Here is a 46,757-nt window from a genome sequence, read left to right as displayed (position 1 = left end):
CGCTGCGGGAGTGGTCGAGATCATGGGTGATTGAGTTCGATGTCGGGCACGGTATTGGGAATCAGCATGTGGAGGTCGTGAGATGAATTTTGCGTTTGATGAGGATCAGGAGGAGTTCCGGGCGACGTTGCGCCGGTTCTTGGAGCAGTCTTCCCCGTTGTCGTCGACTCGGGCGTTGATGTCGGAGGCGTTGGCGTTCTCGCCGGAGGCGTGGGCTCGGGCTGCTGATCAGGTGGGGTTGCCGGGTCTGGTGGTCGCGGAGGATGAGGGCGGTCAGGGGTTGTCGTTCCTGGAGTTGGTGATCGCGGCGGAGGAGTTGGGCCGGGTGGTGTCGGGGATGCCGTTCTTGTCGACCACGTCGGGGATTCTCGCGATTCAGGCGGCGGGTTCGGCGGCGCAGCGGGCGGAGTTGCTGCCGGATCTGGCGTCGGGTGCGAAGGCGGCGGCGTTGGCGACGGCGGAGCCTGGTGAGGGGTGGGGTCCGGAGGGGGTCCATGCGGTCGCGGCCGGGGATGGTGCCGGTGTGATGTTGACGGGCCGGAAGTCGTATGTCATCGATGGGGGCAGCGCGGATCTGATCGTGGTTGCGGCGCGGCGTGCGGGGACGTCCGGCGAGGACGGGGTGGTTCTCGCGGTCGTGGACGGGGACGGTCCGGGGGTGTCGCGGAGGGTGCTGGACTCGTTGGATCAGACCCGCCGGTTGGCGGAGGTCACGTTCGATGGGGCGAAGGCCACCTTGTTGGAGAACGGGTCGTGGGCGACGTTGTCGCGGGTGCTGGACCGGGTGGAGGTGCTGCTGTCGGCGGAGATGATCGGCGGGGCGCAGATCTGCTTGGAGCGGGCGGTGGATTACGCGAAGAAGCGGTACCAGTTCGGTCGCGCGATCGGGTCGTTCCAGGGCATCAAGCACTTGTGCGCGAACATGTTCGTGGAGATCGAGTCTGCGAAGGCCTCCGTGTATTACGCGGCGTGGGCGGCGGACGAGGACAACGACGAGCTGCCCGTGGTCGCTCCGCTGGCGAAGGCGTACGCGTCGCAGGCGTACTTCTTCGCTGCGAGCGAGTCCCTGCACGTGCATGGTGGGATCGGGTTCACGTGGGCGGATGATTCCCACCTGTACTTCAAGCGGGCGAAGGCGGCCGAGCTGCTGTATGGGGACGCGACCGCGAACAAGGAACTCCTCGCGCAGCGCCTCGGGCTCTGACAGTAATAACGAACGAAAGGGAACGGTGAGGTCATGACCGAACGCCGATCAGCGGACCCGGACCTGTTCCGGGCGGACGGGGACGCCCCGGTACTGTTGGGCAGCCGGTGCGACAAGGACGAGGAGTCCTTCTACCCGCGCCGGTGGACGTGCCCGATCTGCTTGGGCCCCGTGCACGATGTGGAGTTGTCGCAGTCCGGGGTGCTGTACTCCTACTCCTTCATCTACGCGCCCATGTTCGGCAAGTCCCAGTTGGATGCGGAAGGGTACGGTGTCGGGCAGGTGGACCTCCCGGAAGGGGTGAGGATCCAGACCACCCTGGAAGGGGACCCCGCGTCGTGGAGGATCGGCGAGCAGATGCGCCTCGTCTACACGACCGCTGATACGACCGATGATGTGGAGACCGTGCTCTACAGTTTCACGCCCGCCGCATGACCGGGACGACCCGCCCGACCGGACCACTCGCCGGCGTGCGCATCATCGAACTCTCCGGAATCGGCCCCGGGGTGCCGGTGTCCCGCGTGGAGTAGTCGGCGGGTCCTCTTCTTCGATTTCGAAGTCGGCGACGCTCGGATCGGTGTAGCCGACCGCCAGCGCCAACTCGAGTTCGTGTTCCCGTCGTCCGGTGAGATGTGCGGCGATGCGACTCCGGGCGCCAGTGACATCGTCAGGACGCTCGGAGTCGCATCGACCACTGTTTCTCTTCTGGGCCGTGCAGCTCGGTCGTGCTACTTCAGCGTCAGTCCGGCGTCGACCTTGAGTTCCAACCCGGTGACGTAGCGCGACTCATCGGAGGCGAGCCACAGCACCGCATTGGAGATGTCGATGGCCTCGACCCACGGGATCGGCAGCGCGTTCATCGCCTGGAAGCGAGGTGCGAGCACCTCCTTGGTGCGCTGCGCCTCCGGCAGATCCGGGCCGAACAAGGCGTACGTGGCCGCGTTCTGGATCATGTCGGTATTGACGGTGGTCGGATGCACGCTGTTGACCCGGATGAACTCCGGCGCCAGCTCCAGCGCCAGCGTCTTCATGAGGCCGATGACCCCGTGCTTGGCAGCGACGTAATGGCCGGCGTTCTGGATCGCCATGATCCCGGCCGTCGAGCTCGTCAGGATCATCGACCCGCCCTTGTTCGCCCGCAGGTGCGGGATCGCGGCCTTCGCCGCGTGCCATACGCCCTTCAGGTTGACGTCGATCATGTCGCTGAACTTCTCCTCGCTCAGCTCTTCCATGGTGCCGAAGCTGAAGATGCCGGCGTTCGCCGAGACGATGTCGAGCTTGCCCAGCTTGGCGACCCCGTCATCCAGAGCAGCCTTGACCGCACCGAAGTCGCGCACATCGGCCTGCGACGCCACGATGCGGCGGTCGAGTGCCTCTACCTGCTTGACGGTCTCGGCCATGTCGGCGGCGGTGCTCATCGCATACGGCACCGTGTCGATCTGGCCCTCAATGTCCACGGCGATGATGTCGGCGCCCTCCTGGGCCATGCGCAGGGCGTGGCTGCGTCCCTGCCCGCGTGCCGCTCCGGTGACGAAGGCGACTTTGCCATCCAGTCTTCCCATGATGCATCTCCTGTTTCTTGTGGTTTCTTCTGGTTTTCCCACAGCGTGGGAAGTGATCGCAGGAGGCTCGCAACTGCATACGTCAGGGCGCCCCGGCGCCGACGGAGAGCGGACACCAGTGGTGTGGCGCGCCTCGTCGGAAAGCTAGGAAAAGCCTACGCGGCGTTGGACATATCGATGCCGACGGCCTCGACTCAGACGATCAGCAGGGAGTTCGTCTCTGCGACGCCGGTGCGGAGTCGTCCTCGGTCGGTGCCGTCCGGGTGGCTGCGCCGGCGACCGCAGGCTTCGTCACACGTAGGTGCCGTCCGGGTTCAAGTAGCCCTCGACGATGTGCCCTTCGTCGATCGCCTGCTGATATTCGGCATCCGTGAGTCCGATGACCTCCTTGTACACGTACTCGTTGTCAAGCCCCATGCCGCTGATGGGCTCCCACTTGAGGTCGGGACCCGTCCAGTGCCAGTGGTGCGCGGGGTACCTGTACGTGCCGGCATGAGCGGACTCGATCTCGCGGAGCATGCCGCGCGCGGCGACGTGCGGGTCGTTGAACACGTCCTCCTCGTCATAGAGCGGACCGGCGGGAACGCCGCGGGCCTGGAGCGCATGGAAGGTGTCCTCTCGGCTCCGGGCCGAGGTCCACGACTGAATGTGCTCGTCGATCTCGTCCTGCGCCGCCAGTCGCCCGGCCTGCGTGGTGAACCGGTCATCGGCGGCCCACGCGGGATTCCCCATTTCGGCGATCAGCGCGGCCCAATCCGCATCGCTGCGGATCGTGATGCTCACCCACCGGTCATCGCCCGCCGCAGGGTATGCGCCTTGCAAGTAGTTCCGGTCCCGGTTGCCCATCGGTGCGTTGGGATTTCCCGTCGAGGCGGCGTCGAGGTACATCTCACCCAGATGCAGCATCTCGTTCTCGACCTGCGGGAGTGCGATCACCTCGCCCGTGCCGGTCTGCGCGCGCCGGCGTAGCGCCGCAAGCACCGCGAAGGCTCCAGTGGCTCCCGCGGCGGGGTCCATCTGGAACACGCTCGTGGTCGTCGCCGGAGCGCTGTCGGCATAGCCGCGGACTGCGGTGACGCCGGCGAACGCTTCGAAGTGCGCGCCCAGGCCGAGGTAGCCGGCGTAGGGACCGTCCTGGCCCAGCGGGGGCAGCCTCAGGATCACCAGATTCGGATTGCGCTTGTGAAGGGTCTCGGGGTCGATCCCGAGGTGCTCGAGCACCGTGATGTTGTTGTTCTCCACGAGCACGTCGGACTTCTCCACGAGGGCCAGGAACAACTCCCGTCCGGACTCCTTCCGAAGATCCAGAGTCGCGAGCTTCTTCCCCCGCGCATGCATGTTGAACATCGCGTGCCGGTCCCACGGCTTCTCGCCGGGGTCGCGATCCGGGTAGGCACTGCCCAGGATGCCCATCATCGAAATCATCTCCGGGGCGGGGCGGGCGACCAGGCCGCGGGTGCTGCTGGGGAACACCCACGGGTTGTCCACCCGGATCACCTCCGCTCCCAGGTCCCCTAGATACATCGTCACGGACGGGCCCGACCACACCACGGTGAAGTCGATGACCCGCACGCCTTGCAATGGCAGGTGCGCCATGATCACTCCTTTGTCATCATTGTCGGCAGCGCGCGGTTCACAGCGATCCGAGAACCGCGTCGGTGTCGGCGCCGAGCTTCGGCGCCGGCGCGATGTCCCAGCCCGCGTCGACGTGGAACGGGGCGCCCATGTGCGTCACCGGACCAACGGCGGGATAGTCCACGGTGTGGAAGAAGCCGCGGGCGGCGAAGTGCTTGTTGTGGATCACCTCGGCGGGTGAGTTGATGGAGGTCACCGGCCACTTGTGCTCCTGGGCCTGCTCCATGGCCTCCTCCTTCGTGCGTGACAGCAGCCAGGGGTACATTCCGGCGTCGATCGCCTCCTTGGTTTCGATGCGCGGGAACAGTGCCGGGTTCGCGGCCACCTCAGCGAAGTACGCGGTCGTGTCGGGATCCTGGATCGTCGCGAGCATGCGAGGCAGCCATGCCTGCGTGAGCATGATCTGTACGTACCCGTCGTCGGCGGGGAACGCGCCGTTGGGAAGAATGCCGCCGAGCAGGTCGCCGCGGCCGCTGCTCTCGCCGTTGAACTCGTAGTTGACCAGGAACGTCGTGCGCCGGTCCGGGGAGGTCAGGCCGACTTCGAATCCGGAGACGTCGACGTGGCTCGGTTCGCCCTGCTCCTCCGCCACCAGGTAGGCGCCCAGTGTCGCCAGTGCGGCGACGTTCCCGGTCTGATACACCTGCATATAGCCGCCGAGCTTGAGCGGTTCGCGATCGGCGGTGCCGTTGCCGAGCATCGGTCCACCCATCCCGTAATAGATCAGCTCGGAACCTTCGTAGTCGGCATAGGGACCGTCCTGACCGAACGCGGTGACGCTGGTGAGCACGAGGCGCGGCTGCACGGCCAGCAGGTCCTCGTATCCGAGCCCCCAGCTCGCCAGGACGCCCGGCTTGAACGATTCGACCACGATGCCGGCTGTCGCGACGAGCTTCTTCAGGCTCCCGCGGTCGCTCTCGCGGTTCAGGTCGAGCACGACCGACTTCTTGCCGGTGTTGTTGTGCAGGTACACCGCGGAACGATCGATTCCCTCCACGTCGCCGATGTACGGCGCCATGCGGCGGGTCTCGTCGCCCTCGGGGGGTTCGATCTTGATGACCTCGGCCCCGTAGTCCGCGAACATCTTCGTCGCGTACGAGCCGGCGATTCCGCCGCCCAGCTCGATCACCCGAATGCCTTCCAGTAGCCTCATTGCTCCTCCTTCGTCGCCCGCTTCGCGGGCCCGGTCCCTTGCGGCCCGGTGCTTCGCTGCGCCGGGCCGATGCCGTCTCGGCGGCTGTGCCGCACCGGAACAGCATTGCGAGCGGTCGGCGTCGGGTTGCGCCGACCGCACGCCTCAGCCGATGCCGCCCAGGCCCTGTCGATCAGGATGGAACGTCCTCGGCATCTGATCGAAGATCGTCTCGATCGTCCACGGCTCGACCGAACCGACCGCCTGCTCGGGGTGATAGTTCTCGTACAGTGTCACCCTGCCGCCCTGCGCCCCGACCACTCGGCCGTTGAGCCAACTCGACTCCTCGCTCGCTATGTACGCGACCGGGTAGGCCACAGCCTCCGGCTCCATGCCGCGCAGGTCCACCCCCATCTCGGCGGCCCGCTCGGGGGGGATCGACATGGTCATGCGGGTCGCCGCACCCGGGGCGATCGCGTTCGAGGTGACGCCGTAGCGGTTGAGCGCGTTGGCGCAGGAGAGCGTGAACCCTACGATGCCGAGCTTGGCGGCCGCATAGTTCGGCTGTCCCGGAGCACCGAACAATCCCGCGGCGGACGTGAAATTGATCAGCCGGTACTGACCCTCGCCGCGATGCTCGCGCCAGTACACGGCGGCGTGCTTGCTGGTGTTGAACGTGCCAGTCAGGTGCACATTCAACACCGCCTGCCACTCGTCCGGACTCATGTTCACCAGCATCCGGTCGCGCAGGATCCCCGCGACGTTGACGACGATGTCGAGTCTGCCGAAGGCGTCGATCGCGGACTGCACCAGCTCGCCCGCGGAGTCGTAGTCGCTGACGTCCCCGCCGTTGACGATCGCCTCACCGCCGTCAACGGTGATCTCGTTGACCACCTGCTGCGCGGGGCCGACGTCGGCACCCGTGCCGTCGACGCTCGCGCCCAGATCGTTGACGACGACCTTGGCTCCTTCGGCCGCGAAAAGCTTCGCGATCCCGGCGCCGATACCTCGACCGGATCCCGTGACTACGGCGACCCGTCCGTCCAATCGACGCATTCCTGCACCTCCGCATGGAACTAGATCCTCGGCATTGAGGACCCGAGATGACGTCCCTGCAAGATCGTCCTGGGTGGGGGTCACCGTTGACCAGACCCTACTGTGACGGAACTACGTTGTAAAGATTCCGACGTGACTCTGCAAGAAAGGTCCGGGGCGTCGGGTGAGTTCCCCCGCAACCTCCCAGCGACCCATCCGGTCGTCGGGTGGAGGTCGTCGGTGACGAGCTGACCCGCCGCACGCGGAGCTTCTCACCGCAGAGCGCCGAGGTGGTGTCGGCGGTGGGTGAAGAATGCGCGGGCGCGGGCCCAGAACGTGGCTGCGGCCCCTTGCGCTCGTCATCGAGGATCTCTATCTAGTAGGCCAGGCGCAGGTGGTCGTCGAGCGCCGAGGCGAGGCAACCCGCGGCACCCGCTAGCTGCGCTCATCGCGACACGGAGGGTGCCATGCTGTCCGGGTTGCCAGCGAGGATGAACAGCCTCTTGACACACGGACGCCGAGTTCGCGACCGTCGGCTGCGTCGAGTGGTACAACATTCGTAGTTTTATGGATCGGCTGCGTCCCACCCGCCGACGTCGAGCAGGCGCGCTGCGCGACTCGCACCCGAGAGCCGCCACCCGCAAAGGAGCGGCACGAGGCCGGTGGCGTTTCATCACCTTCACATTCACAGCCGATGTGCAGAAAGCTCCCTGGAAGTGCAGAATCGAATAATGACCCAATTGCGCACCACCACCCCGTCCGGCTATTCGCGCATCCTCGGAGTTGGAGGTGCACGCGGCGGTCTCGTCGTCACCAACGACGAGATCGTGGAGCCGCTCGGCATCTCAGACGAATGGATCCGGCGGCGAACCGGCATCGTGACGCGGCGCCGCGCCCCGCGCGACGTGCAGGTGCAGGACCTCGCCGAGCAGGCTGGCGCAGCGGCGCTCGAAGCCTCTGCCGTCGATCCCGCTGACATCGACGCGGTCATCGTGGCCACGGCTTCGTGGGTGCGGCAGACACCTGGAATGGCACCCATCGTCGCCGCCGCTCTTGGAGCGTCGCCGTCGGCCGCGGCCTACGACGTCAACGCGGGTTGTGCCGGGTTCTGCTATGGCATCGGCCAAGCGGACTCGATGATCCGAAGCGGCCTTGCGCGGCACGTGCTCCTGATCGGCGCCGAGAAGCTTTCGCCCTTCGCCGACCCGACGGACCGCACGATCTCGTTCATCATCGGCGACGGCAGTGGTGCGGCCGTTCTCGGGCCGTCCGATGTGCCTCGCATCGGGCCCACGGTGTGGGGTTCCGATGGGACGCATGCGGATGCGATCACGGTCACGCATTCCTGGCTCGACTACAAGTACGCGGGTGATGAGCCTGTGGAATGGCCGACGGCCCGACAGGAGGGACCCAGCGTCTTCCGCTGGGCGACCTCGGTCGTGCCGCAGTTCGCCGCGCAGGCGATCGAGGCTGCCGGGTTGCGCCCAGAGGACATCGACGTGTTCATCCCGCACCAGGCGAACCTGCGCATTATCGAGTCGGTAGGCACCGCACTTGGACTGCGCGACGACGTCGTCATCGCGCGGGACGTCATCGATACCGGAAACACCTCCGCCGCCTCGGTGCCACTCGCGATGGAACGGCTGCTGCGCGAAGGCGCCGCACACGGCGGGCAACTGGCATTGGAGTTCGGGTTCGGAGCTGGGCTGTGCTACGCCGCCCAAGTCGTGGAACTGCCGGAATCGGTCGGCGGTGATGGCGAATCGCGCAAAAAAGGGTAGCATTTCGAAGCTGGGATTTACCCCAGAAAACCAAACAGAGCGAGGCATTGCAACCACCTCACCGCTAGTTAAGGAGGGCACGTACTCATGACCGTGCACACTAGTCAGGACTCTCAACCGCATGACCTCGGTCCGCACACTGCGGCAGACCGTGACCGGTACTACGCAGAGGGCTGGTGGCAGGACCGCGTACTGTACGACTTTTTGAAGGCGGGGGCCGCGCAGCATCCGGAGCGCGTGTTCGTCTCGGACGGCACAGTGACGGCCACTTACGGCAGCCTCCGCGACGATGTCGTGCGACTTGCGGTCGGCCTGAGGTCGCTTGGTGTCGAACGCGGCGACCGCGTCGCGGTGCAGCTGCCCAACTGGGCTGAGTTCGTGACGATCATGCTCGCCCTGTCGCGCCTCGGCGCGATCCTCGTGCCGATCATGCCGATTTTCCGGAAGGAGGAGGTCGGCTACATCCTGCGCCACTCCGAGGCGGTCGTGGTGATCGGCCCGGCGTTCTTCCACAAGTTCTCCTACGGCGAGCTGTACCGTGAGTTGCGCCCGAGCGCGCCGGCGCTACGCGATGTCGTGATCGTGCGTTCGGACGACCCGGTGCTTGCGGACGACTTCATCGCGTTCGACACGTTGTTCGCTGAAGGCGACGTCGAGGAACTGGATGCGGCGCTCGGCGCCACGGCGACGGCAGACGATGGATGTCTCCTCGTGTACACCTCCGGCACGACCTCCCGCCCGAAGGGCTGCTATCACACGTTCAACACCTTGCACTCAGCCGCGAGAGCGGTGATCGATGTACTCGAGATCACGCCGGACGACGTGGTCTTCAATCCTTCGCCGGTCGCGCACTCGACGGGCCTGGTGGTCGGGATCGTCATACCGCTCGTCGCCGGCGCCGGCACCCATTTCCAGCCGGTGTGGGACGCCGACGACGGACTGCGGCGCATCGAGCGGTACGGTTGCACGTTCGCCTTCACCGCGACGACGTTCCTCACCACGTTGATGGAGGCCTATGAGGAGGGTCGGCACGATGTTTCGACCATGCGCTACTGGGTCTGCGCGGGTGCGCCGATCCCCGGCCCGGTCGTACAGGCCGCGCGCGCGCTGTTCCCGGACCTCGCCACACTGAGCCTGTACGGGCGCACGGAGAACCTCGCCACGACGATATGCAGGCCGAACGATCCGCCTGAGCGCTCGGTGACCTCGGACGGCCGCGTCATTCCGGGCGGGCTGCTGAAGATCGTCGGCCCCGACGATGTCGAGGTGCCGATCGGCGAGGAAGGGGATATCGCCTTCCGCGGTCCGTCTCTCATGCTCGGTTACTACCGGGAGCCCGCTGAGACCGAACTCAGCTACACGGCCGACGGGTTCTCGAAGTCCGGCGACCTCGGCTACGTCGACGAGGCCGGATTCGTGCGGGTGAGCGGCCGGGTGAAGGACATCATCATCCGTGGCGGTCTGAACATCAGCGCCCGCGAGGTCGAGGATCTGCTCAGCGGCCACCCGGCGATCCGTGAGATCGCCGTCGTCGCGATGCCGGACCCGCGGTTGGGTGAGAAGGCGTGCGCGTTCGTCGTCGTGAACGAGGGCTACGACCTGACGCTCGAAGTGGTGACCGGCTTCCTGCGCGAGCAGCGTGTCGCGGTGCAGAAACTGCCCGAGCGTCTGGAGATCATGGAATCTCTGCCCATGACCGCCGTCGGCAAGGTCCGCAAGAACCTGTTGCGCGAAATGATCGCGGACAAGCTCAAGGAGGAGGGCGTCATCCGGGCCTGATCGGGGCTCAGTTCGAGACGTCCACGATGACCTTGCCGATCGTCGTGCCGCGCTCGAGGAGCCGTACCGCGTCGGCGGCGCGATCGAACGGAAACCTCGCTCCCACCTGCGGGTGAAGCATCCCGGTGTCGAGGAGCCGCTGGACGGCGTCTCGGACCATGACGAGCGTGCCCGGATGCTCCTGGTCCATGGTGTCCAGGGAGATGCCGGTGATCGTGAGGTTGCGCAGCAGGAGGCGGTTCACGCGAACCTCGGGGATGCCTCCGCCGACGAAACCGATCACGACGAGGGTGCCGCCGATCCGCAGCGCGCGCAGGGAGTCGGTGAACCGGTCTCCGCCGACCGGATCGAGCACTGCGTCGACGCCTCGTCCGCCGGTGAGTTCGCGCACCCGCTCGAGCCAGTTGGTATCGCTGCGGACGACCGCCCACGCGCCGGCCTGCTCGGCGAAGGCCGCCTTCGCGTCACTGGAGACCACGGCGATGGCGCGCGCGCCGAACTGCGTTGCGAGGTCGAGCACCGCGGCGCCGACGCCGCCGGCTGCGCCATGGACGAGAACGGTCTGCCCGGGCTGGACTGCGGCGCGATAGTAGGCGTACCAGGCGGTCGAGTAGTTGAGATACACGGCGGCGCCCTCCGCGAACGACACCGTGCCCGGAAGGCGGATCGTGTACTTGGGAGCGACGAGACAGCGTTCGGCGAGCGCTCCCCAGAAGACGACGCCCGCGACCCGGTCACCAGGGGCGAATCCGGAGCCCGGATCGGCCTCCCGAACCACTCCGGCGACCTCGCTCCCAGGCGCATAGGGCGGCGGCGCGCCGTACTGGTAGGCGCCGCGCGACTGGAGCACGTCGATCGGGGACAAACCGGCCGCACGAACATCGACGAGCACCCGCATCCCGTCGGCCCGCTCGTGGCTGCCGACCGGCCCGGGCATGTCGCCGACGTGGATCGCATCGGGGCCGCCGAGTCGGTCGACGACGATCGCCCGCATCCCGCTCCTTCCTCGTCATGCGGGGCGGAACGAACCTTCCCGCTCCGGCGCTCTTAGGATAATCGTGTGCGAGTCGCGATCACCGGTTTCGGCGCGGTCACTCCGGTCGGCGGCGATGCTGCGTCCACCTGGGCCGCACTCGTCGATGGACGATCGGGTGTGACGGCGCTCGACGAGCCATGGGCGGAGCCACTGCCGGTGCGGCTGGCGGCGACCGTCGGCGCCGAGGCACTGCTCGGGCTCACCGTCCGCGAGCAGCGCCGTATGGATCGGGTCGAGCAGTTCGCGCTTCTCGCGGGGCGCGAGGCCTGGCGGCACGCAGGAACCCCGGAGACGGATCGTGATCGGGTCGCCGTCGTGGTCGGCTCGGCGATCGGTGGCTTGACGAGCATGCTCGAGCAGACCGAACGCCTCAGGGACGCAGGCCCGCGCCGGGTCTCGCCGCACACGGTGACGATGATGATGGGCAACGGCGCGGCAGCATGGCTCTCGATAGACGTCGGCGCAAGGGCCGGTGCGCGCGCGCCCGTGAGCGCCTGCGCGTCCGGCTCCGAGGCCATCCTGATGGCGAGACAGATGATCCTCGCGGGGGACGCCGATGTCGTGCTCGCGGGCGGTGCCGACGCGTGCGTGGCCGATCTCACCCTTGCCGCCCTCGCGCAGACCGGCGCCCTCTCCACGCGGAACGACGATCCGACGGCGGCGTCCCGCCCATTCGCCGCCGGCCGTGACGGCTTCGTACTCGGCGAAGGCGCTGCGGTGCTGGTGCTCGAACGAGAGGACCACGCCAGGGCGCGGGGCGTCCCCATCCATGCATTCCTGGAGGGAGCAGCGCTCACGTCCGACGCATTCAACATCGTGTCCGCCGACCCGGAGAACCAGGCGCGCACGATGTCGCTCGCGCTGCGTTCGGCCGGGCTCGGTCCCGACGACATCTCGTTCGTGCACGCGCACGCAACCTCGACCCCGCTCGGCGACGCGAACGAGAGCCGCGCCATCGTGTCGGCGGTGGGTCGCACGTCGGTCACCTCGACGAAGTCGATGGTCGGCCACCTGCTCGGCGCATCCGGCGCGCTCGGGGCCTTGGTCGCGACGCAGGCGCTGCGTGACGGCCGCGTGCCGGGGACGATCAACGCGGACGAGTCCGACCCGGAGATCGAGGTCGATGTCATCCGACGCACGCGCGAGGGCGACTTCCAGGCGGCGCTCGTCAACGCGTTCGGATTCGGCGGCCACAACGTCTCGCTCGTGCTGACGCGGGCCTGACGGACCTCGCCACGCCTCCGACGGATCAGGCCGCTCGTCCGAGGGGCCGTTGCGCCGCAGCCGCCGAGGTGCGCACTCGGGGCCGCCCCTCTCGACACCCCCGAGTCAGCGCGCTGCGGTTTCAACCTTCTTGCCATCAGCCTCCCCGATGCCGCCAGGCTCGCCCTGCTCCGCGCGGGGTGCCGGATGCTCAGGAAGAAGGTCTACGCCCGCAGTTGAACGTCGTGCCGCTGACCGCGGCGTCGTCGACGGTGGGACACCCGCCCGCAACCAGCGCGGCCGACCACTAGAAACACGACCCGAGGGGTCAACTTTCGCCGACGAAAAGGGGTCTGTCAGATTTCAACCGTCGTTGACAACACGCCGGGCGACGAGGCGGAAGCCCGCGCACAACGTCTTCGCAGTCACTTTCGAAGGCCGAATCAACTGAATGCGCCGGCACCAGATCCACCGTCGATCTGATACACAGCACCAAAGCACCACAGCACCACAGCACCACAGAGACCGAGAAAGCCGCTCCGAAGGGCGGCTCAACCAGTACGGATTTTCTGCTCTATCTCTGCTATCTCTAGCTCTGGCGCTACTCCGCGGCGGTCACGAGGACGCCGATTCCAGTAGGCCTCATATGGTGGACCCTAGGAGATTCGAACTCCTGACCTTCTCATTGCGAACGAGACGCGCTACCAACTGCGCCAAGGGCCCAAGTGCCTAAAGAGGCTATCACGGGGGCAAGGTCGGCTCGGGCGGATGCCCAGGCATCCGCCCGGGCTGCACGCCCGTCGACGAGCGAGCGAAATGACGCTACGCCCGGCGACGCACCAGGGCGGCCGCAACGTCGATGGACTCGGTCGCACCGTCGCCGACGACACCCATGGCAGCCAAACGCGCGGCGAGGGCGGATTGCTGCGGGCCGGCACCGGGGGCGGCCGTGGTCTCCAGTGGCACGCTCTGCACGCCAGTTGGCCGACGGGGTGCAGTAGGAAGCGGTGTCACCTCGGCGCCGAGCGACGAGTACCTCGCCTCGATCTCAGCGCGGACCTGCGCCCGCCGCAGTTCGGCGGCAGCCGTGACCGCCGCCATCGTGCTCGCCGCGACCGTGCCGCGCGCGAGGTGCAGAGGGCGCGGCAGCGGCTGCGGCGTCCACGTCTCGGCCTCGGCGTGCCGCTCGACGGCGACGCCCTCGTCGCGGAACGCGTGGTCGTACACGGCACCCGGGGGGACCGACCTTCCGCTGCGGCGAATCGCGGCCGCAGCCGCTCGCGCAGCGGCCTGGCGGTTCGCGATCGCGGCGAGCACGGCGACCGCGGCGAGTGCGAGCAATCCGCCGACCAGCGCGAAAACCGAGCTGAGGCCGAACACGACGGAGAGCACGGCCCCGGCGACCCCGACGGCCAGGAACCCGGATGCCCCGAGCCGGCCGCGCCTGGCGGCCCGCGCCGACGACGAGCCCTTCGCGGTGTGCACCCCGGCCTCGCGAGCGGCGCGGACGGCCGCGTCGATCTTGGCCTGGCGGGCAGCAGCGCGGGCACGAGCCTCGGCCTCCGCCCAGGCGCGGACCTCGGCCTCTGCTGCGGCTTCGGCGCGCGCGACCGCTTCCGCGCGAGCGCGCTCGGACGCGCGCAGCTCCGCCTCGGCCTTGGCGAGCTTCTCCGCGTGCAGCCGGTCCTTGCGGGACTCGAGCTTTTCGACCTTGCGCAGTGCGCGCTGCGTCACGGCCATTCGCCTGGCCCTCGCCTCGTTCGCCACGGGCTCGGGCACCTCGGCGGCCTGCGCGAGAATGCGCAGGGTCTGCTGCAGCTTGACGGCGTTGCGCTCGGTCGCGGAGTACTCGCGGCGGCGCAGCCAGGTCGGAATGAGGTAGAGCAGCCACAGCACGGCGGCGACCACGATCACCAGGCCGCCGCTGAGCAGGTTGCTCCCCATGATCAGAAGCTACGACCGGGATGTCCGACAGCCTCGCCACCCACGCCGAAAGGCCGCAATTCATGCCTCTGACAAGCCGAGGACCACGATTTCAGCGGCTCGCGGGCGCTACGGCCGCGTGATGATGGGGAGCGGGTGCAGCGCAGCCTCACGATCGGCATCCGGCACGCGCGCCGCGCCCTCGGGGGCAGCTCCCGTCCGCCAGCGCTGCAGGACACCCTGCCGCACCTCCTCGACGACGAGCGCGAAGCAGAAGTGGTCGCGCCAGTCACCGTTGATGTGGATATACCGCCGGCGCAGGCCCTCGTAGCGGAATCCGAGCTTCTCGACCACCCGCAGCGACGGCGCGTTCTCGGGCCGGATGCAGATCTCCATGCGATGCAGGCCGAGCTGGAAGAAGCAGAAGTCCGTCGCCAGCGCCACCGCGGCCGGCGTGTAGCCGCGGCCCGCGAAGCGCTCCGAGATCCAGTAGCCGATCGTCGCGCTGGAGAGCGAACCGTAGCTCACCGACGACACGTTGAGCTGTCCGGCGAACTCACCACCCACGTCGAGCGCGAACGGCAACCCGTGTCCTTCGCGCGCGTTGGCGAGGAGCGAGCGGATGCCGGCGCGAGTGTCGGACCCCGTGAATCCGTGCGGGCTCGTCGCCTCCCACGGGCGCAGCCACGGGCGGTTGTCGGTGAGTTCCCGCTCGAGCGCCCGAGCGTCGCGCACCCGGATCGGGCGCACCGTCAGCGCGCCGTCGGTCAACGTCGGGACGAACAGCGCCACTGCCCGCTACTTGCTGACCGGACTGGGAATGGAGCCGGTGCTCGGCACCGGCAGGGCGTCCGCCGCGACGAGCCTCTCCGGCAGCTCGGCGGCGAACTCCCGCAGCCAGGTGCGGAACTCGGGGCCGAGGTCCTCACGGTCGACGGCGATGCGCACGATCGACTTGAGGTAATCGAGACGGTCGCCGGTGTCGTAGCGGCGGCCCCGGAAGATGACGCCGTAGACCTTGCCGTTCTCCTCCGGGCCGACCGCGAGCTCCTGGAGCGCGTCGGTGAGCTGGATCTCGCCGCCCTTGCCCGGACGGGTGTGCTCGAGGATGTCGAAGATCTCCGGCCGGAGCACGTAGCGCCCGATGATGGCGTAGTTGCTCGGCGCCTCCGCGGCATCCGGCTTTTCGACGAGGCCGGTGATGCGCACCACGTCCTCCTCGTCGGTGCCCTCGACGGCGGCTGCGCCGTAGAGGTGGATCTGGCTGTACGGCACCTCGAGCAGCGCGACGACGGTGGTGTTGCGCTCGCGCTGCACCTCGAGCATGCGCGCCAGCAGGATGTCCCGCTCGTCGATGATGTCGTCGCCGAGGAGCACCGCGAACGGCACGCGACCGACATGCCGCTTGGCCCGCAGCACGGCATGGCCGAGGCCCTTCGGGTCGCCCTGGCGGGTGTAATGGATATCGGCGAGATCAGTGGAAAACCTGACCCGCGACAGCTTCTCGGTGTCGCCCTTCGCCTCGAGCATCTGCTCGAGCTCGGTGGCGCGATCGAAGTGGTTCTCGAGCGCGTTCTTGTTCCGGCCGGTGACGAGCAGCACGTCCTGCAGGCCCGCCTCGACCGCCTCATGGACGACGTACTGGATGGCCGGGGTGTCGACGACCGGTAGCATCTCCTTCGGCAGCGCCTTCGTCGCCGGAAGGAACCGGGTGCCGAGCCCCGCCACCGGGATCACGGCCTTCGTCACCGGGTGACCGATGGGCACGCTCATGCTCTCAAGGCTATCGCCCGACCGCCCGTATCATTGCCGCATGCCTGCCGACCCGACCGCTGATCTCAAGCGGGCGCTGCGCGCGGAGCTGCGCGAACGGCGGCGAGTGCGCACCCAGACGGAGCGCGAGCGCGACACCGCGCACCTCACCGAGAACCTGCAGCGCCTCGTCGCAGAGCACCACGCGACGTCGGTGTCGGCCTATCTCTCGGGCGTCGACGAGCCCAACACCCGGCCGTTCCTCAACTGGGCCCGCGAGGCGGGCATTCGTACCCTCCTGCCGGTATCGCGCGACGACGGGCTGCTCGACTGGACGACCGGCGACGGCGAGAGCGAGCACACCGGCTCAATCGGGTTCCCCGAGGCCGAGGGCGAATTGCTCGGCCCCATCGCCGTCAACGACGTCGACCTCATCCTCGTGCCGGCCGCGGCCGTCGACCGGACCGGAATGCGCCTCGGCTGGGGCCGCGGCTACTTCGACAAGACGCTCGGCAGCATGGAAAAATGTCCCCCGGTGTATGCGGTGCTCTTCGACGGCGAACTCGTCGACGACGTGCCGCGCGAACGCCACGACGCGCCGGTCGACGGCGTGGTGACGCCGACGCGGATCGTGCGCCTGCGCCGCGCACCCAACCCCTGAGGAGTCCTGTGCCCACCTATTCATACAAATGCACCGAATGCGGCTACACCTTCGACACCCAGCAGTCGTTCGCGGATGCGTCGCTCACCACCTGCCCCGAGTGCGGCGGCGTGCTGCGCAAGGTCTTCGGCAACCTCGGTGTCACGTTCAACGGCTCCGGTTTCTACCGCACGGATTCCCGCCCGTCACATGACGGAACCGGGACATCATCAGGAACCTCGTCGGACAGCAGCTCCGGTTCGACGCCGACCGCGACCCCCTCATCCGGGAGCAGCTCTTCCGCTGAGACCTGAAGCCCGGCAATATATACGCACCTGTCGAGTCGGAATCCCGGCTCAGTGTGAGAAGGGCAACGTGGTGAAGGGCTTCAGAGAGTTCATCTCGCAGGGCAACGTGGTGGGCCTTGCCACCGCGGTCGTCATCGGCGCAGCGTTCACGGCGATCGTGACCGCCATCGTCACGGGCATCATCAATCCGCTCATCGCTGCGGTGTTCAACGCCAGCGACCTGTCGAAGGCACTGGTCGTCGCGATCCCCACGGTGTCGGGCGGCCAGTCGGACATCCTGTTCGGCGCGGTCATCGCCGCCGTCATCAACTTTATCGTCATCTCGGCAATCGTCTACTTCGTCTTCGTCCTGCCGTACTCGAAGTTCCTCGAGCGCCAGGCCGCGAAGAACGCGCCCACCGAGAAGGCGCCGGACGGCCCGACGCAGGAGCAGCTGCTCACCCAGATCCGTGACCTGCTCGCGGAGAAGAACTAGCAAGCCTCATCGGGGAGGGCTCGGGGTGTTCCCCGGCCCCCTCGTCACGTCTCAGCCCCTCATCGTCGTGCACCGTTGCCACCCTCGAGCAGTCCGTCGCCCTGAGCCGCGGCCCGGTTCGCTACCCCCAGTGGGGCGGCTTGTCGCGCGTGAGGCGATCGTCATTGCCGTCGCTGCCGTCGCTGCCGTCGCCCCAGCTCGAGGGCTGGTCCTCGGCTGCTTTCGTCGGCGCGGACTCCCCGGCCGGAAGCTGCGGCGCCGGATCGGCGCCTGCGGCACCAGGACGCTGCACGCGACGGTGCCTGCGCTCGGCCATCTCAGGCCTGGCGGTCGATAGGCTGCGTCTGAGCCGCGTCGGACTCGACCTCGACATCGAACCCCTGGGCGCCGATGAGGCGGCCGATGCGCGCCGCCACCGCTCCCGGGTCGGCGAAGAGCTCGAAGCTGTGCACGCGCAGATAGTGCCAGCCGAGACGGCGCAGCACCTCGGGGCGCAGCCGCAGCGACTCGCGCAGCGAGGCGGCGCCGACGACGTGGTCGGTCTCGACGACGACGGCCTTACCGCCGGCGGAGGCGACCAGCGGCAGCATCCCGCGATAGCCGACGCGCACGTCGAGGCCCCGGCCGCGCAGCCGCTCGGCGAGGTCGATGAGCAGCGGTTCGACCCCGTCCGGGCTGTCCGGGAAGCTGTCGCCGATGCCGCCCGCGAGAGCGAGCACGTCAGCGAGCGCGACGACGCCGCTCGGCATCCGGGAATCGTCGATATCGAGCGGGGTGAAGCACGAGACGATGTCGAGCCCGCGGCGGGCCCGGGTCAGGCCGACCGCGAGCAGGCGCTCGCCGGCCGGTGTGGCGAGCGGACCGAAGTTCGACAGCAGCCGCCCGTGCGGCGTGCGACCGTAGCCGATCGAGAAGATCACCCGGTCGCGGCTCAGTGCGACGGACTGCTCGAGGGTGACGACGGTGAACGGCTCCGGCTTGTCCCCGAGGAGGAAGTCGGAGAGCTCGCCGCGACTCGCGAACACCCTCAGGATCGCCTGCTGCACCCGCACCGCATGGCGCGCCGACGCGGTGACGACCATGAGGGATTCCTTCGACCGGGTCTGCGCGTGGTCGACGACGAGGTCGACGACGCGAGCCACCTCGGCGTCGACGCTCTCGACGGCCCCGCTCTCGGGATCGGGCAGCCCCGAGCCGTCGGCGAGGTGGTGCACGGTGAGGCTCGACTGGCCGAGGTAGGTGCCTGCCCGGGGCAGCGCCTCGATCCTGCCCTCATAGAACCGGCGGTTCACCATCTCGGCGAGATCGTCACCGCCCGCCCGGTACGAGCGGGTGAGCGAGAACACCGGCAGCAACTCGCTGAGCTCGGCGAGGGTGGACTTCCGGTGCAGCGCCTCGACGTCGCCGCGCTCAGTCATCGGGGAATCCCCCTCGTGCACGGCGATCTCGAACGGCGACGGGGTCTGCGTGACCGGGTCTCCGACGACGACGAGCTGCTTGGCGCGCCTGATGACACCGAGATTCTCGGCAACGGTGCACGCGCCCCCGTCGACGATGATCGCGACGTCGAAGTCGAGAGCGTCCGGCAGATCGGCGACCTCGTACGGCGAGGTCAGCCAGACGGGCGCCAGATCGCGCGAGAGGCGGGGGGCCGCGGCCGCGAGCGCCGCAGGGCGCACGGGGTCGACACGCAGGATGCGCTTGAGCGCCTCCGACTCGTCGGGGTGGTCGATGACACCCACACTCCAGCCCTGGGCGAGCTGCCAGGCGAGGAGTCGGGCACCGGCCGAAGCGTGGGCCTCGTCGACGAGCCGGAAGTCGGCCTCGAGGCGGTCGAGCACGCCGGTCTGACCGCCGAGCAGCGCCTTCTCGTTGGTGAGGAGGTACTCCAGCGTCGACTGCCACCAGGCGAGCTCGAGCTCGGCGGCGACCTGCTCCTCGGGCACATGCCGGTTGGACAGGTCGGCGAGCAGGGGGTCAAGACCGGCATCCCGCAGCGACGAGATCGTCGCGACGCGCTCCTGGAGGTTGGCGAGCACCTCGGACTCGGCGGCGAGCCCGGAGATCTGGTGGGTGAGCTGGCCGATGGGCAGCATGATGAGGGATGCCTGCGTGCCGGTGCGCTTGAGCGGCTCGTCAAGGGCCGCGAGGTCGGCGACGACCTGCTGATACGCAACCTGAACGTCGGCGATGCCCACCGGCACGGCCGGCGGCGCACCCGCCTCGGCGAAACGGTTCCAGAGGGTGCGCTGCTGCTGGATGCGCAGCAGCGCGGCGTGGAGGTCGGCGATGTGCACTCCCGGCCGCACGTACTCGAGGGCGAGCTTGCGCAGCCGGCGGCGGTTCGCGCCGGAGAGCTGTGGGGAGTCGTGACGACCGGCGGTGGCCGCGATGAGATCAGTGAGCGGCCGGTCGAAGACAGCGACCTGGAACTTGTCGAGCGTCTCGCGCAGATCGCCCAGGAGCTTGAGGTAGATGCCGAGCTCGGCGATGTTCTCGAACTGGCGCAGCCTGGTCGAGCCGACGAGGCTGCGCGCACGCTCAAGGAGACGCGGCAGCTCGGCCTCGTGCAGCTTGCGGGCGAGGGCGTGAGCGGCATCCCCCTCGGCCGTGGTGACGAAGTCGGCGCCGTACCACGGCGAATCGGCGGGCCCGTAGCGGAACTCGCCGAGCCGCGCGGCCTTGACGAGCTGGGCGGCCGCGACCTCGCGGCCGTCGGCGAGGCGCTCCAGGGTCTCGACGCTGAGCCGTGCGGAGGTGGTCGGTGCCGGATCGGCGAGACCCAGCCGGGCGACCCCCTCGAGGGCCTCGAGAGTGCTCACCCGGAGCGTCACATGCTTGTGCAGCAGGGCTCCGCGGTAGTCGGCGAGCACCCGGCGCAGGCGCACGAGCGCGTCGTCCACCTCGGCGACGTCGATCGGCTGCGCCTTCTCGTTGCGGCCGATCGCGTGGATGAGGTCGCGACGCAGCGACTCGGCGCGCACCGCGACTCCGGGCAGGCCGAGCTGGGCCAGACGCTGGGCGATGCCGTCGAGGCTCGAGCGTCGGGGGCTCGCCACGAGCACCCGCTTGTGCTGGGCGACGAGGGCTCCGATGGCGTTGACGACGGTCTGGCGGCCGCCGGTGCCGGGCAGCGTCGTGACGACGAGGGAGTTCCCGGCGGAGATCTGGGTCACGACCGCGTCCTGCTGCTCGTCGGCGTCGAGCAGCAGCGTGTCGACTTCGGGCGGCCGGGCGTCGTGGCCCACCACGGGCGCCGGACGATACGCCGACTCGAGGCGCTGCCGGGCCGAGGCATTCCCGGCGAGGGCGTCGATGACGGGGTGGCCGAGATCGTCGGCGTCGGCGAGCATGCGGCGCGAGACATCCGCGAAGCTCGAGATGACCAGCCGCGGCTGGACGCTGAACCACGGCAGGTGCGCGGTGACCTGGCGCAGCCGGTCGATGACGGGCTGCGGCTTGAAGACTCCGCCCTCCACCGCGATGCGCACGATCTCGTCGGCGTCGAGGCGGATTCCGAACTGCTCGGCGAGCGCGCGCTCGAGCTCGGGGTTGAAGAACACGTGCCCGCGCAGCTTGAGCTCGAAGTCGCGGCCGTAACGGCGGATCGCGACCGGCCTGAGCAGCACGGGGGCAGTGAATTCGTCGCCGCCCAGACGCCAGGTCGCGAGGCCGATGGCGAGGTGCACGGCATCGATGCCCCTCACCGAGCGCAGCTCGACGCCCTTGTCGGTGATGGCGGATGCGGCATAGCGGGCACTGCGCAGCGCGAGCTCGTCACGCACGAGGCTCGACAGCAGGGTGCTCTCGCCGGCGATGAAGCGCGGCAGCCCGCTGGGGTGCGCGCTGGTGAGGTCGATGCGGGTGCGCGGGGCATCCGCGAAGTGCAGGAGCGGCGATGGCCCGCCGAGGTCGGCGAGCTCGTACCGCCAGACCTTCCACATGTGCTCCGCGATGTTGCCCGGCGTCTCGCCGGTCGCGGCGCCCAGGGTCACCTGTGCAGCGCCGCCCGCGGGCTGGGTCGGCGGGTTCAGCGCGCCTCCGAGGACGCCGGGGTCGCCCGCAGAGTCATCCGGCGTGTCGGTCACCGCCTGCTCCTCCGTACGCCACACGCAGAAACCCTAGACGCAGCCGCGGACTGGGGCGGGGAGCCGGGCCGGGTTTGCGTGGATTCCTAGGCTTCACGTTCGGAGCACGGCACGAGTGTGCCGGCGCAGGGGCTCTACCTGCTCGACTCGACGTACACCGAGGATGGCGCGATCGAACGCTGGGTCGCCCAGTGGGGCGACGCGGTCAGAGCCCTGTTGTAGCCCACTGCAGTCCGAGGCTGCTGAGGCTCACGACGAGCCAGAGCACGCCGCCAAGCAGCAGCGGCTTCACGCCCGCGCGGCGCAGCGCGCCGATGTCGGTCGAGAGGCCGATGGCGGCAAGCGCCGTCGCGATGAGAAACTGCGACACCGCGACGATCCCCGGATGCCACATCGTCGGGATGACGCCGGTGGAGTTCACGAGGGCTGCGACGGCGAACCCGACGAGGAACCACGGCACGAGCCGGAGCACGCCGAGCCACGTCAGGCGGCGCGGCGGCGCGGGCGCAACGCCGGACGAGGCGAGGGTCGGACTGGATGGTCCAGTCGGCGGCGCGCTGGTCCGCAGTCGTGCGCGATCGACCCATGCGGCGAGACCCACGCTGACCGGGATGATCATCAGCGTCCGCACCAGTTTGACGACGACGGCGTAGTTCGCGGCGTCCTGCCCGTACGTCGTCGCCGCCGCGACGACCGACGAGGTGTCATTGACCGCAGTGCCCGCGAAGAGTCCGAAGGCGTGCTGGCTCATGCCGAGCAGGTGCCCGACGAGCGGGAAGACGATGACCGCGGCGATATTGAAGAGGAAGATCGTCGAGACCGCATAGGCGATGTCGGCGCTCGCGGCACCGATGATGGGAGCCACCGCCGAGATCGCGGAGGCTCCGCAGATGCCCGTGCCGACGCCGATGAGGGTGCGCAGATCGCCGACCACGCCCAGCCAGCGGCCGAGCAGCCAGGCGGCTACGAGGCAGATCGCGAGCGTGCCGAGCATGACGGGCAGCGACTCGAGGCCGACGCGGGCGGCTTCGCCGATCGAGAGCTGCAGGCCGAGGATGACCACCGCGCCCTGCAGCACCCGCCTCCCGGCGAACGAGATGCCGGCGCCGAAGGATGCACCCGGGCGAGCGGCGAGTCGCACCGCGACCCCGATGACGATCGCGGGCACGGCGCTGCCGACGAGCGGCACGAACGCGCCGACGAGAGTCGCGACCGCGGCAATCGCGGCGGCGAGCGCCAGTCCGGGCAGCGCGGCGACGATGCGGTTCACGAAGCGGAATTCCTCACTGCTCAGGTCGCCGACATACCGGCTTCGTTGTGCCCCCGACAGGACTCGAACCTGCAACCTAACGCTTAGGACGCGCTTGCTCTTCCATTGAGCTACGGAGGCGTGGCGGACGGTCCATCGTACCGGGCGGGCCCAGCCGCTCTCGAGCCGACTCCGCTCCCGCAGCCACTCCGAACAGCATCGGTGCATCCTTCCGCGCCGGGGCACGCACAGCCGAGCCCTCGATCGGGCTCGTCTCGGCCGGCGACGCTCGAAGACTGAACGGTTCCGGCGCGCCAAAAAGTGAACGGTCGCCAGGCCGTTCAGCCGGCGGGTTCGTCGGTGATGGTTCGAGTGCCGGGAGGCTGCCGATGCCTCTCCTCAAAGCCGGTAGCCGGCCCGCACCGTTGAGGGCAAGAGGATCACGGAGGCGCACGCTCAGCGGGACGAGATGAGTGGGAAGAACGGGTTCGCGACGTCGTGCTCGAACGAGAGATAGCCGAACTCGTCGACGAGCATCAACCCGTAACGTCGGGGCCGGGCGAGTTCACGGGGCAGGCCCACTTGCCGGTGCGCGTCGGTGGGCCAGGCGACCCAGTCCGGCGCGGTCGCGAACAGCGCCCACTCGAAGTGCTGAGAACTCCGGTCACGCCGTATTCACGATCGGGGCGTGACTACTTACCCGCCTGTGGCATGTCCATCTCCGCGATACCGCTCGCACCGAGGATGTCCGTCGCAAGCAGTGCGGTATGGAGTGGGCTGAGGTCCGTGCCAAGGTCTCGGCCGAGGATCTCTTCGGCACGCCGGAGCCGGTAACTCACGGTGTTCTTCGAGACGTGAAGCCGACGTGCAGCTGCGTATTGGCTGCGATTGACATTCAGGTACTCCAGCATCGTGCTGCGCAGATCGGTCTCGCGACCACCGGCACCGAGAAGACCGCCGAGCTGAACCTCCAGGAATCTCCGCAGCCGCTCGGGCCGGGCGGCGAGTTCTGCAACAGCCCCATATTGGTCGTAGGACAGGATTCGCCCGAGGTTCCGCCACCCTGCCATCGTGGCGACTCGTTGCATAGCTCTCGCCTCGTCATGGCTGGCGATAAACCCGGCGGCTCCCCTACCAGGGAGGCCGACGGCCAGCGTCCATCCGTTGCACTGAGTCGGCGGCTCCAAGTGGAGATCGTCAGCAGTGCGGACACTGCCCCACGCCCAGAGGACGTTCGGTGCGATCATCACTTTGAAGATCTGATCGCATCCCATACTCTCCAGAGCCTGCACGGTCGTCGTCACGAGCTTCTGAGGCTCTCGCCGCTTGCTGAATGCGACGGCCGCTACATGAATGCGGTCGAGTGGATATCGGGTGACCTGCTCGAACCGTTCCGGTCGCACACGTCCGTTCAGGAGGGCTGCGAGGACCGCCGACTCGGTTTCGTCGAGGAACCGCACGGGGTCGTCCGCAGCCGAGTGCATGTCCACAATGGTGTCGGCGAGCTGATTGTGGGTGCTGACAACCTCGGTCACGATCGCCCGCATTATCGCGCCCTGGTCACCAGGCGCAATAAGCCGTTCACACTCGTGAAGGAGCGCTTCGGTGATCCCGGCTTGCGCCTGATTGAGGGCACGCAATACCGCGGCCAGCGTCACGCCTTCGTTCAGCGCCTCCTGCGCCAACTGCAGCACGACCGGTCGTGTGAAGCGGCCAAGGCCCGGGTCCACGAGTCCGAGGAGTGTGTCCACGAACAGCGTTTCCGTCGTCGCTTGGACCGCGATGCTCAACGACGCGAGAGAGGGATCGGTACTGACGATCAGATCCGCGACGCTCACCGCATTCTGAGTAGCCCATCGCAGAGGTCCGGGTCCAAGGTGCTGACGCGCAACTCCCTGCGCGTTGTCGGGCAACTCGCTAGGTGCACCGACCCGTGAAGTGAGTTCCAGGACCCAGGCGAAGGGCTGCGGGGCACCAGTCGGAATGGGGGTAGTCAACTGAACCTGATTCGGAGGAAACCAATTGGTCTGCTTCGTCCGGTGATCGTATTCTTGACCGCCATCCACGGTCTCACTCACCTATCTTCTTGGGCTCCGAACGCGTCCGCGAAGCTGATACTGCCGCGGCTTTCGCGGAGGTCCGCATCAAGGGAGTTCAACATCCGAGAGTTTTCGATGATGATCATGTGCACGTCCTGCGAATCAGCGTAGTGCCGGTGCCAGATCCACGGCGGAGTGAAGACGAAATCGCCCGTTTTCCACTTGACGATCTGGTCTCCGATCTCCGACCATCCGCTTCCGTCAGCGACATAGTGGATCGACTCGTGGACATGACGCTGCAGGTCTGTCGCAGTGTCTGCGGGAATCATCTGAAGGATGAACTCAACCGTCTTCATGGGCAGATGACGGAGCAGGCCGAGATGGGATGGGTTGTCGGTCGTCCCTTTCAGCCAGTACGCATCCTCCGAGTGGGTGACGAGATTCGGCTCGATGACATGCTGGTCGTCTCGATTGTGCATGCGGTTCAGTTCCTGCATGAATTCCTGCAGTCCCTCTTCGCTCAGTTTTCCGTTCGTGTTATCCATCAACCCTCTCCTCGTTCGTTAGGACTGTACAAACTTGCTCGAGTCAATCGACGGGCAACTCGCTGGACCTGAAAGTCTCTCGTGTAACGAGTGTGGCGATCAAGGAGAGCAGCGCGAGTGCCGCGATGTAGATGGCAACCGACCAGATGCTGTGGGTCCCGGCGAGAAGTGCGGTGGCGATCAGCGGCGTGAAGCCTCCCGCGAGCATCGCCGTGAGCTGAACCCCTAGGGAGACCCCGCTGAGCCTTACGCGTGTCGGGAAGAGCTCCGCGAAGAACGCGCCCGACGGAGAGGCGAGGGGTGCGTGACCCAACCCCATCGCAAGGATCAGAGCCAAGTAGACCAGAGGCAGGGACGTCGTGTTCATCAGGAGGAAGAACGGGGCGGCGAACACCAGTAGGAACGCTGCCCCGAAGATCATCACCGGACGGCGTCCGATTCGGTCGGACAGCGCGCCCCAGAGTGGAGCCGTGACCATCTCCACGACGGCGGCAACAAGAACGGCGTTCAGAATACCGGCGCGCTCCATGCCTAGGAATTGACTCCCATAGGTAACTGAGAACGTTGCGAGGAGGAAGAACGCCGCGGTCTCGCCCGACTTCATCCCGATCACCAGCAGAATCCCTCGCCAATGGCTTCGAATGACCTCGACCATCGGAGCTCGCGCGGTGCGGTTCTGGCTCTTGACGTCCTCGAACACGCTGGTCTCGGGCACGCCCAATCGCACTGCCAAACCGATTCCGACCAACACCAGGCTGATCAGGAACGGCACCCGCCAGCCCCAAGCGATGAACGCATCCTTGTTGAGCGCTCCCGCGAACGCGCCGAAGATGAGAGTCGCGAGAACGAGTCCGCCGGCCATGCCCACCGCCGGCCATGCGCCCAAGAACCCGCGTCGCGCGGACCCTTTGCCACCGGACTCTGCTGCCATGACGAAAGCCCCGCCTTGCTCGCCGCCCATTGCAATTCCCTGAACGAGGCGCAGGGCGACCAGAAGGATCGGAGCCCAGATACCGATCGTCTGATAGGTCGGCAGCAGTCCGATGACAGTGGAGAAGACGCCCATCGCGGCCATCGTGATGATCAGCACCCGCTTTCGACCGATTCGATCGCCGAGGTTGCCGAAAATCACACCTCCGAGCGGCCGGGCGACGAAACCCACGCCGAAGGTCGCCAACGATGCCAACGTGCCGACGACGGGGTCCACCTGCGGAAAGAACAACGGGCCGAATACCAGGGCGGCCGCGGTCCCATACAGAACGAAGTCGTACATCTCCATAGCGGTGCCAACCGCCGTAGCGGCGACAGTGCGCGGCGTCATCCGCGGAACAGTTGGTTCCGACAGGGTCAGAACCGACTCATTGGTGGACATAGGAGCTTCCTTTCTGACGGCGCGGGCTTCGTCGCCCGGCTCGTATCGGCCTGTTCTGAGAGAATTTGTGCCTAGGCAACGTGAAGTCGCACGGCCACGCACGACGGAGCAGCGCTAGCTGGCGGAACTGGCCTTAGCGCGGGTCGTGTAGCTACGCTGCAACTCGGCCCACCGGCGTCCCGTCTCGATCGCGCCGTCGAGATACGCCTGGGGAGCCGTTTGGTACGGCGGCCGGGCCGGGCCGGGATCGGTGACACCAGCCGCGGCGATCCGCGCCTTGTCGAGGGGGATGTTGTATTTGGAGAACTGCGAGAAGTCGCCATCCGGCATGAGCGTCGAGTAGGCCCGCTTGAGGTCCCGGCTGATCGCGTCAGCGGCGTCCCAATCGGAAGAGGCCATCGCCTCGCGCAACCGCTCAAGCGGCTCGGTACCGCATGCGGCGCTGGGGGTCCAGCAAGCAGCGACATGTTGACCGGCCGCTCGACGAGCATCCAGCCAGTCGGCATCCATGGGAAGCAGTCGGATCTCGTCGCCGCAGGCCTGGACATCATCCGCGTACTGGCTGCCAAGAGATGTGTACTTCGCGCCGATGAGCGTGGGGATCGCCGCAAGCCTCGCGTACAACTCCGAAGAGATCTTTCCCTTGAATGCCGCGGGGTTGTCGTACAAGATGACGGGGACGTCCGGCAGAGCGTCCGCGATATCGGAATAGAAGCGAACGATCGAGTCATCGTCCATCTCGCACCACATCGGTCGTCCGAGGAACAAGCCGTCGACTCCGATGTCCAGGAGCATGCGGGCGCGGCGGATCGTGTCTCGGGTGTTCAGTGTGGTTGCGCCGGCGAACGTCGGCGTCGTGCCGCTCTCGGACACGACGGTCTTCATGAAAGTGACGACTTCGTCCTCAGTGAGGGTCGCGCCTTCGCCAAACGTACCGAGCGTGATGATGGCGTCGACGACCGGAGCCACTGCGCGAATCATCGAGGTGGTCACGTCCACATTGACCGTGCTGCTCGCGTCCCAGCGCCCGGCGTCAGGTGTTGCGGGTGTCGGCACGATTCCCAGAACGCCGACCAAGTCCCGAGCCGTATACCGCTGCGCCAACTTATCCTCCTTGATAACCAACGCGCCGATGTGGACCATGGCGTCCGCTGCGCGCAAGCATCATTGCATGCCGGCAATGCTCGGATCTTGGTCCCGCAGACCAAACTTGCCCGGAATGCGGTGATCAGGCGCGCGTCGAGGTGGGGTTCCAGCACGGGTACGCCGTGAAGGGCCGGTGAAGCAGCGATACTTCGAGTTGATTCGTTGGGGATGTAGCGGATCTGCTGCCTCGGAGATGGTCGAGGTGTCACCCGGTTACGGGTCGGCGTGGTTCGTCGATGCCGGCAGCGCGAAGGCTGCGGATCTGGCCTCACCCGATGAGCAGGGGTGCGTTCCTTCAGGACGGAGTTGCTCGTCCCTCAAGCTCCGAGGCCTCATCAGGGCGAAGGGACGCCGGGGCTACGCCGCCTCGGCGAAGTAGTCCTCCCACTCGGGCTGCAGGTGCTCCGAGGCGCCGCGGACCAGCCAGGTCGGCTCATGGGGCATCCGCGGGGTGAAACGCAGGTGCCAGCCGAGCTCGTGCAGCATCCGGTCGCCCTTGACGTTGTTGCAGCGCAGGCAGCAGGCGACGAGGTTCTCCCACGAGTCCTGCCCGCCCTTCGAGCGCGGCAGCACGTGGTCGATCGTGCTCGCCGGCTTCGCGCAGTAGGCGCAGCGGTGGGCGTCCCGGCGCAGCACCCCGCGGCGCGACACGGGCACGTTGCGGCCGTGCGGCAGGCGCACGTAGCGCGTGAGCAGGATGACGGAGGGGCGGTCCCACACGTCGGCGACGCCGAACACCGGATGCTCGGCATCCACCTGCACCACCGTCGCCTTGTTGTTCATGACGAGCGCGAGGGCCCTCTTGAACGACACGACCGCGAGCGGTTCGTAACCGGCGTTCAGAACGAGAGTGCGCATGGAGGCCCCTTTTAAGACGCAAACGGCGCCGTCACGAGGACGACGCCGAAGGAGACTGCCACCTGGCAGGAGTGCCGGTGGTGGTGATGGTGGTAGCGGTGCATCACAACAGGAGGGTAACCCCGAAAAATGCGAAACGACCCGGATTGCCCCACGCCGTGTCGCTCACCGCGGCGTCAGTGCTTGATCCCGAACCGCACGATGTAGTAGCTCGACGTCCAGATCGGGCGGCTCTGCACGGCCTTGCCGCGCTCCGGCGCGTCGAGGATCATGCCCGGGCCGGCGTAGAAACCGTCGTGCGAGCCGTCGGAGAGCACGATGACATCGCCGGGCTGCGCATCGGCCGCCGAGATGCGGGTGCCGATCCAGCCTTGCGCCGAGACCGAGTGAGGCAGGCTGATGCCGAACTGGCCGTACACCCAGCGCACGAAGCCTGAGCAGTCGAAGCCGGCCGGGGTGTCGCCGCCGTAGACGTAGGGCACGCCGCGGTACCTCTGCGCGGTGGCGAACACGGCCGCGAGCGAGAAGTTCGGCTGCGGCGGGTTGGCGAGGGCCTGCACGTACGACGGGCCCGAATAGGCGGCCCGGTAGCTCGCCAGGCTCGCCGCAGCGGCCTGGGCGGCGGCGGTGAGAAGCTGCGTCTGGGTCTGCGAGGTGAATCCGTCGTGCACGGTCTTGGCGGCGGCGACGTTGCCGGCAACGGTCACGCTCTGCACGCCTTGAGCCTGCCGGACGACCTCGGTCGTGGTGGCGCTCGGGGCCAGCGCGTATGCCGGCAGCGCAGCGGTGGCGACGACGCCGACCGCGAAGACGACGGCGAGCGCCTTGATGACGGGCTTCCCGCTGCGGCGGACCGCCACGGACTTCGCCGCCTTCGCCTCGGCGGCCGCGAAGCGCTTGACGGCTTTCGCGCGGATCGTCGCCAGCTGGTGCACCGCGATCGAGCGGCGGCGGTCGGCGGCCTCGTGGGCGAGAGCCGCCGACTTGGCCTCGCGGCGGGTGGAGGGGGACGCGACCCCCTTCACCGCGGGGTGGCCTATTGAGTTGAGATCGAGAGATGTTTCGAGAATCGCCAAGGGGTTTACCTGTTCGGTGGGGGTGGCCGGGGCTCCGACACTTGGACTCGACCGAGAGTACGGGAAGGTAACGGGAATGTCACATCCCCCCAGGCGTGTTCGGCGCATTGCCAGAGGATTGCCAGAGGCGGAATCGGGCCTTACGCCGCGATGAAGATGTGGCTTGCGGTCTCGAAGTCGAGATCGATCGGGGGGTAGCCGTCGACCGCCGCCGCGACCCGGCCGCCGACGCGGGCGAGCGTCACCGTGTTGCCCGGCAGGATGCCCCCGGCACGCAGCGTCGCGAGCAGCTCCGGCTCGAACTGCACCGGCTCGCTGAGACGGCGGATGGTGCTCGTCACCGGGCCCGGGGCTCCGGCGATGGCATCCGTCGCGCGGCGCACCCCGTCGAGGAACGTCGTCGACAGAGCGGAACCGGCGTCGTCGAGACTCGGGATCGGCGTGCCGTAGGGCGACTCGGTCGGGTTGCCGAGCAGCGCCACGATGCGCTCCTCGACGAGGTCGCTCATGACGTGCTCCCAGCGGCAGGCCTCGTCGTGGAGGAACTCCCACTCGAGGCCGATGACGTCGCTGAGCAGCCGCTCGGCGAGGCGATGCTTGCGCATGACGTCGATCGCGCGGCGGCGGCCCGCCTCGGTGAGCTCGAGGTGGCGGTCGCCTGAGACGCGGACCAGGCCATCGCGCTCCATGCGTGCGATCGTCTGCGACACGGTGGGGCCGGAGTGCCCGAGCCGCTCGGAGATGCGCGCGCGCAACGGCACGATGTCCTCCTCCTCGAGGTCGAGGATCGTGCGCAGGTACATCTCCGTCGTGTCGACGAGATCGGTCACTTCAGCGGCTCCAGTGGGCTTGCGCAGGCGCGTGCGGCGCGCGTGCCCTCCCAGCCTACGAAATAGGATCGGGATATGGCCTCGATCGTGCTGCCCGATGAACTCAAGCCCGCCGACGGACGCTTCGGATGCGGTCCGTCGAAGATCCGCCAGGAGGCGATCACGGCCCTCGCGACCGCCGGCGTCGAACTGCTCGGCACCTCGCATCGCCAGAGGCCGGTCAAGCACCTCGTCCACTCGGTCAAGGAGGGGCTCGCCGAACTCTTCGCACTGCCCGAGGGGTATGAGATCATCCTCGGCAACGGCGGCTCGACCGCGTTCTGGGACGCCGCGGCCTTCGGCCTCATCGAGAAGCGCTCCGAGAACCTCACCTTCGGCGAGTTCGGCGCGAAGTTCGCCAAGGCCGCCGCGGCTCCGTGGCTCGACGCACCCGTCGTCGTCGACGCCCCCGCGGGCACCCGCTCGGCGCTCGTCGCGGTCGAGGGCGTCGACGTGTACGCGTACCCGCACAACGAAACCTCGACCGGCGTCATGCACCCGGTGGTGCGCGCCGCGGGCGATGCCGGCGCGCTCACCGTCGTCGACGCGACGAGCGCCGCAGGCGGCATCCTTTTCGACACGACCGAGGCGGATGTCTACTACTTCGCCCCGCAGAAGAACTTCGCCTCGGACGGCGGCCTGTGGCTCGCCGCCGTGAGCCCTGCCGCGATCGAGCGCATCGAGAGCATCGCCACCTCGGGCCGCTACATCCCCGAGTCCCTCTCCCTCAAGCTGGCGCTCGACAACTCGCGTCTCGACCAGACCCTCAACACCCCGGCGATCGCGACGCTGTTCCTCATGAACGAGCAGACCCGCTGGATCAACGAGGAGGGCGGGCTCGCCTGGGCCGATGCCCGCACGAAGAAGTCGTCGGGTCTGCTCTACGACTGGGCCGAGTCGGTCTCGTACGCGACGCCGTTCGTCGCGAACGACGCCGAGCGTTCGCAGGTCGTCGTCACCATCGACTTCGAGGACATCGACGCGGCCGAGATCGCTGCGACGCTGCGCGCCAACGGCATCGTCGACACCGAGCCCTACCGCAAGCTCGGCCGCAACCAGCTACGCATCGCGACCTTCACCGCGATCGAGCCGTCCGACGTGGCCCAGCTCATCCGCTCGATCGAGTACGCGGTCGAGCACTTGGGGTAGCAACCGTCAGGCAGCCTGCGCGAGGTCGGCGCTGTCGAGGATCGTGTATGCGTAGCCCTGCTCGGCGAGGAAGCGCTGACGGTTCTGGGCGAAATCCTGGTCGACGGTGTCGCGCGCGACGAGCGTGTAGAAGTTCGCGTGCAGACCGGATTCCTTCGGTCGCAGCAGCCGCCCGAGACGCTGTGCCTCCTCCTGGCGCGACCCGAACGAGCCCGACACCTGGACGGCGACGGTGGCCTCGGGGAGATCGACCGAGAAGTTCGCCACCTTCGACACCACGAGGACGGTGAGATCACCGTCCCGGAAGCGCTGGTAGAGCGACTCGCGCTCGGTCACCGGCGTCTGGCCGGTCAACGCGGGCGCGTTCAGCGCCTCGGCGAGCTCGTTGATCTGGTCGAGGTACTGGCCGATGACAAGGATGCGCTCTCCGGCGTGCTTCTCGACGAGCCGCTTCACGACATCGAGCTTCGCGGGGGCGGTGGCGGCGAGCCGGTAGCGCTCCTCATCGGCCGCGGCCGCGTACTCGAGCCGGTCGGAGGCCGGCAGGTCAATGCGCACCTCGTAGCAGGCGGCCGGCGAGATGAATCCCTGCGCCTCGATCTCCTTCCAGGGAGCGTCGAAGCGCTTGGGGCCGATGAGCGAGAACACGTCGCCCTCGCGGCCATCCTCGCGCACGAGCGTCGCCGTGAGCCCCAGTCGGCGCCGAGCCTGCAGTTCGGCGGTGAGCTTGAACACGGGCGCGGGCAGCAGGTGCACTTCGTCGTAGATGATGAGGCCCCAGTCGAGGGCGTCGAGCAGGGCGAGATGGGCGTATTCGCCCTTCCGCTTGGCGGTGAGGATCTGGTAGGTCGCGATGGTGACGGGCTTGACCTCCTTCGCCGAGCCCGAGTACTCGCCGATCTCCTCCGCCGTCAGCGAGGTGCGTCTGAGCAGTTCGTCGCGCCACTGCCGGGCGGACACGGTGTTGGTGACGAGCACGAGCGTCGTCGTCTTGGCCGTAGCCATCGCGCCCGCGCCGACCAGCGTCTTGCCGGCGCCGCAGGGCAGCACGACGACGCCGGAGCCGCCGTCGAAGAAGCTCTCGACGGCCTTGTTCTGGTAGTCGCGCAGATGCCAGCCGTCCTCGTTGAGGTCGATGCGATGCGGCGTGCCGGGCGTGTAGCCGGCGAGATCCTCCGCCGGCCAGCCGAGCTTGACGAGCTCCTGCTTGAGGGCGCCGCGCGCCCAGGCCTGCACCGCGAAGGCGGAGTCTCCGATGCGCTCGCCGAGCAAGGGCGCGATGCGCTTGGCGCCCGCGACCTCGATCAGAACGGGGACGTCGGTCGAACTCAGCACGAGCGCGCCGTCCGCATCGCGCTCGATGACGAGGCGGCCGTAGCGCCCCACGGTCTCGCGGATGTCGACGGACACCGTCTGCGGCACCGCGAATTTCGAGTAGCGCTCCAGCGTCGCGAGCATGTCCTCCGCGGTGTGACCGGCGGCGCGCGCGTTCCAGAGGCCGAGCCGGGTGATCCGGTAGGTGTGGATGTGCTCCGGCGCGCGTTCGAGTTCGGCGAAGACGGCGAGGTCGTGACGTGCATCCTCGGCCTGAGGGTGGGCCACTTCGAGCAGGACAGTGCGGTCGCTTTGCACGATAAGAGGGCCGTCAGCCATAACGTGCAACTCTATCGCGGGCGGTGCATCGCAGCCTGTGAACGGCAGGCTGCGGCGGAATCCGCTAGAGCGGCCGCACGGCGGTGATCGATGCGAGCGGCAGCGTCCGCTCGACGCCGGCTCGCCGGTCGCGGCCGCGCATCCTGCCGCCGCCGACGCCCGTCGGCTCGATCGTGAACTCCTGTTCGTCCCCGCCCGGCAGGCCGACGGTGACGAGCAGCGGTCGGCGATCGCGGACCGCGACCTCGAGTTGGCGGGTCAGCCACGCGGTCGGCGACTGCGGCTCGCCGGCATCCTTCTCGCGCAGCCGCTTGACGAGCTGGCCCGCCCGGTCGGGCAGCTCGAGCGAGGCGGTCGTCACCGCGTGGCGCTTGCGCACGCTCACCGGCTTGCCTTTGGCATCCTCGGCGACGACCGGATAGCGGGCGTCCGCGAACGCCCAGTACACCACGTCGCGGGCGAAGCGCGAGCCCAGGGCGCTGTCGTCGATGCGTTGCAGCGAGAGCGGGAGGAACGCCTTGTCGACGGCGATCTGCGAGATGAGGGCGGGATCGCTCGATGAGATCACAGTGCGGAACGCCGCATGCGCCGCCTGGTCGCGCACCCGCACCCGCCCGTAGCGGCTCGCCGATTCGGAGATGAGATAGTCGAGCGGCTGCGGGATTCCGGTGAGCGAGATCGCCTCGAGGAAGCCGCGCAGCGACTCCGCGGTCTCACCGGCGCCTATCGCGCGCTCGATGCTCGAAGCGGAGACGCGGTAGGTAGAGGCGAGCGCCCGGCTCTCGACGTCGGCCAGGGCGCGCAGCCGGGCGTCGACGGCCGGCGCGAGCGGTCCGGGGGCGACGATGGAGAGGTCCTGCTGCACGTAGACCTTGTCGACCTCGCCGGGCAGATGGGGCACGAGGAGGGCGACGGCGTCCTCCGGGCTGCCGGCGAGCAGCGCCGATCCGTAGCTGCTGGGGATGTCGCCGACGCGGATGCCGAGGAGTTCGGAGGTCGGCTCGAAACGGCTTGAGAGCGTCACGAGCATCTCGCCGGCGGCTGGCATGAGCCACTCGAGCACCTCGTGGAGATCGCTCCCCCAGCGGGTGTGCGCACGCTCGCCGAGCAGTTCGCGGATGGCATCCGGCAGGGCGGCGAGCCAGCTGATCGCGAGCTCCTGCCAGCGCAGGGCGGTGGTGAGCCTCAACCAGCGCTCGGCGCCCGCGGTGGTGAGGACGAGCGAGCCATCGCGGGCGATGAGCTCGGAGGTGTAGGCGAGCCAGAGCAGGGCGGGCACCGTCGTCGTGTCGACGCCCATGGCCATGGCCACGCGTCGAGTGTCGGGCAGACTGAGGCCGCCCTTCTGCAGTTCGCGGGCCGGCTCGCGGTCCAGCTGAAGCAGCAGCTCGGCGACTGCCTGGACCGTGTGGAAGGCGCGCTCGGCGGCGACCGGGTCGATGTCGGCCGCGGTCTGGGTCGGCAGCAGCACGAGCGGGAACGGCTGCCGGGATCCGATGAGGTCCTCGATGCTCGGCAGGCCCATGCTCGGCCAGGCCCGCAGCAGCGCTCGCACGCCGTCGTAGGTGCGCAGCCCGCCGCCCTCGACATAGGCGAGGGCGGATGCGCGGAGGCGGTCGAACCTGGCCTCGGCGGCATCGGAGCCGAGAGCGACGGGGCGGCCCGCCGCGATGGCGGCCAGCATCCCCAGCGCGTGCCGGTCGAGCTGCCCGAGCACGGGCTGCAGCGAGGCCGGCTCGAGCAGCGCCTCGGCGAGGTCGTAGAAGTCCCCGATCTTGCGCGGCAGCTTGCGGTTCTCGATGAGGGCGGTGAGTTCGTCATCGCTCAGCGCGGCGAGGTGCGCTGCGAGCGTCAACGCGCTGGTCATCGCCGGCCTCTTCGGTCGCCCGCGCCGACTACTTCGTCACCTTCCGGTTGGCCCGACTGCGCTGGACGGCGTTGACGATGAAGAGCGCGATGATGCAAGCAACGCCGAGCGGGAGGGCGACGAGCGGCAGCCCGAAGAGGTAGTCCCAGGCGCTGCTCTGCGCCGTCCGGATGTTGAGGTGGAATATGCCCGTGCAGACCATGATGGCGATGATGGCCAGCACCGATGCGCCGATGAGGAACAAGGTCAGATAGGACAGGTACCGCTGAACGGACCCCGTCGGGGTCTTCACGGGCTGAGGTGTTTCAGGGCGGGCCACGTCATCAAGGATAATGAACTTCGGCCGAGGCGCCCTCAGGGGCTTTGCGGCGCAGATTTTCTGAAACGAGGATTTCCCGATGCCAACCGGCAAGGTCAAGTTTTACGACGAGGACAAAGGCTTCGGCTTCATTGCCGGTGACGATGGGCAGGAAGTGTTCCTGCATGCGTCGGCGCTGCCCGCCGGAACGGTCGTCAAGGCCGGGACGCGGCTCGAGTTCGGCATCGCCGACAGCAAGCGCGGCGCCCAGGCGCTCTCGGTGCGCGTGCTCGACGCTCCGCCGAGCATCGCCAAGGCGCGCCGTCCCAAGGCCGACGACATGGCCGTCATCGTCGAGGACCTCGTCAAGCTCCTCGACTCCATCGGCGGCGACCTCCGTCACGGCCGCTACCCGGGCGCCGCGACGGGTCGCAAGGTCGCGCTCATGCTGCGCAAGGTCGCTGACGACCTCGATGCCTGACGAGATCCTGCTCGCTGCCGTCGACCGCGCCCGGGAGGCGCTCGCGGAGATCACGCCCGCGGCGACGATCGGCGCGCCGGCCGGTCACCTCGACGAGGGGGACGGTGTCGTCTCGCTGCTCTTCGAGAACACGATGCCGGGCTATCCGGGCTGGTTCTGGACGGTGTCGCTCTCGCGCGATCCGGCGACCGGGAGCGTCAACGTGCTCGAGACCGAGCTCATGCCGGGCGAGCGCGCCCTGCTCGCACCCGAATGGGTGCCGTGGGCCGACCGGCTCGCCGAGTACCAGGCCCAGCAGCAGGCGCTGCGCGACGCGGCTGCGGCCGCGGGCGAGGAACCGCCGATCGACGAGCTCGCCGTCGTGGCGGCGAGCGAGAGCGAGGACGACCTCGACGACGATCTCGACGAGGGCGATCTCGATACCGGCGATGAGGACGATGACCTCGACGATGTCGACGATGTCGACGACTTCGACGGTGACGACCTCGACGACCAGGTCGAGCTCGAAGACGAGGATGAAGACGACGACGAGGACTTCGCGGACGTCGATGAAGACGGCGATTGATCGTCCCGCCGGTTGAGCGACGGCGCTGCGGCGCGTCGAGACCGGCTACGCCATGACGTACCTCAGCAGGAGCGTGCTGCCTGAACGCAGCACCTGGGCGAGCTCCATCACTTGCACGGCGGCGGCGACCTCGCCGGTGAGCCGGCCGGACCCGGCGCCCTCGAACCTCGCCGCGAGCGTCAGGCAGAGTTCGTCGACGAGCCCCGCAGCGAGCAGCGAGCCGGCAAGGGTCGGCCCGCCCTCGCAGGTGACAAGCGGATACCCCAGGGTGCGCACCGCTGCGATACCGGGCACATCCGCCGCCCGCCCGACGACCCGCAGCTCCGGCGTATCGGACATTCCGTGCGCACGCCGCCAGGCCATACCGCGTTCGCCGAGCAGAGGACCGGAATAGCCTTCGATGCGCACGGTCCCCGCTCCGACGAGGATCGCATCCGCCGGCCAGCGCAGCAGGTCGAAGACCCGCCGGTCGGCGGCGTCCCCCAGCGCGCCCGAGCGCCCGTCGTGTTCGATTGCCCCGTCGAGCGACTCGACGAAGCTCAGCCGCAGCCAGCCGGGGCGCGGCGGGGCGTAGCCCGCGATGATCTCGTCGTCGGACAGGCCCTCGGCGGGCTTCGGCCAGAGCCGGTCGATCGCGACATCACTCATTGAACTCGCCCATGTTGTGCACGAGCGCGCCGGCCGGAGGCCGCCAGCCGAGCAGCGCCTCCGTCATCCGTACTGCGGCGACGGACTCGGGGACGTTGTGCATCCGCACGATCCGGGCGCCCTGCAGGATGCTGAACACCGCGGCCGCGAGCGAACCGCTCACCCGCTCGCCGCGCCCCGCATCGAGCGTCTCGCCGATGAAGTCCTTGTTCGACGCCGCGGCGAGCACCGGCAGGCCAATGTCGGCGATCTCCGACAGGCGCCTCGTGATCTCCAGTGTCTGCAGGGTGTTCTTGTTGAGGTCGTGGCCTGGATCGATGATGAGGCGATGCTCGGGGATGCCGAGTGACACCGCGAGCTCGATCCGCGAGCGCAGGAACGCGCCGATCTCGCCGACGACGTCGCCGTACTCAGGGCGCGGGAACTGGGTGCGCGGCCCCTTGCCCTGTTGGGCTGCGAGCGAGTGGGTGATGACGAGGGTCGCGTCGGAGTCGGCGACGACCCGGCCGAGCTCGAGGTCATGGATGCCCGTGGTGTCATTGACGACATCGGCGCCTGCCGCGATCGCGGCGCGGGCGACCGCGGCGTGGAAGGTGTCGACCGAGATCACCGCATCCGATCGCTCGCGCAGCCTCCGGATGACCGGCACGACCCGCTCGGCCTCCTCCTCGGCGGGGAGCGCAGGCCCCGGCGCGAAGGGCACTCCCCCGACATCGACCCAGTCGGCCCCCGCCAGGGCGGCGGCGAGTGCGGCATCCACCGCGGCGTCGAGGCCGAAAGTACGGCCGACATCGTAGAACGAGTCGGGCGTGCGGTTGACGACCGCCATCACCACCACCTGGCGCGAGAAGTCGAAGGCGTGCGCGCCGATGCGCCGCACCGGATCACGAAGCGGCGGCAGGTAAAGTTCGGCCACGCGGCTACTCGGCGATCGCGTCGAGAGGCACGTCGGGGTCGGCGAGCTTCGCCGCATCCACCGGCGCACCGGAGGCGATGAGGGCCTGGATGCTCTCGTTGACGTCCCACACGTTGACGTTCATGCCGGCGACGAGCCGGCCTCCGGCCACCCAGAACGCGACGAACTCAGCCGATTCGAGCGATCCGCGGATGATCGCGGGCACACCGTGGGTCAAGGGCAGGTAGCCCGCGTACTCCATGCCGACGTCGTACTGGTCGCTGTAGAAGTAAGGCACCTTGTCGAGCACCGCGCCGTGCCCGAGCATGTTCCGCGCCGCGATCCTGCCGCCGTCGATGGCGTTGGCCCAGTGCTCGCTGCGGAGCCGCGCGCCGAGCACCGGATGGATCGGATTGGCGACGTCGCCGGCGGCGAGGACGCCGGGCGCGGCCTGCAGGTGCTCGTCGACGAGGATGCCGTTCTCGACGGCAAGCCCGGCGTCCTCGGCGAGCCCGGTGTTCGGCGGCGCGCCCGCGCCGACGATGACGAGGTCGGCGGCGATGGCGCCGGAGTCCGTCTGCACTCCGGTGACCTGCCCGCCGCGGGAGTCGACGCCGGTGACCCGGGTCCCGTTGACGAAGGTCACGCCGTGCCCGGCGTGCACTCCGGCATAGAACGCGCCGAGCTCGGCGCCGACGCCCGACTCGAGCGGCACCGCCGAGTGGCCGACGACCGTGACGTCGTTACCGTAGCTGCGCGCGTGCGCGGCGACCTCCATGCCGATCCAGCCGCTTCCGACGATGACCACCTGCCTGCCGCCGGAGGCGAGGTCTGCGCGGAGCCCGGCGCTGTCCTCGAGGGTGCGCAGGTAGCGGATGCCGGAGGCGTCGGCGCCGGGCACCCCGAGCGCGCGGGCCGACGCGCCGGTGGCGAGGAGCACGGCGTCATAGCCGAGCACCGCGCCGTCGTCCAGCGCCACGGTGCGCGCAGCGAGGTCGAGCGCGGTCGCGGCGACGCCGACGCGCAGGTCGATCGCGCGGTCGTCGTACCAGGACGGTGGCTGGATCCAGGTGGATTCCTCGCTCGCCGCCAGGTCGCCGAGAAACTCTTTCGACAACGGCGGCCTGAGGTAGGGGACGTGGCTCTCACCCGCGACGAGCACGATCTCGCCGTCGAATCCCTCCTCGCGCAGCTGCTCCGCCGCGCTCGCCGCTGCCAGCCCGCCGCCGACGATGACCATCCGTTCGCTCGCCATGGCCCCAGCCTAGGCGGGGGCGCGCATCGGCACACGGCGCGCATTCGGCATGGACAACAACAACACCCTGGATATTCTCAGGAAACGTGCAGATACTTGTTGGCATGACCGCAGGACCACGCATCCTCATCGTCGACGACGAACCCAATATCCGCGACCTGCTGACGACGAGTCTGCGCTTCGCCAGCTTCGCCGTCCGCGCCGTCGGCAACGGCGCCCAGGCCATCTCGGCCGTCCTCGAGGAGGAGCCGGACCTCATCATCCTCGACGTCATGCTCCCCGACATGAACGGATTCAGCGTCACCAAGCGCCTCCGCGGCGCAGGCTACACGGCGCCGATCCTCTTCCTCACCGCCAAGGACGACACCGAGGACAAGATCACCGGCCTCACCGTCGGCGGTGACGACTACGTCACGAAGCCGTTCAGCCTTGATGAGATCGTCGCGCGCATCAAGGCGATCCTCCGTCGCACCATGCAAGCCGACGATGACGCCGTCATCCGCGCGGGCGAGCTCACGATGGACCAGGACACCCATGAGGTCTTCGTCGGCGAGACCCCGATCGAGCTCTCGCCCACCGAGTTCAAGCTGCTGCGCTACCTCATGCTCAACCCCAACCGGGTGCTGTCCAAGGCGCAGATCCTCGACCACGTGTGGGAGTACGACTTCAACGGCGACGCCGGGATCGTCGAGAGCTACATCTCGTACCTGCGCCGCAAGGTCGACGCGCACTCGAGTGAGCCGCTCATCCAGACCAAGCGCGGCTTCGGCTACATGCTCAAGGCCGGCAAGGCCTCCTGACCGACCGCAGCCCAACTCGGCCGCGTAGCGTGTGAGCATCATGCACCGATCGATCGCAGCGGCCTGGGCCGCCATCTCGCTGCGTACCAAGGTGACCGGCGTGACGGTGATGCTGCTCACCTTCGGCCTGCTGCTCTCGGGCCTCGGCACGATGCTGCTCTTCCGGCCCGTGCTGCTGCAGCAACTCGATGAGCAGCTGCAGGCGGCATCCGCCCCGGCCAACATCAACGCGGTCTTCGACTCGGCCCAGGCGCACGCCGCGATCATCGATGACGACGGCACCCGCACCGACTACTTCATGGTGCGCTACGACGCCCAGGGCGCGCTCGGCGCCACGAACTGGACGGCCGCCGCTGCGGCGACGCAGCCCGTCGTGCCGAAGACGATGACGGTGGCGCAGGGCAAGGACTGCGCCGCCGGCGGCCCGTTCACCATCGCCAACGCCTCAGGCACCGTGCAGTACCGGGCGCTGTGCAAGGTCGTCACCTACGCGAGCACCTCGCAGCAGGGCACGGTCATCGTCGCCGTCTCGACCGAGCAGATCAACTCCGCGATCGCGAGCTACCTGTCGATCTTCCTCGGCTTCTCGGTCATCGTCGTCGTGGTCGGCGCCGTCCTCACTCGGATGCTCGTCACCGCGGCGTTCGCCCCGCTGCGCGAGGTCGAACGCACCGCGGCCGCCATCGCGGACGGCGACTACAGCCAGCGCCTCGGCGGCGCCGAGCCCAACACCGAGGTCGGCCGCCTCAACCGCTCGCTCAACACGATGCTGGGCCGCATCGACCGCGCCTTCCGCGATCGCGCGCGCACCATCGAGCAGATGCGCCGTTTCGTGGGGGATGCCAGCCACGAGCTGCGCACGCCGCTCGTCACCGTGCGCGGTTACGCGGAGCTCTACCGCATGGGCGCGCTGAGCACCCCGGAAGAAGTGACCCAGGCGATGGGCCGCATCGAGAAGGAAGCCGTGCGCATGGGCCTCCTCGTCGAAGACCTGCTGGAGCTCGCGCGCCTCGACGAGGCCCGTCCGCTCGACCTCGCGCGCGTCGACCTGCTGCCTCTCGCGCACGACGCCGCACTGGACGCCGGCGCCGCCAACCCCGACCGCACCTTCCGCGTCGTCGCCTCCATCCAGGGCGGCGGCACCGGCGTCCGGACGCTCGCCGCGCCGCCGCGCCCCGCGCCCATCGACGGCGCCACCGGGCCGATCGCCCTCGCGGGCTCGGCTCTCGCCCGGCTGCGCCGTGGGCGCTCGCGGCGCAGCCAGGTGGTCCTGACAGAGACCGTGCCGCTGCACCTCGACGACATCCCCACCCCTCAGACACTCCCCGCGATCGTCCTGGGCGAGGAAAACAAGCTCCGCCAGGTGCTCGCCAACCTCATCGCCAACGCGGTCCGCTACACGCCGGCGGGCTCTCCCATCGAGATCGGCGTCACGGTCGACCTCGTCGGCCGTCGCGCCCTGCTCGACGTCATTGATCACGGCGAGGGGATCCCGCCGCAGATCCGCGAGAAGATCTTCCAGCGCTTCTGGCGCGCCGACACCTCGCGCACCCGCGAGACCGGCGGCTCAGGGCTCGGGCTGGCGATCGTCAACTCGATCGTGCGCGCCCACCGCGGCAGCGTAGCGGTGCTCGACACCCCGGGCGGCGGGGCGACGTTCCGCGTGGCGCTGCCCCTCGCCGGGTAGCTCAGGCCGTCGCCAACTCGACGATGAGCGGGCGGAGGTGCTTCGGCACCCCGAGACGTTCGGCGATGCGCTCGACGCCCTCGACCACGGGCAGCCCGGCCGCGGCCGTGCGCGCGTCCGACGGGACCACGAATCCGAAGAGCGCGAATGCCTGCTCCATATCCTCACCATCGGCGAAAGCCCCTCCGCCGTTACCGCTCGCCCCTCACAACCGGACGCACCGATCCCCCATCCACAGGGCGCTTCCGCGCCGGGGCCGCCGCGTGCCGCCCCCGCCCTAGCGTCTGGCCATCCCTACCCCACCACTGAAGGAGACTCCCATGGCCATCTTCCAGGTCGACGCCGACGTCGTGCACTCCACGACCACCGCCGCCCAATCCACCCTCGCGCGACTGCAGAACGAGGCTCAGACCCTCACCGCGCAGCTCGCGGGTCTGCAGCAGTCCTGGTCGGGCAGCGCGGCAAGCGCCTTCCAGACCGTGCTCGGCGAGTGGCAGAAGGCGCAGCTCGAGCTCGAAGAGGCGATGAGCAGCATCCACACCGCCCTCCAAGCTGCGGCCAGCCAGTACGCGGACGTCGAGCAGCACAACGCGCACATGTTCATGAGCTGAACGGCATCGCGCCGAAAAACGGAGCGGGGCGCCCCGAGAATGGGGTGCCCCGCTCCTGCTGTGCCGGCGACGCACGGGGAATCGTGGCGCCGCCACCCTCTCGCGCAACGAACGTCTCTTCGCCTCTCGAAGGCGTCCGGCACGCAGCACAGAGGCGGGACACCCTGAAAGGGGTGTCCCGCCTCTGATGATCTACCGGAGTCTCGGTGCCCTGCGACTACTCGACCCCGACCCTCAGATCAGAAGTCCATGCCGCCGCCATCGGGCATCGGCGGGGCCGAAACCTTCTCGGGCTTGTCGGCGACGACGACCTCGGTGGTGAGGAACAGGCCTGCGATCGACGCCGCGTTCTGCAGCGCGGAGCGAGTCACCTTGGCCGGGTCGATGATGCCCTGCAGGATGAGATCGCCGTACTCGCCGGTAGCGGCGTTGAGGCCCCAACCCGCGGGCAGCTCGGCGACCCTGGCCGCGACAACGCCCGGCTCGAGGCCGGCGTTGAGCGCGATCTGCTTGAGCGGGGCCGAGATGGCGACCTTGACGATGTTGGCGCCGGTCGCCTCGTCGCCGGTGAGCTCGAGCTTGTCGAACGCGGTCTTGCCGGCCTGGATGAGCGCGACGCCGCCACCGGCGACGACACCCTCTTCCACTGCGGCCTTGGCGTTGCGCACCGCGTCCTCGATGCGGTGCTTGCGCTCCTTGAGCTCGACCTCGGTGGCCGCACCCGCCTTGATGATGGCGACGCCGCCGGCGAGCTTGGCGAGACGCTCCTGGAGCTTCTCGCGGTCGTAGTCGGAGTCGGTGTTCTCGATCTCCTGCCGGATCTGCTTGACGCGGCCCTCGATCGCGGACACCTCGCCGGCGCCCTCGACGATGGTCGTCTCATCCTTGGTGATGACGACCTTGCGGGCACGGCCGAGCAGATCGAGGGTGACGTTCTCGAGCTTGAGGCCGACCTCCTCGGAGATGACCTGGCCGCCGGTGAGAATCGCGATGTCCTGGAGCTGGGCCTTGCGACGGTCGCCGAAGCCGGGGGCCTTGACGGCGACCGACTTGAAGATCCCGCGGATCTTGTTGACGATGAGAGTCGCGAGGGCCTCGCCGTCGACGTCCTCAGCGATGATGAGGAGCTGCTTGCCGGCCTGGATCACCTTGTCGACAACGGGCAGCAGGTCCTTGATCGATGAGATCTTCTGGTTGGCGATGAGGATGTACGGGTCCTCGAACACCGCCTCCTGGCGGTCAGGGTCGGTGACGAAGTACTGCGACAGGAAGCCCTTGTCGAAGCGCATGCCCTCGGTGAGCTCGAGCTCGGTGCCGAAGGTGTTCGACTCCTCGACGGTGACGACACCTTCCTTGCCCACCTTGTCGATGGCCTCGGCGATGAGGGCGCCGATCTCGGGGTCGGCGGCGCTGATCGAGGCGGTCGCGGCGATCTGCTCCTTGGTCTCGACCTCTTTGGCGTTCGCGACGAGTTCGGCGATAACGGCTGCGACCGCCTTCTCGATGCCCTTCTTCAGGCTGATCGGGTCGGCGCCGGCCGCGACGTTGCGCAGACCTTCCTTGACAAGAGCCTGGGCGAGCACGGTCGCGGTGGTCGTGCCGTCGCCGGCGACGTCGTCGGTCTTCTTGGCGACCTCCTTGACCAGCTCAGCGCCGATCTTCTCGTAGGGGTCGTCGAGCTCGATCTCCTTGGCGATGGAGACGCCGTCGTTCGTGATCGTGGGGGCGCCCCACTTCTTCTCGAGCACGACGTTGCGACCGCGCGGGCCAAGCGTCACCTTGACCGCGTCGGCCAGGATGTTGAGGCCGCGCTCGAGACCGCGGCGGGCTTCCTCATCGAAAGCGATGATTTTTGCCATGTGTTTCTCGTCCCTCCCGGACGTAGCGAAGATGTCATTAGCACTCGAATCGGTCGAGTGCTAAGGATGATTCTGGCACTCGCCCCTGGGGAGTGCAAGCCGGATCACCGGGCGTGAGCATGCGGGTGCCGCCCGGGATTCCCGAGCGGCACCCGATCGAAGCCCAGTGGGTGGTGCTACGCCAGCCGCACCGATTCCGCCTGCGGGCCCTTGGCGCCCGTGCCGACCTCGAAGACGACCCTCTGACCCTCTTCCAGGGTCTTGTAGCCGCCCATGTCAATGGCGCTGTAGTGGACGAATACGTCCTGGCCGCCCTCATCGACGGTGATGAAGCCGTAGCCCTTTTCAGCGTTGAACCATTTGACGGTCCCATTCGCCATTTCTTCTTACTCCATTGCTTGCTGTGCCCGCCCAGGGGAACTGCTGCGCGTGAGCCAGACAGTAGCAGCGGCCAGGCGGCGGAATCCGCTCGGATGCCCGATTAAGGCAAATGGTTACCTGGGCGTGCCGCAGCCGTCATCCGCCGGAAATAAGGCGCGCGGGGCGCTCAGGCGATCGATCCGGTGGATCGATCGCGCGCCCCGGCGAAAGGCGGCAGCCCACGCGCTGCGGACGACCTCAGAACGCGAGATCCAGGACCAGAGCTCAGCCCGAATAGTCCGACCCGAGCACGATGGTCACGTTGTCGCCGGTGTACCCGTATTCCGTCGAGACGACGATCTGGCCGACGCCGAGCGCCGTGGCCACACCGGCCGCAAAGGCGAGGTTCTTAGTGTCGGAGACGTAGATCGTCGTCCTGGTGACGTCGTGCTGGCTCGCGTTGACCCCGGACGCGTTCTTGAAGCCTGCGGAGACGAGGGCCTTCACCGCGGAATCCCCGAGTGACTGGGTGCCCGAGGCGTTGAGCACCGTGACCTGCGCCGCCGCGCTGACCTTCGGCGCCGTCGTCGACGTCACCGTCGTCTCCGACGGTGCGGAACCCGGCAGACCGCCCGCGTCGGAGGACGAGCCGACGGCCCGGATGGTGATCCAGCCGCCGAAGACGATGACCGCTGTGGCGAGCGCGCACCACCCGATCCACACCCAGGCGCGGGCGGCGGGGCTAGGCGTACGGTGGGCGCCGACGCGCTCCGTGTGGTCGGCGACGTCGAACCGGTCGGCGGGGTGCTTCTGCGTCATACGGGTGTCCTTGCGGGAGATCAGGGGATCAGCGGCCGGGTGCGCGCGAGGCGGGCTGCCCGGCGGGCGTCACGCTGGCGCAGCAGGCGTTTGACGAGCATGGGATCGAAGGCGAGGGCCTGCGGCGTCTCGATCAGGCGGCCGAGCACCTGATAGTAACGGGCCGGGGAGAGCGCGAACTGAGAGCGGATCGCCTGCTCCTTCGCGCGGGCGCCGGCCAGCCAGTCCCGTTCGAAGGCGAGGATGGATTCTTCCCGCTCCGATAGTGGCGCCACGGCGGGAGAATAGTCAGACCGCCTATCGCCGGCGGGTAGCGCGCGCGGCGATTCGCTGGATCGCCGCCCCGGCGCGCAGCGCGGTGGTTATTGTGGTTGTCGACTCGTGGTGGAGGAAGTCATGGCATACGCGGTATCAAAGTCGGAGTCCGAGTGGCGGGCCGAACTCGACCCGGTACAGTACACCGTGCTGCGGGGGGCCGCGACGGAGCGCCCGTGGACGGGCGAGCTGCTCGACGAGAGCCGCACCGGCCTCTACACCTGCGCCGCCTGCGGCGCCGAGCTCTTCAAGAGCGGCACCAAGTTCGACTCGGGCTGCGGCTGGCCCTCGTTCTACGAGAGCGTCCGCCCGGAGGCCGTCGAACTCATCGAGGACCGTACGCTGGGCATGGTGCGCACGGAGGTGCGCTGCGCCAACTGCGGGTCGCACCTCGGCCACGTCTTCCCCGACGGCTTCGGCACCCCCACCGGCGACCGCTACTGCATGAATTCGATCTCGCTCAAGTTCGCACCGGGGGACGCGCAGTGAGCGACCTCGTCACGCTGACCCCCGCGGAGTTGCGCGAACGCCTCGACGCCTCGGAGGTGGGGCTGCTCATCGACCTGCGCGAACCGGAGGAGATCGCCGAGGCGCCGGCGATTCCCGGCGCCGTGAGCGTTCCGTTCTCGCAGTTCCGCGCCGGTGCGCGACCGGATTCCGACTACCAGTACGAGGGCGTCGTGCTGTACTGCGCGCACGGCAGCCGGTCGGAGCACGCCGGCAGGACGCTCGCCGCCGAGGGCTGGACGGTCGCCCACCTCGCCGGCGGCATCACGGAGTGGAACGCC

General features: G+C 68.4%; 46 protein-coding genes and 2 tRNA genes. 16 read left to right on the top strand and 32 right to left on the bottom strand.

Annotated features, from left to right (window positions below):
* Window positions 1–82 precede the first annotated feature (82 nt).
* Both M7D61_RS09830 and M7D61_RS09825 read left to right on the top strand, forming a co-directional pair.
* The gene (locus M7D61_RS09830; RefSeq protein WP_298229994.1) at window positions 83–1,204 is read left to right on the top strand and encodes an acyl-CoA dehydrogenase family protein; all 1,122 of its coding nucleotides are present in this window, start codon (window positions 83–85) and stop codon (window positions 1,202–1,204) included.
* 33 nt (window positions 1,205–1,237) lie between these two features.
* Window positions 1,238–1,639 carry an OB-fold domain-containing protein gene (locus M7D61_RS09825; RefSeq protein ID WP_298229992.1) on the top strand — a complete coding sequence of 134 codons (402 nt, stop codon included), beginning with the start codon at window positions 1,238–1,240 and terminating at the stop codon, window positions 1,637–1,639.
* A 293-nt stretch (window positions 1,640–1,932) separates the two neighbouring features.
* Here M7D61_RS09825 and M7D61_RS09820 read toward each other — a convergent pair whose 3' ends face one another.
* The 4 genes from M7D61_RS09820 to M7D61_RS09805 all read right to left on the bottom strand — a co-directional run bounded on the left by M7D61_RS09820 (window position 1,933) and on the right by M7D61_RS09805 (window position 6,580).
* Window positions 1,933–2,766 (bottom strand): mycofactocin-coupled SDR family oxidoreductase, encoded by an 834-nt coding sequence (locus M7D61_RS09820; protein WP_298229990.1) that lies wholly within the window; start codon window positions 2,764–2,766, stop codon window positions 1,933–1,935.
* Between the two features lie 291 nt (window positions 2,767–3,057).
* Window positions 3,058–4,362, bottom strand: a complete 1,305-nt coding sequence (locus M7D61_RS09815) for a CoA transferase (protein ID WP_298229988.1) — start codon at window positions 4,360–4,362, stop codon at window positions 3,058–3,060.
* A gap of 37 nt (window positions 4,363–4,399) precedes the next feature.
* On the bottom strand, window positions 4,400–5,554 hold the full coding sequence (locus M7D61_RS09810; protein WP_298229986.1) for a CoA transferase: 1,155 nt from the start codon (window positions 5,552–5,554) through the stop codon (window positions 4,400–4,402).
* A 144-nt stretch (window positions 5,555–5,698) separates the two neighbouring features.
* Entirely contained in the window at window positions 5,699–6,580 is an 882-nt protein-coding gene (locus M7D61_RS09805; protein ID WP_298229984.1) for an SDR family NAD(P)-dependent oxidoreductase, read from the bottom strand.
* Window positions 6,581–7,299: 719 nt separating this feature from the next.
* Between M7D61_RS09805 and M7D61_RS09800 the strand changes: the two genes are divergently transcribed.
* Both M7D61_RS09800 and M7D61_RS09795 read left to right on the top strand, forming a co-directional pair.
* The gene (locus M7D61_RS09800) at window positions 7,300–8,349 is read left to right on the top strand and encodes a beta-ketoacyl-ACP synthase III (protein ID WP_298229996.1); all 1,050 of its coding nucleotides are present in this window, start codon (window positions 7,300–7,302) and stop codon (window positions 8,347–8,349) included.
* 87 nt (window positions 8,350–8,436) lie between these two features.
* Complete coding sequence (locus M7D61_RS09795; RefSeq protein ID WP_298229982.1) at window positions 8,437–10,128, top strand: AMP-binding protein; 1,692 nt, start codon at window positions 8,437–8,439, stop codon at window positions 10,126–10,128.
* A gap of 7 nt (window positions 10,129–10,135) precedes the next feature.
* On the opposite strand, the gene M7D61_RS09790 is transcribed toward M7D61_RS09795, so the two are convergent.
* Entirely contained in the window at window positions 10,136–11,122 is a 987-nt protein-coding gene (locus M7D61_RS09790; protein ID WP_298229980.1) for an NADPH:quinone oxidoreductase family protein, read from the bottom strand.
* Window positions 11,123–11,188: 66 nt separating this feature from the next.
* Between M7D61_RS09790 and M7D61_RS09785 the strand changes: the two genes are divergently transcribed.
* Complete coding sequence (locus tag M7D61_RS09785; protein ID WP_298229978.1) at window positions 11,189–12,388, top strand: beta-ketoacyl-[acyl-carrier-protein] synthase family protein; 1,200 nt, start codon at window positions 11,189–11,191, stop codon at window positions 12,386–12,388.
* A gap of 626 nt (window positions 12,389–13,014) precedes the next feature.
* Here the strand turns inward: M7D61_RS09785 and M7D61_RS09780 are convergent.
* The 4 genes from M7D61_RS09780 to galU all read right to left on the bottom strand — a co-directional run bounded on the left by M7D61_RS09780 (window position 13,015) and on the right by galU (window position 16,063).
* Window positions 13,015–13,090, bottom strand: a tRNA-Ala gene (locus tag M7D61_RS09780).
* Between the two features lie 99 nt (window positions 13,091–13,189).
* Window positions 13,190–14,311: a hypothetical protein gene (locus M7D61_RS09775; protein WP_298229976.1), complete on the bottom strand. Its 1,122-nt coding sequence runs from the start codon at window positions 14,309–14,311 to the stop codon at window positions 13,190–13,192.
* Window positions 14,312–14,419: 108 nt separating this feature from the next.
* Window positions 14,420–15,082 (bottom strand): GNAT family protein, encoded by a 663-nt coding sequence (locus M7D61_RS09770; RefSeq protein WP_298229974.1) that lies wholly within the window; start codon window positions 15,080–15,082, stop codon window positions 14,420–14,422.
* A gap of 6 nt (window positions 15,083–15,088) precedes the next feature.
* Complete coding sequence (gene galU / locus M7D61_RS09765; RefSeq protein WP_298229972.1) at window positions 15,089–16,063, bottom strand: UTP--glucose-1-phosphate uridylyltransferase GalU; 975 nt, start codon at window positions 16,061–16,063, stop codon at window positions 15,089–15,091.
* Window positions 16,064–16,103: 40 nt separating this feature from the next.
* On the opposite strand from galU, the gene M7D61_RS09760 reads away from it, so the two are divergent.
* The 3 genes from M7D61_RS09760 (at window position 16,104) to mscL (ending at window position 17,465) form a co-directional block, all read left to right on the top strand.
* The gene (locus tag M7D61_RS09760) at window positions 16,104–16,703 is read left to right on the top strand and encodes a 5-formyltetrahydrofolate cyclo-ligase (RefSeq protein ID WP_298229970.1); all 600 of its coding nucleotides are present in this window, start codon (window positions 16,104–16,106) and stop codon (window positions 16,701–16,703) included.
* A gap of 8 nt (window positions 16,704–16,711) precedes the next feature.
* The gene (locus M7D61_RS09755) at window positions 16,712–16,996 is read left to right on the top strand and encodes an FmdB family zinc ribbon protein (protein WP_298229968.1); all 285 of its coding nucleotides are present in this window, start codon (window positions 16,712–16,714) and stop codon (window positions 16,994–16,996) included.
* Window positions 16,997–17,057: 61 nt separating this feature from the next.
* A complete protein-coding gene (gene mscL / locus M7D61_RS09750; protein WP_298229966.1) occupies window positions 17,058–17,465 on the top strand; it encodes a large conductance mechanosensitive channel protein MscL in 408 nt (135 codons plus the stop codon).
* 121 nt (window positions 17,466–17,586) lie between these two features.
* Here mscL and M7D61_RS09745 read toward each other — a convergent pair whose 3' ends face one another.
* The 12 genes from M7D61_RS09745 to M7D61_RS09690 form a co-directional block, all read right to left on the bottom strand.
* A complete protein-coding gene (locus M7D61_RS09745; RefSeq protein WP_298229964.1) occupies window positions 17,587–17,757 on the bottom strand; it encodes a hypothetical protein in 171 nt (56 codons plus the stop codon).
* 25 nt (window positions 17,758–17,782) lie between these two features.
* Window positions 17,783–21,577 carry an AAA family ATPase gene (locus tag M7D61_RS09740; RefSeq protein WP_298229962.1) on the bottom strand — a complete coding sequence of 1,265 codons (3,795 nt, stop codon included), beginning with the start codon at window positions 21,575–21,577 and terminating at the stop codon, window positions 17,783–17,785.
* 181 nt (window positions 21,578–21,758) lie between these two features.
* Window positions 21,759–22,823: a putative sulfate exporter family transporter gene (locus M7D61_RS09735; protein WP_298229960.1), complete on the bottom strand. Its 1,065-nt coding sequence runs from the start codon at window positions 22,821–22,823 to the stop codon at window positions 21,759–21,761.
* Window positions 22,824–22,871: 48 nt separating this feature from the next.
* Window positions 22,872–22,943, bottom strand: a tRNA-Arg gene (locus M7D61_RS09730).
* A gap of 315 nt (window positions 22,944–23,258) precedes the next feature.
* The gene (locus M7D61_RS09725; protein ID WP_298229958.1) at window positions 23,259–23,384 is read right to left on the bottom strand and encodes a hypothetical protein; all 126 of its coding nucleotides are present in this window, start codon (window positions 23,382–23,384) and stop codon (window positions 23,259–23,261) included.
* A gap of 110 nt (window positions 23,385–23,494) precedes the next feature.
* Window positions 23,495–24,640, bottom strand: a complete 1,146-nt coding sequence (locus M7D61_RS09720; protein WP_298229956.1) for a PucR family transcriptional regulator — start codon at window positions 24,638–24,640, stop codon at window positions 23,495–23,497.
* A gap of 236 nt (window positions 24,641–24,876) precedes the next feature.
* Window positions 24,877–25,386, bottom strand: a complete 510-nt coding sequence (locus tag M7D61_RS09715; RefSeq protein ID WP_298229954.1) for a cupin domain-containing protein — start codon at window positions 25,384–25,386, stop codon at window positions 24,877–24,879.
* Window positions 25,387–25,429: 43 nt separating this feature from the next.
* Window positions 25,430–26,758: an MFS transporter gene (locus M7D61_RS09710; protein WP_298229952.1), complete on the bottom strand. Its 1,329-nt coding sequence runs from the start codon at window positions 26,756–26,758 to the stop codon at window positions 25,430–25,432.
* Between the two features lie 114 nt (window positions 26,759–26,872).
* Window positions 26,873–27,901 (bottom strand): dihydrodipicolinate synthase family protein, encoded by a 1,029-nt coding sequence (locus M7D61_RS09705; protein ID WP_298229950.1) that lies wholly within the window; start codon window positions 27,899–27,901, stop codon window positions 26,873–26,875.
* 360 nt (window positions 27,902–28,261) lie between these two features.
* Window positions 28,262–28,762, bottom strand: a complete 501-nt coding sequence (locus M7D61_RS09700; RefSeq protein WP_298229948.1) for an HNH endonuclease — start codon at window positions 28,760–28,762, stop codon at window positions 28,262–28,264.
* A gap of 176 nt (window positions 28,763–28,938) precedes the next feature.
* Window positions 28,939–29,787, bottom strand: a complete 849-nt coding sequence (locus M7D61_RS09695) for a C40 family peptidase (protein ID WP_298229947.1) — start codon at window positions 29,785–29,787, stop codon at window positions 28,939–28,941.
* A 191-nt stretch (window positions 29,788–29,978) separates the two neighbouring features.
* Entirely contained in the window at window positions 29,979–30,668 is a 690-nt protein-coding gene (locus M7D61_RS09690; protein ID WP_298229945.1) for a metal-dependent transcriptional regulator, read from the bottom strand.
* A 75-nt stretch (window positions 30,669–30,743) separates the two neighbouring features.
* On the opposite strand from M7D61_RS09690, the gene serC reads away from it, so the two are divergent.
* Entirely contained in the window at window positions 30,744–31,856 is a 1,113-nt protein-coding gene (serC, locus tag M7D61_RS09685) for a phosphoserine transaminase (protein ID WP_298229943.1), read from the top strand.
* 6 nt (window positions 31,857–31,862) lie between these two features.
* Here the strand turns inward: serC and M7D61_RS09680 are convergent, their stop codons facing one another.
* The 3 genes from M7D61_RS09680 to M7D61_RS09670 all read right to left on the bottom strand — a co-directional run bounded on the left by M7D61_RS09680 (window position 31,863) and on the right by M7D61_RS09670 (window position 35,668).
* A complete protein-coding gene (locus tag M7D61_RS09680) occupies window positions 31,863–33,509 on the bottom strand; it encodes a DNA repair helicase XPB (RefSeq protein WP_298229942.1) in 1,647 nt (548 codons plus the stop codon).
* 64 nt (window positions 33,510–33,573) lie between these two features.
* Window positions 33,574–35,376, bottom strand: a complete 1,803-nt coding sequence (locus tag M7D61_RS09675; protein WP_298229940.1) for a helicase-associated domain-containing protein — start codon at window positions 35,374–35,376, stop codon at window positions 33,574–33,576.
* Between the two features lie 28 nt (window positions 35,377–35,404).
* Entirely contained in the window at window positions 35,405–35,668 is a 264-nt protein-coding gene (locus M7D61_RS09670) for a hypothetical protein (RefSeq protein WP_298229939.1), read from the bottom strand.
* A gap of 106 nt (window positions 35,669–35,774) precedes the next feature.
* Here M7D61_RS09670 and M7D61_RS09665 point away from each other — a divergent pair, with 106 nt between their 5' ends.
* Both M7D61_RS09665 and M7D61_RS09660 read left to right on the top strand, forming a co-directional pair.
* The gene (locus M7D61_RS09665) at window positions 35,775–36,155 is read left to right on the top strand and encodes a cold shock domain-containing protein (protein WP_298229937.1); all 381 of its coding nucleotides are present in this window, start codon (window positions 35,775–35,777) and stop codon (window positions 36,153–36,155) included.
* Entirely contained in the window at window positions 36,148–36,720 is a 573-nt protein-coding gene (locus M7D61_RS09660) for a DUF3027 domain-containing protein (protein ID WP_298229935.1), read from the top strand. Before M7D61_RS09665 ends, M7D61_RS09660 begins: the two co-directional genes overlap by 8 nt.
* Before the next feature lie 45 nt (window positions 36,721–36,765).
* Here the strand turns inward: M7D61_RS09660 and M7D61_RS09655 are convergent, their stop codons facing one another.
* The 3 genes from M7D61_RS09655 to M7D61_RS09645 are packed head-to-tail and all read right to left on the bottom strand — an operon-like array spanning window position 36,766 to window position 39,518.
* On the bottom strand, window positions 36,766–37,368 hold the full coding sequence (locus tag M7D61_RS09655; RefSeq protein WP_298229933.1) for a dihydrofolate reductase family protein: 603 nt from the start codon (window positions 37,366–37,368) through the stop codon (window positions 36,766–36,768).
* On the bottom strand, window positions 37,361–38,284 hold the full coding sequence (gene folP / locus M7D61_RS09650) for a dihydropteroate synthase (protein WP_298229931.1): 924 nt from the start codon (window positions 38,282–38,284) through the stop codon (window positions 37,361–37,363). The genes M7D61_RS09655 and folP overlap by 8 nt, the downstream gene beginning before the upstream one ends.
* A 4-nt stretch (window positions 38,285–38,288) precedes the next feature.
* Window positions 38,289–39,518, bottom strand: a complete 1,230-nt coding sequence (locus M7D61_RS09645; RefSeq protein ID WP_298229929.1) for an FAD-dependent oxidoreductase — start codon at window positions 39,516–39,518, stop codon at window positions 38,289–38,291.
* A 104-nt stretch (window positions 39,519–39,622) separates the two neighbouring features.
* Between M7D61_RS09645 and M7D61_RS09640 the strand changes: the two genes are divergently transcribed.
* Window positions 39,623–40,318 carry a response regulator transcription factor gene (locus M7D61_RS09640; RefSeq protein ID WP_298229927.1) on the top strand — a complete coding sequence of 232 codons (696 nt, stop codon included), beginning with the start codon at window positions 39,623–39,625 and terminating at the stop codon, window positions 40,316–40,318.
* A 40-nt stretch (window positions 40,319–40,358) separates the two neighbouring features.
* The gene (locus tag M7D61_RS09635) at window positions 40,359–42,005 is read left to right on the top strand and encodes a HAMP domain-containing sensor histidine kinase (protein ID WP_298229925.1); all 1,647 of its coding nucleotides are present in this window, start codon (window positions 40,359–40,361) and stop codon (window positions 42,003–42,005) included.
* 1 nt (window position 42,006) lies between these two features.
* Here M7D61_RS09635 and M7D61_RS09630 read toward each other — a convergent pair whose 3' ends face one another.
* Window positions 42,007–42,165, bottom strand: a complete 159-nt coding sequence (locus tag M7D61_RS09630) for a hypothetical protein (RefSeq protein ID WP_298229923.1) — start codon at window positions 42,163–42,165, stop codon at window positions 42,007–42,009.
* A 160-nt stretch (window positions 42,166–42,325) separates the two neighbouring features.
* Here M7D61_RS09630 and M7D61_RS09625 point away from each other — a divergent pair, with 160 nt between their 5' ends.
* Window positions 42,326–42,616, top strand: a complete 291-nt coding sequence (locus M7D61_RS09625; RefSeq protein ID WP_298229921.1) for a WXG100 family type VII secretion target — start codon at window positions 42,326–42,328, stop codon at window positions 42,614–42,616.
* 239 nt (window positions 42,617–42,855) lie between these two features.
* Here the strand turns inward: M7D61_RS09625 and groL are convergent, their stop codons facing one another.
* The 4 genes from groL to M7D61_RS09605 all read right to left on the bottom strand — a co-directional run bounded on the left by groL (window position 42,856) and on the right by M7D61_RS09605 (window position 45,929).
* Window positions 42,856–44,475, bottom strand: a complete 1,620-nt coding sequence (gene groL, locus M7D61_RS09620) for a chaperonin GroEL (protein ID WP_298229919.1) — start codon at window positions 44,473–44,475, stop codon at window positions 42,856–42,858.
* Between the two features lie 176 nt (window positions 44,476–44,651).
* Window positions 44,652–44,855: a cold-shock protein gene (locus M7D61_RS09615; RefSeq protein WP_298229917.1), complete on the bottom strand. Its 204-nt coding sequence runs from the start codon at window positions 44,853–44,855 to the stop codon at window positions 44,652–44,654.
* A gap of 265 nt (window positions 44,856–45,120) precedes the next feature.
* A complete protein-coding gene (locus tag M7D61_RS09610) occupies window positions 45,121–45,654 on the bottom strand; it encodes a LytR C-terminal domain-containing protein (RefSeq protein WP_298229915.1) in 534 nt (177 codons plus the stop codon).
* Window positions 45,655–45,674: 20 nt separating this feature from the next.
* Window positions 45,675–45,929: a DUF3263 domain-containing protein gene (locus M7D61_RS09605; RefSeq protein WP_298229913.1), complete on the bottom strand. Its 255-nt coding sequence runs from the start codon at window positions 45,927–45,929 to the stop codon at window positions 45,675–45,677.
* A gap of 121 nt (window positions 45,930–46,050) precedes the next feature.
* On the opposite strand from M7D61_RS09605, the gene msrB reads away from it, so the two are divergent.
* Both msrB and M7D61_RS09595 read left to right on the top strand, forming a co-directional pair.
* Entirely contained in the window at window positions 46,051–46,458 is a 408-nt protein-coding gene (gene msrB / locus M7D61_RS09600) for a peptide-methionine (R)-S-oxide reductase MsrB (RefSeq protein WP_298229911.1), read from the top strand.
* Window positions 46,455–46,757 (top strand): rhodanese-like domain-containing protein (locus M7D61_RS09595; protein ID WP_298229909.1); only part of this gene is annotated, 303 nt, incomplete at its 3' end. The genes msrB and M7D61_RS09595, both read left to right, overlap by 4 nt.

The organism is Gryllotalpicola sp., assembly GCF_027352875.1.
Taxonomy (GTDB): Bacteria; Actinomycetota; Actinomycetes; order Actinomycetales; family Microbacteriaceae; genus Gryllotalpicola.
Note: the sequence above shows the minus strand (reverse complement) of the source record. Positions and strands in the feature narration are given on the sequence as shown.

What these genes read in the sequence shown, in the direction of transcription:
- M7D61_RS09645 (WP_298229929.1), bottom strand. Translation starts at nt 39,518, where the DNA reads ATGGCGAGCGAACGGATGGTCATCGTCGGCGGCGGGCTGGCAGCGGCG.
- M7D61_RS09660 (WP_298229935.1), top strand. Translation starts at nt 36,148, where the DNA reads ATGCCTGACGAGATCCTGCTCGCTGCCGTCGACCGCGCCCGGGAGGCG.
- groL (WP_298229919.1), bottom strand. Translation starts at nt 44,475, where the DNA reads ATGGCAAAAATCATCGCTTTCGATGAGGAAGCCCGCCGCGGTCTCGAG.
- msrB (WP_298229911.1), top strand. Translation starts at nt 46,051, where the DNA reads ATGGCATACGCGGTATCAAAGTCGGAGTCCGAGTGGCGGGCCGAACTC.
- M7D61_RS09825 (WP_298229992.1), top strand. Translation starts at nt 1,238, where the DNA reads ATGACCGAACGCCGATCAGCGGACCCGGACCTGTTCCGGGCGGACGGG.
- serC (WP_298229943.1), top strand. Translation starts at nt 30,744, where the DNA reads ATGGCCTCGATCGTGCTGCCCGATGAACTCAAGCCCGCCGACGGACGC.
- M7D61_RS09705 (WP_298229950.1), bottom strand. Translation starts at nt 27,901, where the DNA reads ATGGTCCACATCGGCGCGTTGGTTATCAAGGAGGATAAGTTGGCGCAG.
- M7D61_RS09635 (WP_298229925.1), top strand. Translation starts at nt 40,359, where the DNA reads ATGCACCGATCGATCGCAGCGGCCTGGGCCGCCATCTCGCTGCGTACC.
- M7D61_RS09655 (WP_298229933.1), bottom strand. Translation starts at nt 37,368, where the DNA reads ATGAGTGATGTCGCGATCGACCGGCTCTGGCCGAAGCCCGCCGAGGGC.
- M7D61_RS09775 (WP_298229976.1), bottom strand. Translation starts at nt 14,311, where the DNA reads ATGGGGAGCAACCTGCTCAGCGGCGGCCTGGTGATCGTGGTCGCCGCC.
- M7D61_RS09715 (WP_298229954.1), bottom strand. Translation starts at nt 25,386, where the DNA reads ATGGATAACACGAACGGAAAACTGAGCGAAGAGGGACTGCAGGAATTC.
- M7D61_RS09630 (WP_298229923.1), bottom strand. Translation starts at nt 42,165, where the DNA reads ATGGAGCAGGCATTCGCGCTCTTCGGATTCGTGGTCCCGTCGGACGCG.
- M7D61_RS09810 (WP_298229986.1), bottom strand. Translation starts at nt 5,554, where the DNA reads ATGAGGCTACTGGAAGGCATTCGGGTGATCGAGCTGGGCGGCGGAATC.
- M7D61_RS09625 (WP_298229921.1), top strand. Translation starts at nt 42,326, where the DNA reads ATGGCCATCTTCCAGGTCGACGCCGACGTCGTGCACTCCACGACCACC.
- M7D61_RS09700 (WP_298229948.1), bottom strand. Translation starts at nt 28,762, where the DNA reads ATGCGCACTCTCGTTCTGAACGCCGGTTACGAACCGCTCGCGGTCGTG.
- M7D61_RS09800 (WP_298229996.1), top strand. Translation starts at nt 7,300, where the DNA reads ATGACCCAATTGCGCACCACCACCCCGTCCGGCTATTCGCGCATCCTC.
- M7D61_RS09665 (WP_298229937.1), top strand. Translation starts at nt 35,775, where the DNA reads ATGCCAACCGGCAAGGTCAAGTTTTACGACGAGGACAAAGGCTTCGGC.
- M7D61_RS09675 (WP_298229940.1), bottom strand. Translation starts at nt 35,376, where the DNA reads ATGACCAGCGCGTTGACGCTCGCAGCGCACCTCGCCGCGCTGAGCGAT.
- M7D61_RS09820 (WP_298229990.1), bottom strand. Translation starts at nt 2,766, where the DNA reads ATGGGAAGACTGGATGGCAAAGTCGCCTTCGTCACCGGAGCGGCACGC.
- M7D61_RS09710 (WP_298229952.1), bottom strand. Translation starts at nt 26,758, where the DNA reads ATGTCCACCAATGAGTCGGTTCTGACCCTGTCGGAACCAACTGTTCCG.
- M7D61_RS09815 (WP_298229988.1), bottom strand. Translation starts at nt 4,362, where the DNA reads ATGGCGCACCTGCCATTGCAAGGCGTGCGGGTCATCGACTTCACCGTG.
- M7D61_RS09610 (WP_298229915.1), bottom strand. Translation starts at nt 45,654, where the DNA reads ATGACGCAGAAGCACCCCGCCGACCGGTTCGACGTCGCCGACCACACG.
- M7D61_RS09615 (WP_298229917.1), bottom strand. Translation starts at nt 44,855, where the DNA reads ATGGCGAATGGGACCGTCAAATGGTTCAACGCTGAAAAGGGCTACGGC.
- M7D61_RS09760 (WP_298229970.1), top strand. Translation starts at nt 16,104, where the DNA reads ATGCCTGCCGACCCGACCGCTGATCTCAAGCGGGCGCTGCGCGCGGAG.
- M7D61_RS09680 (WP_298229942.1), bottom strand. Translation starts at nt 33,509, where the DNA reads ATGGCTGACGGCCCTCTTATCGTGCAAAGCGACCGCACTGTCCTGCTC.
- galU (WP_298229972.1), bottom strand. Translation starts at nt 16,063, where the DNA reads ATGAGCGTGCCCATCGGTCACCCGGTGACGAAGGCCGTGATCCCGGTG.
- M7D61_RS09830 (WP_298229994.1), top strand. Translation starts at nt 83, where the DNA reads ATGAATTTTGCGTTTGATGAGGATCAGGAGGAGTTCCGGGCGACGTTG.
- M7D61_RS09790 (WP_298229980.1), bottom strand. Translation starts at nt 11,122, where the DNA reads ATGCGGGCGATCGTCGTCGACCGACTCGGCGGCCCCGATGCGATCCAC.
- M7D61_RS09640 (WP_298229927.1), top strand. Translation starts at nt 39,623, where the DNA reads ATGACCGCAGGACCACGCATCCTCATCGTCGACGACGAACCCAATATC.
- M7D61_RS09795 (WP_298229982.1), top strand. Translation starts at nt 8,437, where the DNA reads ATGACCGTGCACACTAGTCAGGACTCTCAACCGCATGACCTCGGTCCG.